At 66.4% G+C, this 54,767-nt stretch carries 61 protein-coding genes and 1 pseudogene (1 of these 62 running past the window's edge); 13 read left to right on the top strand and 49 right to left on the bottom strand.

The features are described from left to right. Positions 1-961, bottom strand: partial view of a S46 family peptidase gene (locus J2W68_RS13890; RefSeq protein ID WP_310236975.1) — the 5' portion only. It extends 1,127 nt beyond the left edge of the window; only the first 961 of its 2,088 coding nucleotides appear in the window; the start codon lies at positions 959-961; the stop codon falls past the left edge of the window. A gap of 238 nt (positions 962-1,199) precedes the next feature. On the opposite strand from J2W68_RS13890, the gene tdh reads away from it, so the two are divergent. From tdh to J2W68_RS13870, 4 genes and pseudogenes are all read left to right on the top strand, one after another. Continuing rightward, a complete protein-coding gene (tdh, locus tag J2W68_RS13885; protein ID WP_310236810.1) occupies positions 1,200-2,234 on the top strand; it encodes an L-threonine 3-dehydrogenase in 1,035 nt (344 codons plus the stop codon). A gap of 114 nt (positions 2,235-2,348) precedes the next feature. After that, a complete protein-coding gene (locus J2W68_RS13880) occupies positions 2,349-3,395 on the top strand; it encodes a hypothetical protein (RefSeq protein ID WP_310236809.1) in 1,047 nt (348 codons plus the stop codon). 45 nt (positions 3,396-3,440) lie between these two features. After that, positions 3,441-4,643, top strand: coding sequence for a glycine C-acetyltransferase (gene kbl / locus J2W68_RS13875; protein WP_310236808.1), 1,203 nt, complete (start codon positions 3,441-3,443; stop codon positions 4,641-4,643). A gap of 3 nt (positions 4,644-4,646) precedes the next feature. Next, a pseudogene (locus J2W68_RS13870) lies at positions 4,647-5,017 on the top strand (HNH endonuclease). On the opposite strand, the gene J2W68_RS13865 reads toward J2W68_RS13870, so the two are convergent. The 4 genes from J2W68_RS13865 to J2W68_RS13850 all read right to left on the bottom strand — a co-directional run bounded on the left by J2W68_RS13865 (position 4,977) and on the right by J2W68_RS13850 (position 8,851). After that, positions 4,977-5,747 carry a pseudouridine synthase gene (locus J2W68_RS13865; RefSeq protein WP_310236806.1) on the bottom strand — a complete coding sequence of 257 codons (771 nt, stop codon included), beginning with the start codon at positions 5,745-5,747 and terminating at the stop codon, positions 4,977-4,979. The pseudogene J2W68_RS13870 and the gene J2W68_RS13865 overlap by 41 nt on opposite strands. Positions 5,748-5,805: 58 nt before the next feature. Further along, positions 5,806-6,306, bottom strand: a complete 501-nt coding sequence (locus J2W68_RS13860; RefSeq protein ID WP_310236804.1) for a hypothetical protein — start codon at positions 6,304-6,306, stop codon at positions 5,806-5,808. Between the two features lie 242 nt (positions 6,307-6,548). After that, entirely contained in the window at positions 6,549-7,622 is a 1,074-nt protein-coding gene (locus J2W68_RS13855) for an OmpA family protein (RefSeq protein ID WP_310236803.1), read from the bottom strand. 329 nt (positions 7,623-7,951) lie between these two features. Beyond that, positions 7,952-8,851, bottom strand: coding sequence for a LysR family transcriptional regulator (locus tag J2W68_RS13850; RefSeq protein WP_310236801.1), 900 nt, complete (start codon positions 8,849-8,851; stop codon positions 7,952-7,954). 105 nt (positions 8,852-8,956) lie between these two features. On the opposite strand from J2W68_RS13850, the gene J2W68_RS13845 reads away from it, so the two are divergent. Further along, the gene (locus J2W68_RS13845) at positions 8,957-9,973 is read left to right on the top strand and encodes a zinc-binding alcohol dehydrogenase family protein (RefSeq protein WP_310236799.1); all 1,017 of its coding nucleotides are present in this window, start codon (positions 8,957-8,959) and stop codon (positions 9,971-9,973) included. 15 nt (positions 9,974-9,988) lie between these two features. Here the strand turns inward: J2W68_RS13845 and J2W68_RS13840 are convergent, their stop codons facing one another. Genes J2W68_RS13840 through J2W68_RS13825 form a run of 4 tightly spaced genes read right to left on the bottom strand, consistent with a single transcriptional unit; the run spans position 9,989 to position 15,996 of the window. Further along, positions 9,989-11,215 carry a hypothetical protein gene (locus J2W68_RS13840; protein WP_310236797.1) on the bottom strand — a complete coding sequence of 409 codons (1,227 nt, stop codon included), beginning with the start codon at positions 11,213-11,215 and terminating at the stop codon, positions 9,989-9,991. Then, entirely contained in the window at positions 11,215-14,016 is a 2,802-nt protein-coding gene (locus tag J2W68_RS13835; protein ID WP_310236795.1) for an AAA family ATPase, read from the bottom strand. Before J2W68_RS13835 ends, J2W68_RS13840 begins: the two co-directional genes overlap by 1 nt. Further along, the gene (locus J2W68_RS13830; RefSeq protein WP_310236793.1) at positions 14,009-14,725 is read right to left on the bottom strand and encodes a hypothetical protein; all 717 of its coding nucleotides are present in this window, start codon (positions 14,723-14,725) and stop codon (positions 14,009-14,011) included. Before J2W68_RS13830 ends, J2W68_RS13835 begins: the two co-directional genes overlap by 8 nt. Next, positions 14,722-15,996 (bottom strand): hypothetical protein, encoded by a 1,275-nt coding sequence (locus J2W68_RS13825; RefSeq protein WP_310236791.1) that lies wholly within the window; start codon positions 15,994-15,996, stop codon positions 14,722-14,724. Before J2W68_RS13825 ends, J2W68_RS13830 begins: the two co-directional genes overlap by 4 nt. Before the next feature lie 269 nt (positions 15,997-16,265). Between J2W68_RS13825 and J2W68_RS13820 the strand changes: the two genes are divergently transcribed. The 3 genes from J2W68_RS13820 to J2W68_RS13810 all read left to right on the top strand — a co-directional run bounded on the left by J2W68_RS13820 (position 16,266) and on the right by J2W68_RS13810 (position 19,855). Next, the gene (locus J2W68_RS13820; RefSeq protein ID WP_310236790.1) at positions 16,266-18,314 is read left to right on the top strand and encodes an NADPH-dependent 2,4-dienoyl-CoA reductase; all 2,049 of its coding nucleotides are present in this window, start codon (positions 16,266-16,268) and stop codon (positions 18,312-18,314) included. A gap of 370 nt (positions 18,315-18,684) precedes the next feature. After that, positions 18,685-19,164: a cell wall hydrolase gene (locus tag J2W68_RS13815; RefSeq protein WP_310236788.1), complete on the top strand. Its 480-nt coding sequence runs from the start codon at positions 18,685-18,687 to the stop codon at positions 19,162-19,164. A 76-nt stretch (positions 19,165-19,240) separates the two neighbouring features. Then, entirely contained in the window at positions 19,241-19,855 is a 615-nt protein-coding gene (locus tag J2W68_RS13810; RefSeq protein ID WP_310236786.1) for a glutathione S-transferase family protein, read from the top strand. Between the two features lie 273 nt (positions 19,856-20,128). Here J2W68_RS13810 and prpF read toward each other — a convergent pair whose 3' ends face one another. The 5 genes from prpF to prpB all read right to left on the bottom strand — a co-directional run bounded on the left by prpF (position 20,129) and on the right by prpB (position 26,749). Then, a complete protein-coding gene (gene prpF / locus J2W68_RS13805) occupies positions 20,129-21,325 on the bottom strand; it encodes a 2-methylaconitate cis-trans isomerase PrpF (RefSeq protein ID WP_310236784.1) in 1,197 nt (398 codons plus the stop codon). 37 nt (positions 21,326-21,362) lie between these two features. Next, positions 21,363-21,884, bottom strand: a complete 522-nt coding sequence (locus tag J2W68_RS13800) for a 2'-5' RNA ligase family protein (RefSeq protein ID WP_310236782.1) — start codon at positions 21,882-21,884, stop codon at positions 21,363-21,365. Between the two features lie 21 nt (positions 21,885-21,905). After that, positions 21,906-24,503, bottom strand: a complete 2,598-nt coding sequence (gene acnD / locus J2W68_RS13795; protein ID WP_310236780.1) for a Fe/S-dependent 2-methylisocitrate dehydratase AcnD — start codon at positions 24,501-24,503, stop codon at positions 21,906-21,908. 148 nt (positions 24,504-24,651) lie between these two features. Then, positions 24,652-25,812 carry a bifunctional 2-methylcitrate synthase/citrate synthase gene (gene prpC / locus J2W68_RS13790; protein WP_310236778.1) on the bottom strand — a complete coding sequence of 387 codons (1,161 nt, stop codon included), beginning with the start codon at positions 25,810-25,812 and terminating at the stop codon, positions 24,652-24,654. Positions 25,813-25,864: 52 nt separating this feature from the next. Then, positions 25,865-26,749 carry a methylisocitrate lyase gene (gene prpB / locus J2W68_RS13785; RefSeq protein WP_310236776.1) on the bottom strand — a complete coding sequence of 295 codons (885 nt, stop codon included), beginning with the start codon at positions 26,747-26,749 and terminating at the stop codon, positions 25,865-25,867. Between the two features lie 104 nt (positions 26,750-26,853). On the opposite strand from prpB, the gene J2W68_RS13780 reads away from it, so the two are divergent. Further along, the gene (locus J2W68_RS13780) at positions 26,854-28,071 is read left to right on the top strand and encodes a citrate synthase family protein (RefSeq protein WP_310236774.1); all 1,218 of its coding nucleotides are present in this window, start codon (positions 26,854-26,856) and stop codon (positions 28,069-28,071) included. A gap of 279 nt (positions 28,072-28,350) precedes the next feature. On the opposite strand, the gene prpE is transcribed toward J2W68_RS13780, so the two are convergent. The 5 genes from prpE to J2W68_RS13755 all read right to left on the bottom strand — a co-directional run bounded on the left by prpE (position 28,351) and on the right by J2W68_RS13755 (position 34,090). Continuing rightward, positions 28,351-30,252, bottom strand: coding sequence for a propionate--CoA ligase (gene prpE / locus J2W68_RS13775; RefSeq protein WP_310236773.1), 1,902 nt, complete (start codon positions 30,250-30,252; stop codon positions 28,351-28,353). Positions 30,253-30,398: 146 nt separating this feature from the next. Continuing rightward, on the bottom strand, positions 30,399-31,385 hold the full coding sequence (locus J2W68_RS13770; protein ID WP_310236771.1) for a malate dehydrogenase: 987 nt from the start codon (positions 31,383-31,385) through the stop codon (positions 30,399-30,401). Between the two features lie 57 nt (positions 31,386-31,442). Continuing rightward, positions 31,443-32,642 (bottom strand): aminotransferase class I/II-fold pyridoxal phosphate-dependent enzyme, encoded by a 1,200-nt coding sequence (locus tag J2W68_RS13765; protein ID WP_310236769.1) that lies wholly within the window; start codon positions 32,640-32,642, stop codon positions 31,443-31,445. A gap of 117 nt (positions 32,643-32,759) precedes the next feature. After that, complete coding sequence (locus tag J2W68_RS13760; protein WP_310236767.1) at positions 32,760-33,542, bottom strand: hypothetical protein; 783 nt, start codon at positions 33,540-33,542, stop codon at positions 32,760-32,762. Between the two features lie 53 nt (positions 33,543-33,595). Next, positions 33,596-34,090, bottom strand: coding sequence for a peptidylprolyl isomerase (locus J2W68_RS13755; RefSeq protein ID WP_310236765.1), 495 nt, complete (start codon positions 34,088-34,090; stop codon positions 33,596-33,598). A gap of 184 nt (positions 34,091-34,274) precedes the next feature. Here J2W68_RS13755 and typA point away from each other — a divergent pair, with 184 nt between their 5' ends. The 4 genes from typA to J2W68_RS13735 all read left to right on the top strand — a co-directional run bounded on the left by typA (position 34,275) and on the right by J2W68_RS13735 (position 37,649). Further along, on the top strand, positions 34,275-36,104 hold the full coding sequence (gene typA, locus J2W68_RS13750) for a translational GTPase TypA (RefSeq protein WP_310236763.1): 1,830 nt from the start codon (positions 34,275-34,277) through the stop codon (positions 36,102-36,104). Further along, complete coding sequence (locus J2W68_RS13745; protein ID WP_310236762.1) at positions 36,101-36,685, top strand: 2'-5' RNA ligase family protein; 585 nt, start codon at positions 36,101-36,103, stop codon at positions 36,683-36,685. The genes typA and J2W68_RS13745 overlap by 4 nt, the downstream gene beginning before the upstream one ends. After that, positions 36,685-37,143, top strand: coding sequence for a DUF2127 domain-containing protein (locus J2W68_RS13740; RefSeq protein WP_310236760.1), 459 nt, complete (start codon positions 36,685-36,687; stop codon positions 37,141-37,143). The genes J2W68_RS13745 and J2W68_RS13740 overlap by 1 nt, the downstream gene beginning before the upstream one ends. A gap of 128 nt (positions 37,144-37,271) precedes the next feature. Then, the gene (locus J2W68_RS13735; protein ID WP_310236759.1) at positions 37,272-37,649 is read left to right on the top strand and encodes a hypothetical protein; all 378 of its coding nucleotides are present in this window, start codon (positions 37,272-37,274) and stop codon (positions 37,647-37,649) included. On the opposite strand, the gene J2W68_RS13730 is transcribed toward J2W68_RS13735, so the two are convergent. The 30 genes from J2W68_RS13730 to J2W68_RS13585 all read right to left on the bottom strand — a co-directional run. Beyond that, a complete protein-coding gene (locus tag J2W68_RS13730; protein WP_310236758.1) occupies positions 37,646-39,034 on the bottom strand; it encodes a class II 3-deoxy-7-phosphoheptulonate synthase in 1,389 nt (462 codons plus the stop codon). The genes J2W68_RS13735 and J2W68_RS13730 overlap by 4 nt on opposite strands. Positions 39,035-39,101: 67 nt before the next feature. Continuing rightward, positions 39,102-39,602, bottom strand: coding sequence for a disulfide bond formation protein B (locus tag J2W68_RS13725; protein WP_310236756.1), 501 nt, complete (start codon positions 39,600-39,602; stop codon positions 39,102-39,104). Positions 39,603-39,732: 130 nt separating this feature from the next. Continuing rightward, positions 39,733-40,113 (bottom strand): 50S ribosomal protein L17, encoded by a 381-nt coding sequence (gene rplQ / locus J2W68_RS13720; RefSeq protein WP_159679865.1) that lies wholly within the window; start codon positions 40,111-40,113, stop codon positions 39,733-39,735. A gap of 265 nt (positions 40,114-40,378) precedes the next feature. Beyond that, the gene (locus J2W68_RS13715; RefSeq protein ID WP_310236754.1) at positions 40,379-41,377 is read right to left on the bottom strand and encodes a DNA-directed RNA polymerase subunit alpha; all 999 of its coding nucleotides are present in this window, start codon (positions 41,375-41,377) and stop codon (positions 40,379-40,381) included. Between the two features lie 55 nt (positions 41,378-41,432). Beyond that, positions 41,433-42,068: a 30S ribosomal protein S4 gene (rpsD, locus tag J2W68_RS13710; protein ID WP_159679869.1), complete on the bottom strand. Its 636-nt coding sequence runs from the start codon at positions 42,066-42,068 to the stop codon at positions 41,433-41,435. Between the two features lie 14 nt (positions 42,069-42,082). Next, positions 42,083-42,475, bottom strand: coding sequence for a 30S ribosomal protein S11 (rpsK, locus tag J2W68_RS13705; RefSeq protein WP_096297427.1), 393 nt, complete (start codon positions 42,473-42,475; stop codon positions 42,083-42,085). Positions 42,476-42,486: 11 nt separating this feature from the next. Beyond that, positions 42,487-42,843, bottom strand: a complete 357-nt coding sequence (gene rpsM / locus J2W68_RS13700) for a 30S ribosomal protein S13 (RefSeq protein ID WP_232134471.1) — start codon at positions 42,841-42,843, stop codon at positions 42,487-42,489. Positions 42,844-43,228: 385 nt separating this feature from the next. Next, positions 43,229-44,605, bottom strand: a complete 1,377-nt coding sequence (secY, locus tag J2W68_RS13695) for a preprotein translocase subunit SecY (protein WP_310236753.1) — start codon at positions 44,603-44,605, stop codon at positions 43,229-43,231. Between the two features lie 5 nt (positions 44,606-44,610). After that, positions 44,611-45,045, bottom strand: a complete 435-nt coding sequence (rplO, locus tag J2W68_RS13690) for a 50S ribosomal protein L15 (RefSeq protein ID WP_430539740.1) — start codon at positions 45,043-45,045, stop codon at positions 44,611-44,613. Between the two features lie 5 nt (positions 45,046-45,050). Further along, positions 45,051-45,248 carry a 50S ribosomal protein L30 gene (gene rpmD, locus J2W68_RS13685; protein WP_310236752.1) on the bottom strand — a complete coding sequence of 66 codons (198 nt, stop codon included), beginning with the start codon at positions 45,246-45,248 and terminating at the stop codon, positions 45,051-45,053. Further along, positions 45,241-45,774: a 30S ribosomal protein S5 gene (gene rpsE / locus J2W68_RS13680; RefSeq protein ID WP_310236750.1), complete on the bottom strand. Its 534-nt coding sequence runs from the start codon at positions 45,772-45,774 to the stop codon at positions 45,241-45,243. Before rpsE ends, rpmD begins: the two co-directional genes overlap by 8 nt. A gap of 167 nt (positions 45,775-45,941) precedes the next feature. Then, a complete protein-coding gene (gene rplR / locus J2W68_RS13675; protein ID WP_310150831.1) occupies positions 45,942-46,298 on the bottom strand; it encodes a 50S ribosomal protein L18 in 357 nt (118 codons plus the stop codon). Positions 46,299-46,327: 29 nt separating this feature from the next. Continuing rightward, positions 46,328-46,855 (bottom strand): 50S ribosomal protein L6, encoded by a 528-nt coding sequence (gene rplF, locus J2W68_RS13670; protein ID WP_310150828.1) that lies wholly within the window; start codon positions 46,853-46,855, stop codon positions 46,328-46,330. Between the two features lie 14 nt (positions 46,856-46,869). Next, positions 46,870-47,265, bottom strand: coding sequence for a 30S ribosomal protein S8 (rpsH, locus tag J2W68_RS13665; protein WP_310150826.1), 396 nt, complete (start codon positions 47,263-47,265; stop codon positions 46,870-46,872). Positions 47,266-47,406: 141 nt separating this feature from the next. Then, positions 47,407-47,712 (bottom strand): 30S ribosomal protein S14, encoded by a 306-nt coding sequence (gene rpsN / locus J2W68_RS13660; protein WP_232134464.1) that lies wholly within the window; start codon positions 47,710-47,712, stop codon positions 47,407-47,409. Between the two features lie 18 nt (positions 47,713-47,730). Next, entirely contained in the window at positions 47,731-48,273 is a 543-nt protein-coding gene (gene rplE / locus J2W68_RS13655; protein WP_232115894.1) for a 50S ribosomal protein L5, read from the bottom strand. Between the two features lie 10 nt (positions 48,274-48,283). After that, complete coding sequence (gene rplX / locus J2W68_RS13650; RefSeq protein WP_310150822.1) at positions 48,284-48,601, bottom strand: 50S ribosomal protein L24; 318 nt, start codon at positions 48,599-48,601, stop codon at positions 48,284-48,286. Between the two features lie 14 nt (positions 48,602-48,615). Continuing rightward, positions 48,616-48,984: a 50S ribosomal protein L14 gene (rplN, locus tag J2W68_RS13645; RefSeq protein WP_055246849.1), complete on the bottom strand. Its 369-nt coding sequence runs from the start codon at positions 48,982-48,984 to the stop codon at positions 48,616-48,618. A 15-nt stretch (positions 48,985-48,999) separates the two neighbouring features. Then, entirely contained in the window at positions 49,000-49,260 is a 261-nt protein-coding gene (rpsQ, locus tag J2W68_RS13640) for a 30S ribosomal protein S17 (RefSeq protein ID WP_150928979.1), read from the bottom strand. A 10-nt stretch (positions 49,261-49,270) separates the two neighbouring features. After that, the gene (gene rpmC / locus J2W68_RS13635) at positions 49,271-49,459 is read right to left on the bottom strand and encodes a 50S ribosomal protein L29 (protein WP_159679895.1); all 189 of its coding nucleotides are present in this window, start codon (positions 49,457-49,459) and stop codon (positions 49,271-49,273) included. Next, the gene (gene rplP, locus J2W68_RS13630; protein ID WP_232115896.1) at positions 49,459-49,872 is read right to left on the bottom strand and encodes a 50S ribosomal protein L16; all 414 of its coding nucleotides are present in this window, start codon (positions 49,870-49,872) and stop codon (positions 49,459-49,461) included. The genes rpmC and rplP overlap by 1 nt, the downstream gene beginning before the upstream one ends. A 2-nt stretch (positions 49,873-49,874) precedes the next feature. After that, positions 49,875-50,615: a 30S ribosomal protein S3 gene (rpsC, locus tag J2W68_RS13625; protein ID WP_310236748.1), complete on the bottom strand. Its 741-nt coding sequence runs from the start codon at positions 50,613-50,615 to the stop codon at positions 49,875-49,877. Position 50,616: 1 nt separating this feature from the next. Further along, on the bottom strand, positions 50,617-51,009 hold the full coding sequence (rplV, locus tag J2W68_RS13620; protein ID WP_232134462.1) for a 50S ribosomal protein L22: 393 nt from the start codon (positions 51,007-51,009) through the stop codon (positions 50,617-50,619). 10 nt (positions 51,010-51,019) lie between these two features. Then, complete coding sequence (gene rpsS / locus J2W68_RS13615; protein WP_232115897.1) at positions 51,020-51,292, bottom strand: 30S ribosomal protein S19; 273 nt, start codon at positions 51,290-51,292, stop codon at positions 51,020-51,022. A gap of 6 nt (positions 51,293-51,298) precedes the next feature. After that, complete coding sequence (rplB, locus tag J2W68_RS13610; RefSeq protein WP_159679901.1) at positions 51,299-52,126, bottom strand: 50S ribosomal protein L2; 828 nt, start codon at positions 52,124-52,126, stop codon at positions 51,299-51,301. Positions 52,127-52,136: 10 nt separating this feature from the next. Further along, positions 52,137-52,436, bottom strand: coding sequence for a 50S ribosomal protein L23 (gene rplW / locus J2W68_RS13605; RefSeq protein ID WP_232134460.1), 300 nt, complete (start codon positions 52,434-52,436; stop codon positions 52,137-52,139). Then, on the bottom strand, positions 52,433-53,038 hold the full coding sequence (rplD, locus tag J2W68_RS13600; RefSeq protein ID WP_310150806.1) for a 50S ribosomal protein L4: 606 nt from the start codon (positions 53,036-53,038) through the stop codon (positions 52,433-52,435). Before rplD ends, rplW begins: the two co-directional genes overlap by 4 nt. A gap of 11 nt (positions 53,039-53,049) precedes the next feature. Next, the gene (gene rplC / locus J2W68_RS13595; protein ID WP_310236745.1) at positions 53,050-53,703 is read right to left on the bottom strand and encodes a 50S ribosomal protein L3; all 654 of its coding nucleotides are present in this window, start codon (positions 53,701-53,703) and stop codon (positions 53,050-53,052) included. Positions 53,704-53,713: 10 nt separating this feature from the next. Beyond that, positions 53,714-54,025 (bottom strand): 30S ribosomal protein S10, encoded by a 312-nt coding sequence (gene rpsJ, locus J2W68_RS13590; RefSeq protein WP_047137645.1) that lies wholly within the window; start codon positions 54,023-54,025, stop codon positions 53,714-53,716. Positions 54,026-54,497: 472 nt separating this feature from the next. Beyond that, on the bottom strand, positions 54,498-54,767 hold a 270-nt coding region (locus J2W68_RS13585), incomplete at its 5' end, for an elongation factor Tu (protein WP_310236743.1).

Below are 54,767 nucleotides of genomic sequence, written 5' to 3'. Positions count from 1 at the left end.
CCAGCGCGCCGATGCGCTCGAAGCCCTGCAGCTGGCCCTCGTAGTTCTTCAGCGTGTTCTGCCAGCCGCGCACCGCGCTCGCATAGCGCACGTCGATTTCAGGATCTTCCTTGCCGCGCGCTTCGACCAGATCGATCAGCGCGCGGTAATGGCGGCCGATCTGCGGGTAGCGCCAGGCGACGGTTTCGGAGAACTCGTCGGCGAACGCGTAGCGGCTGGTGCGGCCCGGATAGCCGGCGACCATGACGAAATCGTTCTCGCGCAGCGGCTTGTCGGCCAGGCGCAGGAAGCGTTGCGGTGTATAGGGGATGTTGTCCTCGGCGTATTCCGCCGGCCGCCCGTCGCGGCCGACATAGGCGCGGTAGAACGCGAAGTCACCGGTGTGGCGCGGCCACATCCAGTTGTCGACGTCGCCGCCGAAGCTGCCGATGCCGCCCGCCGGTGCGTAGACCAGGCGCACGTCGCGGATCTCGAGATTGCGGAACAGCCTGTAGCTGTTGCCGCCGAGGAAGCTGTACAGGCGGCAGCGGTAGCCCGGCGTTGCTTCGCAGCGCGCGACGAGGGTTTTCTCGATCGTGTCGAGCGCGGTCGTGCGGCCCAGACCGTCGGCCGCGGCGTCGATCGCGGCGCGGACTTCGGCGGTGACGTCCTGGATGCTGTCGAGGGCATAGATGCGCGCGTTCGGGCCGGCGGAAATCTCGTCGCCGAGTGCCGCGGCATTGAAGCCGTCGCGCATGAGGTTGTTCTCGGGGGTCGAATTCAGCTGGATCGCGCCGTACGCGCAGTGGTGGTTGGTCAGCACCAGACCCTGCGGCGAGACGAAGCTCGCGGTGCAGCCGCCCAGCGAGACCACGGCGCCCAAGGGGTCGCCGGTCAGATCTGCCAGCCGGTTCGGATCGAGCTTCAATCCCGCCTTGCGCAGCGCCGGCGCAATGTCCGGCAACTGCTGCGGCACCCACATGCCCTCGCCCGCCATCACCGCCGGCGCACTGCAACTGAAGAAGACGCCCAGCAGCGTCGCGGCCAGTAACAAATGGCGCATGGTGGTCCTGTGGATCGTGACGGGGGGGCCAAGTCTAGCCAACCCGCCGGCCCCGCGCAGGGCAACGGCGGCTGGCTGACGTGCGGCTGCAGCACGGCCGCGACGGGGGCGCCCCGTATAATCGCCGGCTCTTTCCGCCACCGGCAGACACGACACAATGGCCCAGACAATGAAGGCGCTGGTCAAGCGCGACGCGACCAAGGGCATCTGGATGGCGGAGGTGCCGGTGCCTGCGCCAGGCCCGAACGATGTGCTGATCCGCGTCGAGAAGGCCGCGATCTGCGGCACCGACCTGCACATCTACCTGTGGGACGAGTGGAGCCAGCGCACGATCACCCCGGGCCTGGTCATCGGCCACGAGTTCGTCGGCCGCATCGTCGAGCTGGGTTCGGCGGTCACCGGTTACGAGGTCGGCCAGCGCGTGTCCGCCGAAGGCCATCTGGTCTGTGGCCACTGTCGCAACTGCCGCGCAGGCCGCCCCCACCTGTGCCCGAACACCATCGGCATCGGCGTCACCCGCGACGGCGCGTTCGCCGAATATGTGGTGATGCCGGCGACCAATCTGTGGCCGATCCCCGACCAGATTCCGAGCGAGCTGGCCGCGTTCTTCGATCCCTACGGCAATGCCGCGCATTGCGCGCTGGAGTTCGACGTCGTCGGCGAGGACGTTCTGATCACCGGCGCCGGCCCGATCGGCGTGATGGCCGCAGGCATCTGCAAGCACATCGGCGCGCGCAACGTGGTGGTCACCGACGTCAACGACTTCCGCCTCAAGCTCGCCGCCGACATGGGCGCGACCCGCGTGGTCAACGTGTCGAACACCTCGCTCAAGGAGGTCATGAAGGACCTGCACATGGAGGGCTTCGACGTGGGTCTGGAGATGAGCGGCAACCCGCACGCGTTCAACGACATGCTCGACTGCATGTACCACGGCGGCAAGGTCGCGCTGCTCGGCATCCTGCCCAAGGGCGCCGGCATCGACTGGGACCGCATCATCTTCAAGGGCCTCACCGTGCAGGGTATCTACGGCCGGAAGATGTACGAGACCTGGTACAAGATGACCCAGCTCGTGCTGTCGGGCTTCCCGCTCGGCAAGGTGCTCAGCCACCAGCTGCCGGCCGACGAGTTCCAGAAGGGCTTCGACCTGATGGAATCGGGCAAGTCGGGCAAGGTGGTGCTGGACTGGCGTTGAGTCCTCGGCCTGTCCCGTGTCCGAACGGCGCGGGACGGGCCATGACCTGCGGCACGTTCCGGCGCGCATGCCGGCTCCTATGTTCGGAGTCTGTACCCACGACAAGGACGTGAAATGCGACACAGGACCACGCTGTTGCTCGCAGCATTGCTGCCCTTTACTTCGGCGACCGCGGCTGACGCCGGCGACTGCCCGGCGACTCTCCAGCTTCACGAACTGAGCTGCGTGGCCACGGCGCAGGGATGGTTCCATGCGGCAAACCCGGCGACCGCGAGGCAGATCGCGGAGGATGCCGCCTTGGCCGCCAGCAGCTTCGAGACCTATTTCGGTCGACCGGCCCCGCGCGGCGCGGTGATCGCCGGTGAGCAAGGCCGCGCCATCCCGGATGACATCGGGCAGGCGCTGGCTGCGGTCGGCGCGGCATGGCAGATACCCTGGCTGGACGCCGCGGACCGCCGCGCCGTCCAGCGCAGCGCACTCGAGCGGCAGCTGCGTGCCAGCATGCCGGGCGCGGACGAGGCGCAATTGCAGGCGCGCATCGACGCGACCCTACCCAGCGCGAGCGCACCACCCGACACCGCCACGGACCGCAGCGCGCTGCGGCACGAGATCGGCCACATGCTGCTGATCCGCGCGTTCTGGGACGCGCCTGCAACCGATGCGTCGCGGAGCGCTGGCCACTACGGCGGCCCTGGCCCGGACTGGCTGGACGAGCTGGCGGCCGTGCTGATGGAGTCGCAGGCGATGACCGGCGACCGTCGCGCGAAACTGCACAGCCCGGAAGCAGCCGCTCATATGCAGCCCTTGGCGACATTCTTCGACATGGCGCACCCGATGGTGGCTCGCATGTCCGAACTGGCCAGCCGGGGGCCAGGCGCGCACGTGATCTCGGGTGCGGAGGCGCAGCGCCTGACCGGCGATGCGGGCTGGTTCTACGTGCAGGCGCGCGGAGTTGCTGATTTCCTACTCGACACCAGTGACGATCCCGCGGTGTTCGGCCGCATCGCCGCCTTCCTCGCCGATGGCGGCGACATGGCGGGCTGGCTGGCCGCACACGGCGCGCAGACCGGACTGCCGGCGTCGATCACCGAACTGGATGCGGTGTGGACGCAATGGCTCGCGGCACGTGCGCCGTCGCCGGAGGCAGCGCAGGCCCGTTGACCGCCGCTTGGTAGAATCGCGGCCTTCCCGTTTCCGGAATGCCCGATGGCCGCCGTCTCCAACACCCAGCGCTACGCCGACACCCTCGACGAGATCCGCGACGCGGGACTGTTCAAGGCCGAGCGCGTGATCACCGGCCCGCAGTCCGCCGAGATCACGCTGGAAGACGGCCGCACGGTACTGAACTTCTGCGCCAACAACTACCTGGGCCTGGCTGACCATCCGGACATCATCGCCGCGGCGAAGAATGCGCTGGATACGCACGGCTTCGGCATGGCGTCGGTGCGCTTCATCTGTGGCACGCAGGATCTGCACAAGCAACTCGAACAGACCATTGCGGACTTCTTCGGCAAGGAAGACACCATCCTCTATGCCGCGTGCTTCGACGCGAACGGCGGCCTGTTCGAGCCGCTGCTGGGTGAGCACGACGCGGTCATCAGCGATGCGCTCAACCACGCCTCGATCATCGACGGCGTGCGCCTCTGCAAGGCCAAGCGCTACCGCTACGCCAACTGCGACATGGCCGATCTCGAAACACAGCTGAAGAAGGCGCGGGCCGACGGCGCACAGACGATCCTGATCACCACCGACGGCGTGTTCTCGATGGACGGCTACATCGCGCCGCTCGACGCGATAACCGCACTGGCCGCGAAGTACGACGCGCTGGTGCACATCGACGAATGCCACGCGACCGGTTTCCTCGGCGAAACCGGCCGCGGCTCGGCGGAAGTGAAAGGCGTGCTGGACAGGATCGACATCATCACCGGCACGCTTGGCAAGGCGATGGGCGGCGCGCTCGGCGGCTTCACCACCGCGAAGCGCGAGGTTATCGAGCTGCTGCGCCAGCGCTCACGCCCGTACCTGTTTTCGAACTCGCTGCCGCCGCACGTGGTCGCGGCCGGTATCAAGGCGTTCGAGATGCTCGACGCCGCCGGCGACCTGCGCACGCAGCTGGTGGAGAACACGCGCTACTTTCGCGAGAAGATGACCGCCGCCGGTTTCGATGTGCGCCCCGGTGTGCACCCGATCAGTCCAGTCATGCTCTACGACGCCAAGCTCGCGCAGCGCTTCGCAGAGCGCCTGCTCGAGGAAGGCATCTACGCGATCGGCTTCTTCTTCCCGGTCGTCGCGAAGGAGCAGGCGCGCATCCGCACCCAGATCAGCGCCGCGCACACACGCGAACACCTGGACCGCGCGATCGATGCGTTCACCCGCATCGGCGTTGAGTTGGGCGTACTGAAGGCCTGAGTCATGCGCGCCTCGCTGCGACGGCGATTGTTGCTCGCAGCGCGAACCGATGCCCTCGCCGTTCTCGACGACGGCATCTGGTCGACGCGTTGTCTGCATTGCCGCAGTGCGTTGCAGGTCCGCAACGACGGCGAGCCGCTCAGACTTACGACACTCGAACACGTCATACCGTGGGCCTGGTTCGGTCGACGCGCGGCGGCGACGCTGACGATCCGCGCAATCTCGCGCTGGCTTGCGCACGCTGCAATCACAACAAGGGCAAGGGCCACGATGCGCGGGGTCCCCGCGACGTGCGCGCGCACGAAGTGGTCGAAACCTTGCTCGCGACGCGCCTCAGCCGATGGCGGGATCCGACGGCGGCGCCAACGCGCTGACCTCCTCCGCCGACAGCGGGCGCCATGCGCCCTTGGCGAGATCGCCCAGCACAAGATCACCGATCGCCACACGCATGAGTCGCAACACCCCGAGCGCATGCGCGGTCAGCAATCTGCGGATCTGCCGGTTGCGCCCCTCGTCGAGCACGATCTCGAGCCAGGCATTGCGCTCGCCATGACGCAGCAGGCGTGCGGATACAGCCTGCAGTCGCTCGCCCGCATCATCGACGCCCAGCACCAGCGCCTCAAGCAACGCGGCGTCGGGCAACCCGTCCACCTGCACGTGATAGGTCTTCTGCGGCCCCTGCGCCGGATCAGTAACGCGCGCGGCCCACGCGGGATCACTGGTGAACAGCAACAGCCCTTCGCTGGCCTTGTCGAGCCGGCCTACCGGCGCGATCCAGCCGAGGCTCGCGCCGTCGAAGCAGCGATACACCGTGTCGCGGCCACGCTCATCGCGCGCCGTCGTCACCAACCCACGCGGCTTGTTGAGGAGCAGGTAGTGGTGTGTGCCCGCACGCGCCGTATCGCCATCGAGCGCGATGTCTGAGGCGTCCAATGCAACCGGAAATTCCGGATCACGCACAACCTTTCCGGCGACCCGCACGCGTCCCTCGCGTACGCGGCGCTCGGCCTCGCTGCGCGAACACAGGCCACGCTTGGACAACACGCGCGCCAGGCCGTAGCGCGGCGGACGCACGACGCGCTTCAAGAGGCGGAACCTCGACATGCGAACGGCCCGCTTGCGCGGGCCGTCGTGATGCCGTCAGTGCAGGACGACGCGCCGATCATTCGACGGGCGGTGTCTCACCAGGCGCCGCGGTTTCCACCGCAGCAGGCGTAGCCGGCGCGTTCGGATCGGCACGGCGGCTGCCCACCGTATAGCCATTGGCCTTGATCCATGCATCGAAATCGTCGGCAGTCATGCGCTTGCCGCCCTGGGTCATGTTGAAGCGGTAAGGCGTGTTGTCGAATTCGGTCTGCTTGACGTAAGCAGCCGGATCGTTGGCGCTGACCGCACCGGCCGCCGGCGCAACCATCGCAACGTTCTGGCACTTTTCGATTTCCAGTCGGAGCACGACCTGCTCGGCGGACTGGGCTTCGTCATATGCGCGCGCGAGTACCGCGCTGGTGCCCAGACGGTAGGTCGGGGCGGCAAGTTCCGGCGACACCGGCTCAAGCACGGTGGCCTGCATGGGGCGCGCCGTGCGGGTATCGAGAGTGCTGCAATCAGCGGCATGGCCGGCAAATGGCAGGGCCAGCAAAGGCAGCAGTAACAAAGCACGCATGGAACGATCCCCGAGGTCGAATTGGCCTGAAGTGTAGGCGCCAAGTCCACGTCATACAAGGGAAAATAGCGCTACACGCATTCACGATAGTGCATGCCTGACACGGTGTTCGCGATCCACCCCGGTGACCCTAGAAAATCCAGGTCGCCATGCTGCCAATTGGCGCGCGCAATATTTTACGAGCCCACAAACAGAAAGCCCGGCACAAGGCCGGGCTTTCTGGTGTCACTACCGGACCGTTCTTAGTTCTGAACGTTCAGCTCGGTGCGGCGGTTGCGCGCACGGCCTTCCGGGTTGTCCGAACCATCAGCGTTGGTGTTCGGCGCGATCGGACGGCTCTCGCCGTAACCGGTCGGACCCACCAGACGGTCGGCCATGATGCCGTTGCTGGCAAGGTGGTCATAGACCGCCTTGGCGCGACGCTCAGACAGACGCTGGTTGTAGGCATCGGTACCGACCGAGTCGGTGTGACCGGCGACTTCAACGCGCAGCTCCGGGTAACGCTGCAGGATTTCGACGGCTTCGTTGAGGATTGCCACCGCGTCAGGACGCAGCGTCGCACGGTCGAAGTCGAAGTTGACGCCGTTCAGATCGATGGTGATCGGAGCCGGCGGAGCCGGAGCCGGGGCGGGAGCCGGCGGCGGCGGCGGCGGCGCCGGCGGAGCCGGGGGAGCCGGCGGCGGGCCGAGCGGAATCACGACGCCGACCGAGGCCATCACGTCACCGAAGTAGCTCTCTTCCATGTTGTGCGGATAACCAGACCAATCCGGACCGGTCGACGCAGCAATGCTGTTGTCGTCGAAGTCGGCGCGGTAAGCGATCTCGGCACGCACGGCAACGCGCTTATCGAAGGTGGTCTGCAGACCGGCACCGACCTTGGCAGCGAAGTTACCTTCCTTACGCTCGCCGGGCGAATTCGGACTCGGGAACGCGTCGAACTCTTCTTCCGAACGCTGATAGCCAACACCGGCCAGCAGGTAGGGGTTCCAGCCACGGCCTTCGGAGATGAAGTGGTAACGGAAATCGACCGAGATGCCGTACTGGCTCCAGTTCAGGTCGTTGTTCGCGCCCTCGACCGAGCTGTCAAAGCCCGGGTTCTGGTAGTTCAGCTCACCGTCGACCGACCAGTTGGGGCTGATGAACTTACCCATGCCGAGCGTGACGAACGGGGTGTCGTCCGTGCGGCGATCTTCTGCCTGGAAGTTGAAGCCGGCCGAGCTGGTGAGGTACCAGCGGTCGTCGAACTCCTGGGCGCTGGCGTGACCCGCCAGACCAAGACCGCCGAGCAGCGCGGCGCAGAGGAGTTTCTTGTTCATTTTTGTTCAGCTCCTAAAAAAGGGGGAATGCGTTGTGGCATCGGGTTGAGGCGTCAAACGCACACGCCTTGCACATAGCCTAAAGTCAGCAGCGTGAAGACGTTGTTAACACTAACATAACGGTTGAAAGCGTCCTACATGCCGCTGCCGGGTATTCATCCGGGCTTTGGTTTGGTCAGGAACCCCAACGGGGCGGAATTGTCGTGAAGAAGATGTGCGCGTGGCGTCAAGAACGTTCGGTGTTTTTAACCGAGGCTTGACTCCGAGGTGATGCTTTTTCGCGAAACGCATCGGGAAGGTGATCTAGAACGTCGACGTCTACATTTGCCTCATTGGGGCACACCGAATTCCGACTGCAGGAACGCGACAAACGCACGCGTCCGTTGCGGCACGAAGATGCGATCGGGCATGACAGCGTGAATGCCGGTTACCGGTGGTGCGTGTGATGGCAGCACGCGTACCAGGCGTCCTGCGCGCAGATCGTCGGCCACATGCCACGTCGCGTGCATGGCGACGCCCGCACCCGCCAGCGCGGCGTCACGCAGGACTTCTCCGAGATTGCTTTCCAGAGATCCGGTCACGGTGACGGTCGAGTCGCTGCCTGTGTCGTCGAGCAATTGCCACCGGTCCTGGCGGCCGCGGCTGCCGACGAGGATCAGACAATCGTGCGCCGTCAGATCATCGGGGACGAGGGGCGTGCCGCGCCGTGCCAGATAATCGGGCGAGGCGACGAGTACCCGCGGATTGGGGGCGATCCGCCGTCCTACGAGCTGGGAGTCGTCGAGATCGCCGATCCGGATCGCGAGATCGAAGCCTTCACGTACGAGATCGACCTGCTCGTCGCTCATGTGCACGCTGAGCTGCAGGCCGGGATGCGCGGCCAGAAAGCGGGGCAATCGCGGCGAGATGTGCTGCCGGCCGAACGATGCCGACATCGTGACCCGCAAGGTGCCGCCAACCGTCTGTCCGCCGCTTTCGCGCAGACTGCCTGCAAGCCCGTCGAGGGCCTCGACCAGCGCCCGTCCCTCCCCTGCCAGCCGCAGGCCCTCGGGCGTGGGGTGCAGCCTTCGCGTGGTGCGATGCAACAGGCGCACGCCCAACGCGTCTTCCAGCCGCTTCAGGCGCTGGCTCGCCAAGGCCGGCGACAGGTCGAGGCTGCGCGCGGCGGCGCTGATCGATCCAGTGTCGAGCACGCGCAGGAACAGGGCGATGTCTCCAATGCGATCCATCGATTCGCAAGAATTCCTTGAAGCTGATTGGCGATCCTATCGCTGTTCGACCGGATCGCGCCGGGTCGACAATGGGTCACCGCTCCACCTCTCCCAGGAATTCCCATGAAAGCCGTCGCCCTGACCCGCTACCTTCCGATCGACGAGCCGCAGGCGCTGCAGGACGTCGAACTCGATCTGCCCGAGCCCGGCCCGCACGACCTGCGCGTGCGCATCAAGGCGGTGTCGGTGAATCCGGTCGACACCAAGGTGCGCGCGCCGAAGCCGCAGACCGAGGCTCAGCCGAAGGTGCTCGGTTACGACGCAGCCGGCGTGATCGACGCGATCGGCAGCGAGGTCACAGGCTTTGAAGTCGGCGATGCCGTGTACTACGCCGGCGACATCACACGCCCCGGCAGCAATGCCGAATTCCAGCTGGTCGACGCGCGCATCGCCGCGAAGAAGCCCAACTCGCTCGACTTCGCCCAGGCGGCCGCCCTGCCCCTGACCGCGATCACCGCATGGGAGCTGCTGTTCCAGCGCATGCCGTTCGATATCGACGGCGGCGGCGCGGGCAAGACGCTGCTGGTCATCGCCGGCGCCGGCGGGGTCGGCTCGATCGCGATCCAGCTGGCGAAGCTGGCCGGCTTCACCGTGATCGCGACTGCATCGCGCATGGAAACGATCGCGTGGTGCCGGATCATGGGCGCCGACCATGTCATCGACCACCGCGAAGACCTCGCGCCGCAACTCCAGGCGCTGGGCTTCGAGACCGTCGATGCCGCGCTCAACCTCGCCGATACCGACGGGTACTGGGATGCGCTGGGCGAGCTGCTGGCGCCGCAGGGCCATGTTGGCCTGATCGTCGAGCCGTCCGGCGCGCTGAAGATCGGCGATCCCTACAAGGCCAAGTGCATCGGCATCCATTGGGAACTGATGTTCACGCGCTCGCGCTTCCGCACCGCGGACATGGACGAGCAAGGCAAGATCCTTGCGCGCGTCGCGGAGTTGATCGACACCGGTTCGCTGCGCGGGACGCTGTCGGACATGCTGTCGCCGATCAACGCGGAGACCCTGCGCGAAGCGCATCGTCGTCTGGAGTCCGGCCGCACGATCGGCAAGCTGGTGGTGGCCGGCTGGTGACGGTTGCACGCGGGGTCACGGTCGGAAATCCAGACCTTCCTGCTCGCCCTTTTCGCCGCCCTCCCGCATCGCATCGATGAGTCCGGCGAACCGGCAGCGCGCCTGCGGATCGGTATCGAGGCGGGCGAGTTCGGCCCGGTCGTAGTCACCCAGCGGTTTGCGCCTTGTCAGCGCGCCCAGGTCCTCGGCGCGCATGCGCCAGGGTCGCCATGCCAGGCCGGCGGCATCACATGCAGCGCCGACCGCCAGCGCGATCCGGATGCCCGCCGGATCCGGATCGCAGGCGATACGAACCGGTGCCGGCGCGCGGCGCATCAGCGCAATCGCGGCCGTGCGCCACCAGGGCGCCGCAAAGCCCGGCAGCCAGAGCACGCCATCGACCTGTCCGCGCGCCCGCGCGGCTTGTTCGAAGCTCGTGCGGTTCTCCAAGATCCGCCAGCGCGCCACGGCGCCCTCGACGACCGAGACGGCCTCGAGCGTGGCCGGTGTGAGCGCCAGTGCGTCCCCGACGCTGCCGAGGTCCAGCACGCCTGTGGGCAGATGCAGGCGCAGCGGTGCGCGCAACCAGATCCCGGGCGTATGCACGCCGATCCCGAGGCTGGACAGCTCCACGCTCTCGTCGAGCCATCGCCAATCCGCATCGGCGAGGCCCTTGGTGTCCCCCGACGCAGCGAGCGCGAACTGGCGGCGCGTGCCCTGGCGCCCGTCCGCCAGCCAGATATCCAGAGCCTGCAGAATCGCAAAGCGACGCAGGGCCAGCGCAGCAGGCCGTCCGGCCAGGCCATCAGCGAGCGCGGCCAGACGCGGATCGCGATAGGCGGTGGAGGCCGCTGCGTCGATGTCCCGACGGAGCGCGGCCGCATCCGGCAGCCCGAGCGCGGCTGCACTGCGCTCGCGATCGATCCATTCGAAACTCATCGGGCTCCAGTGCCCGCGCGCATCGCGCACCTCGTCGACCGCGATCCAGCCCGCCTCCAGCAGCGCGTCCAGCACGTGATGCGCCAGCGTTGCGCGGGACGGGCCGGCGGCGCCGAGCACGCGTTCCCAACGCGCCCGGTCTCGTTTGCCGCGCACCCACTCGATCGCCATCTCGCGCCAGCCGGCGGGCCAGAGGCGCGGCGCCTCCGGATCGAGATCCATCCGCCGACGCTGTCGACGCAGGCGCAGGGCGCTGCGTGCGGGCAGGACGCGGCTGCGGACGCCGGCTGCGTCGGGATCCGACCAGCCGGCACCGCTGTCCATCAGGCCGCGTCCGCCGTGCGGTCGCGCTTGAGGATGGCGACCGGATCGGCCCAGGTGCTTTGCGGCCGGCGCTTGCTGGTGGCCAGCACGAGATCCGACGGCTCGAACACGTTGATGTTGTGGGTGATCGGCGTGGTCAGGATGTACTGCGCATCGGTGCTGCGCAGAAACCGCCCGACCTTCTCGATGTTGGCGACGTCGAGATGCGCGAACGGTTCGTCGATGAACACGAATCCGCCCGGCTGGTCCTCGTCGCGCAGCAGGGCCACCAGCAGCAGCAGCGACTTCATCACCTGCTGGCCGCCCGAGGCCTCGCCGTCGTCGAGGCCGATCCAGCCCTTGCGGTCGAAATCGAAGCGCACGGTGAGGCCGGCCTGGGCCAGGGCGACATCGTCGTTGACGAGTTCGGACATCTCCGCTTCGACGCCGATGCCGGCCAGTTCGCCCAGCGCGAGCAGGTTGCGGCGATAGCGGCGCACGGTGGCGCGCAGCACGTTGAGATAGGCGCCGCGCGCCTCTTCGGTGATGCGGCGGGCGAGGTGCAGATGCGTCTCGCGCTGGCCGATCGCCGTTTCCATGCCGGCGTGGTCGGCGGCGAACTTGTCGCGCAGCGCGATGCAGCCCTCGTCCTCGACAAAACCGCCAGACGCCAGGCGCGCGTCGAGTCGGTCGAGCTCGCGGCGCACGGCGTTCGCGCTTTCGAATTCGTCGCGCGCGGCGCGCAACACCGCGGCGGCGCGCCAGGCCGGCGGCATCTGCGCGCGGCGACGGCGGAATTCGAGGATGCGCTGGACCAGCAGCTGACGCTCCTGGGTCATCTGCCGTCCGGCCTGCTCGATTTCGTGCGCGAGACCGCCGAGACGACCCGCGCGTTCGGCTGCGGCGATGCTGTCGGCCTTGTCGCGGGCCATGCACTCGGCCACCTCGGCGCGCGTGGCTTCGAGCGACGTGGCCGCAGCCTGGGCGGCGTCGGCGAGCGCGGGCAGGCGCTCGAGCGCGTCGGCGAATTCGGCCGCGCGGGTGACCAGCTCCTGCCCGGCGTCGAGGCCCAGCAGTCGGGCCTGGTCGGCGTCTAGGCGCCGGCCCAGGTCGGCCAGCTCCGATTCGCGGGCGTGGGCGCGTTCGCGCAGGGCGATCTGTTCGGCACGCAGCGCGGCCAGGCGCGCCTGCCGCGCGCCGACACCGAAGTGCGGTTGGCCGCCGCCGATATGGCGGCCCCCGCGGTGTTCGCGCAGGTAGCCCTTGGCGGTGATCCAGTCCTGGCCCTTGGACAGCAGATGTCCGGCTTCGACATCGGCCACGCGCTGGATGCGGTCGAGCTGGCGTGGCAGCCATGCCGGCGGGTCGGCCGAGAAGCGCACCACTTCGAGCAGCGAGCCACGTGTCGCGCGCTCGACCGGCGCGCGTTCGGCGACGAGGAAATGCCGGTACTGCATCGACTCGCCCAGCGCCCAGGCCCGGCGTGCGTCGCGCGGATCGTCGAGCACCAGCAGGTGCCGGTACGGCGCGAGCACGGCCTCGACCGCGACCGCCCATTGCGGATCGACAATCTCGACCAGTTCGGTCAGCACGCGATGGCCGATGCCGGCGCCATCGAGCGCAGCACGGAAGTCGCGCTCGAAGGGCTCGACGAACCGCCCGCCGCCACTGAGCGCGGCCAGCTGCGCGGCGAGCTCGCCCTCGCGCACGCGGTCGCGCTGGGCTTCGAACTTCAGCTCCGCCTGACGTTGCCGGCCCTGTTCGATCCCACGACTGAGCGCGTCGACATCGACCACGCCGCGATCGGCCTGCAACTGGGCCAGATGGTCGTGACGCCGCACCAGCATCTCGGCGTCCCGCGCCAGATCGCGCGCGGCGGTGAAGCCGGCCTCCGCGTCGCGCTGGTCGGCCAGCGCCTGCGCGAGCGCGGCCTGCAAGGCATCGCGCTCGGTCACCGCTGCCAGCTCCTGCGCCTGCAGGGCCTGCAACGCCTGGCGACGCTCGTGCTGCGCGCGACGCAGGCCGGTGAGCCGCGGACGCGCGCCGTCAATCGTCGCGCGCAGGTCCGCCAGTTCCACCTTCGGGGCGACTTCGGTCTCCAAGCGCTGGCGCTCGCGCCGCAGCGCCTGGCCTTCGTCGAAGGAGCGCACGTCGGCCTTGGCCGATTCGAGTTTCAGATGCAGCTCGTCGAGCCCGTGCTGCAGCTGGGCGATTTCCTTCTCGGTGTCGAACTGTTCGGCGCGGGCGCGCTGGTAGTCGTCGAGCACGGCCTTGTCCTCGAACACGTCGAAGACCAGCTGCAGCAGTTCGCGCGGCGAGAGCTGGCACAGCTTGTCGGTGGCGCCCTGCTCCAGGGTGAGCACGCGGCAGATCGCGCGGCTCAGGCCGGCGCCGGCCAGACGCACGCGGTAGTCGCGCACGCCCAGCCACTCGCCGCCAGCGTCGAGCGTTTCGACGGGCACGTCACCCGGCACGATCTGGTAGTCGCGGCTCCAGTCGCCGCCGCGCTTGCGCACGCGGCAGGCCAACGTGACCTGCTCGTCCATGCACGGAAAGAACGCGCGCTTGCCGCGGCGGTCGACCGGATTGCTGACCACCGCGCGCAGCCAGGCCACCGGCTTGCCGTTGTGGCGCAGATAGGTCTTGTAGTCACGCGCCATCTCACGATCGTCGATCGCCAGCAGCGTGCGCAACGCATCGAGCAGCGTGGTCTTGCCAGAGCCGTTGGGGCCGACGACGGTGATGATCGAGGCATCGAGCGGCAGTGCATAGCGCTGCCAGTAATCCCAGTGCACGACCTCGAGGCTGCGGAATTCAAACATCGTCGGTGTCCTCGGCCGCGTCGGCCGTCGTCGGTTCAACTGCATCGTCCAGCGGCGCGTCGTCGGCCGGCCGCGCGGCGCGTGCCTCGGCGATGACGAACGCGAGCGCGCCGTCCATCACCCGCCCGGCGATGCGTTCGTAGTCGAAGGCCAGATCGAGCAACGGTCCTTCCTGGATACGCTCCTTGCGGCGGATGATGAAGCCGTGCCGGTTGAGCACGCCGAGATTCATCTGGATGCGTTGCTTGCCGCCGAGGCGATCGCCGTAGTCGGCCAGCAGCGTGCGCTCGTTGACCGGTTCGACGATCTCGCTGCCCACCGGCACCGGCTTGAGTTCGGCAAACATCTGCTCCTGGTCCTGCTGGCGCTCCACGTCCTGCCGCGCGATCTGGCGCTGGCGCTTGGGCAGCACCAGCAGCGCCCACAGCACGACCAATAGTGCGGTGGTGTCGCGACTGAGCTGCAGGTTGCTCGCCGCCCAGGCGTCGCCGTGGCCGAAGACATCGGCCTCCTGCGCACGCGCGATGCCAACGGCCACGTGCGCGGCATACGGATGTTCGAGCAGGCGCAGGCCGGCGGCGGCAAGGCGACGGTCGAGATCGTCGCGCAGCTCGGCGTCGACCAGCACGCGGCGCACCGCATGGTCGTCGCGCGGCAGCCAGCGCTCGGCCAGCAGGCGGGCGATCAGGGACGCAGTGGAATCGCTCATGCAGTGTGATCCGGAACACGGCGACGGCGCGTGCGCCGGGCCTGGGGAAGAGAGGGGGCGCCATCGTCGGCAGGTGCGTCGGCGTCCGCGACGTCATTCGCCGACGCCGGCGGCGGAAGGCCGGTGAAGTCTGCCGATGCCTCGACGCCGTCGGGCAGCAGCGCGCCGCGGCTCATGCTGTGCACACCGGCGCGGCCCACCGCATCCAATCCGATGCCCACGCGCCACTGCAGCGGCAGGCGCGACAGTTCGGCGCCGACCCCGCTGCGGTACTCGGCGCCGTCATCGCCGATCAGGCCCAGCAGCGACAGGCGGTAGGCGCTGACCGCGAAGCCCGCCTGCGGAATCCAGTCGGCCAGCGGCGCTTCGCTGTCGAGCGCGGACAGCTGCGCCAGCCAGTCCTCGGCGAGGCGGTAATCCTGCGCTGCGGCAACTGCCGGCGTATCGAGATCCTCGGGCGCACTGCATGCGGGCGGCAGCGTGGCATCGTCGCGGTCGGCGCGCTCGCGCTCGACCAGTTCGTATTCGGCGACGTCGAGCGCGATTGCGGCCAGCGCGAACGCCGGTTGCGGCGACGTGCACAGCGCGCCTTCCGCCAGCGATGCGAGGCCGACGATGTCGCGGTCGCGAAGAAATCGGTTGACGTCCGATGACGACAGGCCGCTGGCACCCAGATGCACGCGATGGCGATCGAGCTGGTTGAGCGCACGCTGGAACACCGAGGCCTGGCGCAGCAGCGCGCTCTGCGCGCGGCCGATCTGCTGGGCCACGCGATGGGTCGCGGTGTCGAGCTCGCCGTCGGCGGCAATCACGTGTATCAGCTCCGTGCCCTTCTCCACCCAGCGCCACACCGCCTGCAGCGTGTCGGCGGCGCGGCGGATACGGTGCTCGGAGCCGCTGAGCACGGCCTGGTCGAAGTCCTCGCGCAATTCGTTGAGGCGCGACAGCAGATGCTGCAGGTCCGCCGCGCCGACCCTTCCCGCCGCCTGACCGGCCGCCAGCTGCGCCGTGACGTAGGCCAGTTCGTCGCCCTCACCATTGAACTGCAGCAGCAGGCCCAGCGCCGACAGCGCCTGCCGCCCCACAGGACTGATGCGATAGCGCTGCGACTGCGCCTCCCACAGCAACAGGCCGTTGTCGCGCAGGCGATCGAGCACGGTGCCGAACTTGACCGCATCCAGATACGCGAAGTGTTCGCGCAGCTCCTGCGGGCTCCAGTCCGGCGCCTCGCCGCGCGCACCCAGCGTGCGCAGCACCAGCAGCCGCACCATCACGCTTTCCTCGCCGCCGTGGAACAGCGTGGAAAACGCGCGGATCTGCTCGCGTGCGGCCAGCAGCGGATGCAGGTCCGGCAGGTCGGCGGCGTCGATGCCGTCGCGCAGATAGTCCTGGAAAGGGCGGATGGTGGCCGTCCATGGTGGCGGGGCGCCATGTTCGGCGTCCAGGCGGCGGCTGACAACTCTTGACAGCGCCGCGCGCGGTTGCGGCCCCGGGGCTTTCGCGGCACCCTGCGCAATCCATACGCCAGCGTATCCAGACCATGACGCCAGCCGCAGGCACGACTGCCGCCGCCTCGCCCTACCCGCACCTGCTCGCGCCGCTCGACCTCGGCTTCACCACGCTGCGCAATCGCGTCCTGATGGGCTCGATGCATACCGGCCTCGAAGACCGCGCCGCGGATTTTCCGAAGCTCGCGCGCTATTTCGCCGAGCGCGCGGAAGGCGGCGTCGGCCTGATCGTCACCGGCGGCTTTTCGCCCGACATCGCCGGCTGGCTCAAACCCTTCGGCGGCAAGCTCTCCTGGCGCTGGGAAACGCGTCGGCACCGGCAAGTCACCGAAGCCGTGCACGGCCACGACGCGAAGATCTGCCTGCAGCTGCTGCACGCCGGCCGCTACGGCTATCACCCGCTGCAGGTCGCACCGAGCCGGATCAAGGCACCGATCAATCCGTTCACCCCACGGGCGCTGTCGGCGCGCGGGGTGGAACGCACGATCGATGCCTACGCACACGCCGCGAAGCTCGCCCGCGAGGCCGGCTACGACGGCGTCGAGGTCATGGGCAGCGAGGGCTATCTGATCAACCAGTTCCTCAGCCGCCGCACCAATACGCGCGACGATGCCTGGGGCGGCGACACCGCGCAGCGCATGCGCTTCGCGACCGAGATCGTGCGCCGGGTGCGTGAGGCGGCCGGCGACGATTTCATCGTCGTCTACCGACTGTCGATGCTGGAATTGGTGCCGGACGGCTCGGCCTGGGACGACATCGTGCAGCAGGCCCGCGCCGTCGAAGCCGCCGGCGCCACGATGATCAACACCGGCATCGGCTGGCACGAGGCGCGTGTGCCGACGATCGCAACCTCGGTGCCGCGCGCCGTATTCGCCGGCGTCACCGCCAAGCTGCGCCCGCACGCGACGCTGCCGCTGATCGCGACCAACCGCATCAACATGCCCGACGTCGCCGAGCGCATTCTCGCCAGCGGCGCGGCCGATATGGTGTCGATGGCACGGCCGCTGCTGGCCGATCCCCAATGGGTCGCCAAGGCGCGCGCCGGCACGCCCGAGCGCATCAATACCTGCATCGCCTGCAACCAGGCCTGCCTCGACCACGTGTTCCAGAACCGCACCGCGAGTTGCCTGGTCAATCCGCGCGCGTGCGCGGAAACCGAACTCAACTATTTTCCGGCGGCGACGCCGTTGCGCATCGCTGTGGTCGGCGCCGGCCCGGCGGGTCTCGCCTGTGCGACGGTTGCCGCGCAACGTGGGCATGCGGTGACGCTGTTCGATGCCGCGGCCGACATCGGCGGCCAATTCAATCTCGCCCGGCGCATCCCCGGCAAGGAAGAGTTCGACGAGACCCTGCGCTACTTCCGCACCCGGCTGGTCGAGACCGGCGTCGACGTGCGCCTGTCGACGCCCGTCGCGGCCGCGGATCTCAGCGGATTCGATGCCGTGGTACTGGCGACCGGCGTGGTGCCGCGCGCGGTCGACTTCCCGGGCCGCGACCATCCCAAGGTGGTCGGCTATGTCGACGTGATCGAGGGCCGCGTGGTGCCCGGCGCGCGCGTGGCAATCATCGGTGCAGGCGGTATCGGTTTCGATGTCGGCGAGTTCCTCGTCGAACATCCGGGCGCCTCGCCGAGCCTCGACGCCGGCACCTGGATGCGCGAATGGGGCATCGATCCGAGCTTCGAACAGCCCGGCGGCTTGGTACGGGCCGCGCCCGCACCACCCGCGCGCAAGCTGTGGCTGCTGCAGCGCAGCCCCGGCCGTCCCGGTGCGCGGCTCGGCAAGACCACCGGCTGGATCCATCGCAGCACGCTCAAGGCCAAGGGCGTGACGATGCTCGGTGGCGTCGAATATCTCGGTGTCGACGATGCCGGCCTGCGCATCCGCGTCGATGGCGCGGAGCAGACGCTCGAGGTCGACCACGTGGTGATCTGCGCGGGTCAGGAGCCGCGTCGCGAGCTGCTTGACGCCTTGCAGGCGAGCGGCACGGTCGTGCACCTGGTGGGCGGCGCCGATGTGGCCGCGGAACTCGATGCCAAGCGCGCGATCGCGCAGGCGAGCCGCCTCGCGGCCCACCTCTGAAGAAAGGGCCGCCTGTTCAGGTTGCAAATCGAGCGGCTTGGACGCGTCTCGGGGCGCGGTGTCAACGCGATCGACCTGAATAGGACACGTCGAACGGCGCAGCCAGCCACACAAATCGCCCCGGCGCCAGTGCCCCGCATTCACGTTTGATTCGAAAAACCGGGGCTACCGTGCCGTCTCTTCGTTCCGCCCCCTTCGGCGGGACACCGGCCCGACCCGCCTTCTGCGGACTTCGGTGCCCGGGCGATCAAGCGCACCACAGAGTCCGCCGCCCTCCCCAATACGCCATGCCGGTTTCCGCAGTTGCCTGCGTTTCTTCCGCGAGGAGGAGAGCAAGGTGCGGCCGGCGCAACGCAGCAAGGAGTCGTTGATGAAACTTGAATGGGTGATGTGGCTGGCCTCTGTGCTGCCGCCCCCCGCCGCCGATTCGCTCTGCCTGAGCACGACGGTGTACCTGGAAGCCCGCGACCAGTCCGTCCGTGGACAGGAAGCCGTCGCCGAGGTGGCCCTGCGTCGCCAGGAAAGCGGTCTGTGGGGCGAGTCGATGTGCGAGGTAGTCACCGCGCGCAAGCAGTTCGCGCCGACGATCCTGTCGCCGAACACCAAGCTCGCCAACACCAATGCCTGGACGCGCGCGGTCAGCGTGGCGCTGGAGTCGGAGCGCAACTGGTCGCTGCCGCCCGAGCAACGCCGTCAGGTGGTGCCCGGCGCCAGCCACTTCATGGCCCACGCGATCGCGGCGCCGTCCTGGCGCAGCGCCCACCAGGTGGCCACGATCGGGGATCACACCTTCCTGCGCGTGCAGTCGCTGCGTCCGGCACGTCCTGCGAGCGGCAGCGAGCGCGGCTGAGCGGCCCCGCGTCGGCGGCTTCCCCCGGCCGCGACGCCCGGCGCATGATGACGTCCCGTTCGACCTCAGGACCACCATGCGCATCCTCCATACCAAGCCCGGCGCCTGCTCGCTGGCTGACCACATCGTGCTGCAGTGGATCGGCGCGCCGTTCGAACTGCGCGTCGTCGACGCAACGCAGATGAAAGCGCCGGCCTTCCTCGCACTCAACCCCGCGGGTGCAGTGCCGGTGCTGGTCGAAGGCGACTGGGTACTGACCCAGAACGCCGCGATCCTCGGCTATTTGGCCGACAGCCATCCCGAGGCGAAGCTCGGCGGTGACGGTTCGCCGCAGGGTCGCGCCGAGGTCAATCGCTGGCTGGCATTGCTCAACGCCGATCTGCACCCGGCGTTTCATCCGCTGTTCGGCAGCACCAAGTATCTCGAAGACGCGGACGCGGTCGACCGCACGCGCAAGCACGCGATGCAGAAGATCCGCGGCTATTACGAGCGCCTCGACGCGCAGCTTGACGGCCGCGAGTACCTCGTCGGCACGCGTTCGATCGCCGATCCGTATCTGTTCGTGACTCTGCAGTGGGCGAAGCGTCTGAAGCTCGATCTGGGTGGGCTCGACCATCTGCACGCGTTCGACGCGCGCATGCTCGCCGACGCGGGCGTGCGCGCGGCAATGGCGGCCGAAGGCCTGATCTGATTCAAGGCGGCTGCGTTCGCCGCATCGCGCGACGGGGCAGTGCCCATGCTTCGATCCCGTTGCCCGGCGGACTGCATGCGTCCGTGCGCGGGTCAAGACCGTCGTGGCGCACGCCGGGAGGCGGTGGCGAATCTTTCACCACCGCCATGCGCGCCGCGCCGACAGGGCGTGTGCGGGGCTTATCCACAGACTTCCCCGCAAACCATCCACACCGGCTGTGGATGACGCGCCGGATGCGCCGCGTGGCGCACGTGTCAAGCCTGGGCGATGAATTCAGCCCGGCACGTCTGCCGGCACCCGCACCGCGCCTTCCATCAGCACGCGCGCCGAGCGCGACATGATCGCCTTGGCGACGGTCCAGTAGCCGTCGACTTCCACGGCTTCCGCGCCGACGCGCAAGGTGCCCGAGGGATGGCCGAAGCGCACCGACGTACGTGCGCCGCCGCCGGCTGCCAGATTCACCAGCGTGCCGGGAATCGCCGCCGCCGTGCCGATCGCGACGGCCGCCGTGCCCATCATCGCGTGGTGCAGCTTGCCCATCGACAGCGCGCGCACCAGCAGATCGACAGCGCCGGCCGCGATCGCCTTGCCGCTCGACACCACGTGATCGCACGGCGGCGCAACGAACGCGACCTTGGGCGTGTGCTTACGTTTCGACGCCTCGGAGACATCGCTGATGAGCTCCATACGCACCGCGCCGTGCGCGCGGATCGTCTCGAACATCGCGAGCGCTTTCGCGTCGCCATTGATCGCGTCCTGCAACTCGGTTCCGGTGTACCCGATCGAGGCGGCGTCGACGAAGATCGTCGGGATCCCGGCATTGATCATCGTCGCGCGCAGCGTGCCGACACCCGGCACGTCGAGATCGTCGACCAGGTTTCCAGTCGGGAACATCGCACCGCCGCCCGCGCCCTCGCCTTCATCGGCGGGATCGACGAACTCCAGCACGATCTCCGCCGCCGGGAACGTCACGCCATCGAGCTCGAAATCACCGGTCTCCTGCACCTGCCCGTCCGCCACGGGCACGTGCACGATGATGGTCTTGCCGATGTTCGCCTGCCACACGCGTACCGCGACTGTGCCGTGTTCTGGAATACGCGATGCATCGATGAAGCCATTGGCGATCGCGAACGGGCCGACCGCGGTACTGAGGTTGCCGCAATTGCCGCTCCAGTCGACGAACGCGCTGTCGATCGACACCTGGCCGTAGAGATAGTCGACGTCGTGATCCGGCACCGACGCGGGCCCAATGATCACGCACTTGCTGGTCGACGAGGTCGCGCCGCCCATGCCATCCGTGTGTTTCGCATAGGGATCGGGCGAACCGATCACGCGCAGCATCAGCGCGTCGCGCGCGGGCCCCTGCACCTGCGTGGCGGCAGGCAGGTCTTCGAGGCGGAAGAACACGCCTTTCGAGGTGCCGCCGCGCATGTAGGTGGCGGGGATGCGGAGTTGGGGGATGTAGGTCATGGGATCCGTCGAGCGCGTTGGCGCGAATTGAGAACACTCAGAAGAGTGCGGTTTGCCTCGGAGACTTGAGGGGCCAGCGGTCCAACGTGTCGTAACCGTATTCCGCTTGCGCACCAGCACGGACAAGTTCGATCTCGGTGACCGGCCAGGCAATCGGCGCGATCTCGAAGCTTTCTGCCGGTGACGCACCGCCGCCGTAAGCGAGCGTCATATGCGCGGTGTGGCCTACTACATCCAGTTCCTCGGAACGCAACTCCGCCTGGACGAGATCGCGTACTTCCTGGAACTGCGGCACCTCGCCTCGCGGCAAGAGAACCCAATGCCCACCGTCACCACTATTCCTGATCCTGTTGTAGACGAATTCGAACGCATGCGCTCTGAGCCTGCCCCCGACGCGCCGCAGCGCTGCGAGGTTCGCTTCCGTATCGTCGAACTTCAGTGATACCGACTGGTGCAGACGCGCCCGCGGAACGAGCTCTCCGCTCATCCGGTCGGCAAGTGCCTTCTCGTGCACGCGCCGGATGATCTCGTCGCCGATGTCGACAGGAGGGCGCAACATCAATATCAGTCCACGCATCTGTCAGGCCGCCTTCGAAGACTCCAGAAAATCTTGCGCGAACCGCTGCAGCACACCGCCGGCCTCATAGATCGAGACTTCTTCCGCGGTGTCCAGGCGGCAGATCACCGGCACCGACAGCTGCGTGCCGTCCTTGCGGTGGATCACCAGCGTGAGCATCGCGCGCGGGGTGCGGTCGCCGGTGACGTCGAAGGTCTCGGTGCCGTCGATGCCGAGCGTCAGCCGGGTCACGCCCGGCTGGAACTCCAGCGGCAGCACGCCCATGCCGATCAGGTTGGTGCGGTGGATACGCTCGAAGCCTTCGGCCACGATCGCCTCCACGCCCGCGAGACGCACGCCCTTGGCCGCCCAGTCGCGCGAGCTGCCCTGGCCGTAGTCGGCGCCGGCGATGATCACCAGCGGCTGCTTGCGCTCCATGTAGGTCTCGATCGCTTCCCACATGCGTACGACCTGGCCTTCCGGCTCGATGCGCGCCAGCGAGCCCTGGCGCACCGTGCCGTCGACGATCGCCATTTCATTGACGAGCTTCGGATTGGCGAACGTGGCGCGCTGCGCGGTCAGATGGTCGCCGCGATGGGTCGCGTAGGAATTGAAGTCCTCTTCCGGCACGCCCATCTTTGCGAGGTACTCGCCGGCTGCGCTGTCGGCCATGATCGCGTTCGATGGCGACAGGTGATCGGTGGTGATGTTGTCGCCGAGCACTGCCAGCGGGCGCATGCCGGTCAGCGTGCGCGCGCCGGCCAGCGCACCTTCCCAGTACGGCGGGCGGCGGATGTAGGTGCTCATCTCGCGCCAGTCGTACAGCGGCGCGACGCGCTCGCCGGTGTCGACGTGCAGCTTGAACATCGGGCCGTAGACGGCGCGGAACTGTTCGGGCTTGACGCTGGCCTTGACCACCGCGTCGATCTCTTCATCGGACGGCCAGAGATCCTTGAGCGTCACCGGGTTGCCGTGGTGGTCGATGCCGAGCACGTCCTTCTCGATGTCGAAGCGTACGGTGCCGGCGATCGCATAGGCGATGACCAGCGGTGGCGACGCGAGAAACGCCTGCTTGGCATAGGGATGGATGCGGCCGTCGAAATTGCGGTTGCCGCTGAGCACGGCGGTCGCGTAGAGATCACGGTCGATGATCTCCTGCTGGATCGCAGGATCCAACGCGCCGCTCATGCCGTTGCAGGTGGTGCAGGCGAAGGCGACGATGCCAAAACCCAGCTGCTCGAGATCCGGCAGCAGGCCGCTTTCTTCGAGATACAGCTGCACCGCCTTGGAGCCTGGCGCAAGCGAGCTCTTGACCCAGGGCTTGCGCGTCAGGCCGCGCGCATTCGCGTTACGCGCCAGCAGCGCCGCGGCGATGACGTTGCGCGGGTTCGAGGTGTTCGTGCAGCTCGTGATGGCGGCAATGATCACCGCGCCGTCGGGCATCGTGCCGTCGGTCGGCATCTCCCACGCGCCGGCGATGCCGCTGGCGGCGAGATCGCTGGTCGCCACGCGCTTGTGCGGATTCGACGGGCCGGCCATGTTGCGCACCACGCTCGACAGGTCGAAATGCAGCGTGCGCACGTACTCGGCGCTGGCCAGCGAATCGGCCCACAGGCCGGCGGCCTTGGCGTAGGTCTCGACCAGCGCGACCTGCGTGTCTTCGCGGCCGGTCAGACGCAGGTAGTCGAGTGTGTTGTCGTCGATGAAGAACATCGCCGCGGTCGCGCCGTACTCGGGCGCCATGTTGGAGATCGTCGCGCGATCGCCGACCGACAGCGCGGCCGCGCCAGGTCCGCGGAATTCCAGATACGCGCCGACGACCTTCGACTTGCGCAGGAATTCCGTGAGCGCCAGCACGACGTCGGTCGCGGTGATGCCCGGGCCGGGACGGCCTGCGAGTTCGACGCCGACGATCTCCGGCGTGCGCATCCACGACGCGCGACCGAGCATGACGTTCTCGGCTTCGAGTCCGCCGACGCCGATCGCGATCACGCCCAACGCATCGACGTGCGGCGTGTGGCTGTCGGTGCCGACGCAGGTATCCGGAAACGCGACGCCGTCCTGGACGTAGACCACCGGCGACATCTTCTCCAGATTGATCTGGTGCATGATCCCGTTGCCCGGCGGAATCACCTCGACGTTGTGGAACGCGAGCTTGGTCCAGTCGATGAAGTGGAAACGGTCCGCATTGCGACGGTCTTCGATGGTCCGGTTCTTCGCGAACGCATCCGGGTCATAGCCGCCGCATTCCACTGCCAGCGAGTGGTCGACGATCAGCTGCACCGGCACGACCGGATTGACCTTCGCCGGATCGCCGCCCTGGTCGGCGATCGCATCGCGCAGACCGGCGAGATCCACCAGCGCGGTCTGGCCGAGGATGTCGTGGCAAACCACGCGCGCCGGATACCACGGGAAATCGATGTCCTGACGCAGCTCGATCAGCTGGCGCAGCGCGTCGTCGAGCTGCGCCAGTTCGCAGCGCCGCACCAGATTCTCGGCGTGCACGCGCGCGGTGTAGGACATGCGGTCGTACGCGCCGGGCGCGAGGGCTTCGACGGCGGCACGCGCGTCGAACCAGTCGAGCTTGGTGCCGGGAAGGGATTTGCGGTGCTGGCTGTTCATGGCTGGCGTGACTCCGGGAATCAGGGGCTCTTTCCTTCTCCCGGCTTGCGGGAGAAGGTGCCCCGCAGGGGGCGGATGAGGGCGCTTTTCGCGCCTACGGCGCGCCCTCACCCCGACCCTCTCCCGCATGCGGGAGAGGGCGCAAGGCTCACTCGCGCTCGGCGATCGGCACGAAGGCCTGGTCTTCCGGCCCCGTGTAATTCGCGCTCGGTCGGATGATCTTGCCGTCGATGCGCTGCTCGATGACGTGCGCGCTCCAGCCGGCGGTGCGGGCGATGACGAACAATGGGGTGAACATCGCCGTCGGCACGCCCATCATGTGGTAGCTCACCGCGCTGAACCAGTCGAGGTTGGGGAACATCTTCTTGATGCCCCACATCACCGTTTCCAGGCGCTCGGCGATGTCGTACATCTTGCGGCTGCCCACCTCGTCCGACAGTTCGCGCGCGACGGTCTTGATGACCTCGTTGCGGGGATCGCTGACGGTGTAGACCGGGTGGCCGAAGCCGATGATCACTTCCTTCTTTTCGACGCGCGCGCGGATGTCGGCTTCCGCTTCGTCCGGCGTGTCGTAGCGCTTCTGCACTTCGAACGCGACTTCGTTTGCGCCGCCGTGCTTCGGCCCGCGCAGCGCGCCGATGCCGGCGGTGATGCAGGAATACATATCGCTGCCGGTGCCGGCGACGACACGGCTGGCGAAGGTCGACGCGTTGAACTCGTGCTCCGCGTACAGGATCAGCGAGGTGTGCATCGCCTTGACCCAGGACTCGCGCGGCGGCACACCGTGCAGCAGGTGCAGGAAATGCCCGCCGATCGAATCGTCATCGGTCTCGACGTCGATCGCGCGGCCATTGTGGCTCCAGTGATACCAGTACAGCAGCATCGAACCGAGCGAGGCCATCAGCTTGTCGGCGATGTCGCGCGCGCCCGGATGGTTGTGGTCGTCCTTCTCCGGTGCAACGCAGCCGAGCACCGACACGCCGGTGCGCATGACGTCCATCGGATGGGCCGACGGCGGCAGTTCCTCGAGCGCGGACTTCACCGCCGCCGGGATGCCGCGCAGGGACTTCAGCTTGGCCTTGTAGCCGCGCAGTTCGGATTCGGTCGGCAGCTTGCCGTGGACCAGCAGATACGCGATTTCCTCGAACTCGCTGGTACGCGCGAGATCGAGGATGTCGTAGCCGCGGTAGTGCAGATCGTTGCCGCTGCGGCCGACAGTGCACAGCGCGGTGTTGCCGGCGGCCGTGCCGCTCAGCGCGACGGATTTCTTCGGCTTGAAGCCGGGGGCGGTGGTGGCGGTGTCGCTCATCTGGAATCTCCGTTGGATGCCCGCGGGCACGGATGGAAAGATCGGGAGTCGCTTATTTCTTGGATGCGAACAGCGCGTCGAGCCGCTGCTCGAAGGCGTGATAGCCGATGCGCTCGTAGAGTTCCTCGCGGGTCTGCATGGTCTCGACGACGGCCTGCTGCGAACCGTCGCGGCGCACCGCGATGTACACCGCTTCGGCGGCCTTGTTCGCCGCGCGGAATGCCGACAGCGGGAACAGCTGGATCGCGACGCCCGCCGAAGCCAGTTCGTCGCGGGTGAACAGCGGCGTGGCACCGAACTCGGTGATGTTGGCCAGCACAGGCACCTTCACGGCATCGACGAAGCGGCGATAGGTGTCCAGATCGTAGGCGGCCTCGGCGAAGATGCCGTCGGCGCCGGCTTCGACGCAGGCGACGGCGCGTTCGATCGCAGCGTCCACACCGTCGACCTGGATCGCATCGGTACGCGCGATCAGGAAGAAGTCGGGATCGGTCTTCGCATCGGCTGCAGCCTTGACCCGGTCGACCATCTCGCCCTGCGACACGATTTCCTTTCCGGGACGATGGCCGCAGCGCTTGGCGCCGACCTGGTCCTCGATATGGCACGCCGCCGCGCCCGCCTTGATCAGCGACTTGACCGTGCGCTCGATGTTGAACGCACTGGCGCCGAAGCCGGTGTCGATGTCGACCAGCAATGGCAGGTCGCAGACATCGGTGATGCGGCGCACATCGATCAGCACGTCTTCGAGCGTGTTGATGCCGAGGTCCGGCAGACCCAGCGAGCCTGCGGCGACGCCGCCGCCCGACAGGTAGATCGCCTGGAAGCCGGCGCGTTGGGCCAGCAGCGCGTGGTTGGCGTTGATCGCACCGATCACCTGCAGCGGAGATTCGGCGGCGAGCGCGGCGCGGAATTTCGCGCCTGCGGAAAGCGTGGTCATGGATGCGACTCCGGAACTGCGGTGTACCGCGATGGCGTGCAATCTGGCACCATCCGACTGGTTGATCAATCTTGATCGAATTAATCAATACATCGGAATTCACTGTGAATGCGAACGATGGCGACCTGATGTCCGCGGCGCAGGCCTGCGCCGCGCTCGGCATCAGCACCGCGACGCTCTACGCCTATGTCAGCCGTGGCCTGCTCGAATCGCGCCCCGGTGCCGACCATCGCAGCCGTGTGTACCTGCGCCAGGACGTCGAACGCCTGACCCAGCGCAAGCGCGCAGGCCGCGGCGCGGCACGTGGCGCGGCGCAAAGCCTTGACCGCGGCTTGCCGGTGATGGAAACGCGGATCTCGCTGATCCGGCCCGACAGTCCGTACTACCGCGGGCGCTCCGCGGTCGCGATGGTGCGCAGCGGCGCGACGCTCGAAGACACCGCACGCCTGCTCTGGGATTGCGGTGATACCGATCCCTTCGACGCCGCGATCAGCGACTGGCCCACGCGCGTCGCCGCGATTGCTGGGGATGCCACGCTGCCGCCGATCGAACGCGCGATGGCAGTGATCCCGCTGCTCGCGCCGGACCTGCGGCATTCACTGAGCGCCGCGCCCGCGGCCAAGCGCGGCGTCGCGGCAACATTGCTGCGCCAGAACGCGGCGCTGCTGGTCGCCGGCACGCCGGATGCGCGCCCGGTCCACGCGCTACTCGCCGATGCCTGGCGCCCGGGGGATGCGGCATTCGCCGAGCTCGTCCGCGCGGCGCTGGTGCTATGCGCGGACCACGAACTCAACGTGTCGGCCTTCGCCGCGCGCGTGGTCGCGTCCACCGGCGCGCATCTACACGCGACGGTCTGCGCGGGGCTCGCGGCGCTGTCGGGCCCCCGCCATGGCGGCGCGACGGCGCGCGCGCATGCGCTGATCCGCGAAGCCTGCGATGCGCCCTCGCCTGCTGCCTTCGTCGCCGAACGCTGGCAACGCGGCGACGATCTGCCGGGCTTCCACCATGTGCTGTATCCCGATGGCGATCCACGCGCGGCCGAAGTGCTGGCGATGCTGCGCGCTCGCCACACGGGCGATGCACGCATGCAGCAGGTCGAAGCGGTGCTCACCTCCGCGGCCGAGACCAGTGGCCGCCATCCCAACATTGACGGCATGCTCGCCGCGATCTGTTTCGTGCACGGCCTGCCGGCGACGCCGGCGCTGTGCATGTTTGCCGCCGGCCGGCTTGCCGGCTGGCTGGCACATGCGCTGGAGCAGCAGGAACTCGGCACGCTGATCCGTCCGCGCGCGCACTACACCGGCATCTCGCCGGCGGAGTAACGAGCACGTTCCGCTGTGTGGGGTGGACTTTCTGTAGGAGCGCGCTTGCGCGCGATAGGCGGCGCGCGATGAGCAATTCCCGATACAGCCGCATCGCGCGCAAGCGCGCTCCTACACGGATGCGGCGCGGCGGCGTCGAGACGCGTGTTGTTCAGCGCGTCCGTTTGTTCCCGGCTGAACTTGTGGGCGCGCGCTTATGCGCGACGGGCGTTCCCGTTGAAACCTGTCGCGTGTTCCGAACAGAATTGCGCCCACGACCCACAAAAAGTGCCCCAAGAATCAGCCCGCGTCCGCGCCCCGCGCCAGCACGCGGCGCACTTCCTCCAGCGCATTCGGATCATCGAGCGTCGACAGGTCTCCCGGATCACGCGATTCCGCCAGCGCCTGCAACGACCGCCGCAGCAACTTGCCCGAGCGCGTCTTCGGCAGCGCATTGACCACATAGACCCGCGCCGGCCGCGCGACGGCGCCGAGTTGATCCGCGACGGTGCGCATCATCTCGCCCGCGGTCGCGTGCTGCGCGTCCGCATCCGCCGATGCCTGCTTGAGCGTCACGAAGACGATCGGCACCTGGCCTTTCAGTTCGTCGGCGACGCCGATCACCGCGGCCTCGGCGACTGCCGGATGGCTCGACACCGCCTCCTCGATCTCGCGCGTGCCGAGGCGATGGCCGGCGACGTTGATGACATCGTCGGTGCGGCCGAGGATGAAGGTGTAGCCGTCCTCGTCCTGGATCGCCCAGTCCAGCGAGCTGTAGAGCAGTTCCTCGAAATGCGAGAAATAGCTCGACAAGAAGCGCGCGTCGTCCTTCCACACCGTGGTCATGCAGCCCGGCGGCAGCGGCGGCTGGATCACCAGCACGCCCTTGGTGCCGGGTGGCACCCGCTCGCCGGTGACTTCATCGATCACGCGCAGGTCGTAGCCCGGCGTGGGCAGGCCAGGCGAGCCGAACTTGACGGGTTTCATCTCGACACCCGGCATCAGCGCCAGCACCGGCCAGCCGGTTTCGGTCTGCCAGTAGTTGTCGATGATGGTCGTGCCGCCGAGGCCTGCGCTGATCCAGCTCGCGGTGGGTTCGTCGAGCGGTTCGCCGGCCAGGAACAGGTACTCGAGTTTCGACAGGTCGTACTGCGTCAGGAATTTCGCATCCTGTTTCTTCAGTACGCGGATCGCCGTCGGCGACGAGAACATCGTGCGCACGCCGTAGTCGGCGCAGATCTTCCACCAGATGCCGCCATCGGGACTGGTCGGCAGACCTTCGTAGAGGATGACCGTCGCGCCGGCGATCAGCGGGCCGTAGACGTTGTAGGAATGGCCGACCGCCCAGCCGACGTCGGACGTGGTGAACATCACCTGACCCGGGCGGATGTCGTAGATCGACCACATCGACAGCGCCATCGCCACCGCATACCCGCCGACATCGCGCTGCACGCCCTTGGGCTTGCCGGTGGTGCCGGAGGTGTAGAGCAGATAGCTGGGCTCGTTGGATTCCAGCCATGCCACCGGCACGTCGGTGCCGGCGTGTTGCGCGCGGAGGGTCGCGTAATCGACGTCGCGTCCTTCGATACGCGCGGAGCCGGGATCGAGTCCGCGGTCGACGATCAGCACATGCGGCGGCGGCGAGGTCGTCTCCGCACAGGCGGCGTCGATCAGCGGCTTGTACGGAATTGTCTTGCCGCCGCGGCTACCGGCATCGGCGGCGATCAGCAGCTTGGGCGCGGCATCGTCGATCCGCAGCGCGAGATTGTGCGCAGCGAACCCGCCGAAGACCACCGAGTGCACCGCGCCGATCCGCGCGCAGGCCAGCATCGCGAACGCGGCCTCGGCCATGTTCGGCATGTAGATGACCACGCGATCGCCGCGGCCGACCCCGAGTGCGACCAGCACCGCGGCGAAGTCGTTGACCTCGCGATACAGCTGCGCGTAAGTGATCTCACGCGTCTCGTTGGTTTCCGTGGAGATCGCGACAAGCGCGAGCTGGTCGCCACGCGCGTCGAGATGCCGGTCGACGGCGTTGAAACAGAGGTTGGTTTCGCCACCGACGAACCACTTGCGGAACGGCGGATTCGAGTAATCGAGGATTCGCTCGGGCGTCTTGTGCCAGTGGATCGCCTGCGCCTGCTCGCCCCAGAAACCCTCGGGGTCTTCGATGGAGCGGCGGTGGAACTCCTCGTAGCCCATGTCGACCTCCCGGTTGCGAATCTCGAGGCTAGTCCTCGCGCGGAAAGGACGCGTTACGACAATGGTCTACCCCGCGCTTTCGCCAGACGCGCGCCCACGAAAAAGCCGGGCACATAGCCCGGCTTTTTCTCGCCACTCTACAGGGCTCAGCTGAGCAGATGCGCCACGCCGCTGCGCTCTTCCTCGAGCTCGGCGAGGGTCTTGTCGATGGCCTTCTGGCTGAAGTCGTCGACTTCGATGTCCTTGACCAGGGTGTACTCGCCGTTCTCGGTGGTTACCGCGAAGCCGAAGATCACGCCCTCCGGAATGCCGTAGCTGCCGTCGGACGGCACGCCCATCGTCACCCACTTGCCGTTGCTGCCCAACACCCAGTCGTGGATGTGGTCGATGGCGGCGTTGGCGGCCGAGGCGGCCGAGGACAGGCCACGCGCTTCAATGATCGCCGCGCCGCGCTTGCCGACCTGCGGGATGAAGGTGTTGGCGTTCCAGTCCGCGTCGTTGACCTTGTCCTTGAGGTTGACGCCCTTCGCGGTCGCGAAGCGGTAGTCCGGGTACATGGTCGGGCTGTGGTTGCCCCACACGATCAGGCCTTCGATGTCGCCCACGGCGACGCCCGCCTTGGTGGCCAGCTGGCTCAGCGCGCGGTTGTGGTCGAGGCGCAGCATTGCGGTGAAGTTGCGCGGGTTGAGATCCGGCGCCGACTTCATGGCGATGTAGGCATTGGTGTTGGCCGGGTTGCCGACCACCAGCACCTTGACGTCACGCGAGGCGACCTTGTTCAGCGCCGCGCCCTGGGCGGTGAAGATCTTCGCGTTCTCGAGCAGCAGGTCCTTGCGCTCCATGCCCGGGCCGCGCGGACGCGCGCCGACCAGCAGGGCGATGTCGGCGTCCTTGAACGCAACTTCCGGATCGTCGGTGCCGACGACATCGGCCAGCAGCGGGAACGCGCAATCTTCGAGCTCCATGATCACGCCCTTCAGCGCGGCCTGTGCCTTGTCGATCGGCAGTTCGAGCAGCTGCAGGATCACCGGCTGCTCCTTGCCCAGCATTTCGCCGGAGGCGATCCGGAACAGCAGGGCATAACCGATCTGGCCGGCAGCGCCGGTCACGGCAACACGGACGGGGGTCTTCATATGCATTCCTCTGATTTCTCGTGGGGTGTCAAGGCGCGGGCGGCGGAGGCCGGCCGATCAGGTCAGCTCCGCGAAGAATTCGCGGATGCGGTCGAGCCCGGGCGCGAGCTGCGCCTCGGGACAGGTGTAGCTGATGCGCAAGGCACGCGGCTCGCCGAAGGCCGAGCCCGGCACACAGGCCACGCCCTTGGTTTCGAGCAGCGCATTGCACAGGTCGGCGTCGCTCTCGATGCGCAGGTCGCCATGCGACTTGCCGAACGCGACGCTGATGTCGGGAAACACGTAGAACGCGCCGGCGGGTTTCGGGCAGACCACGCCCGGAATTTCTGCCAGCGCCGCCATCACCAGGTCACGGCGCGTCTGGAATTCGGCGCACTTCGCCGTCGGCACATCCTGGGGGCCGGACAGCGCGGCGACCGCGGCGGCGGTCACGACTTCCGGGACGTTGGTGATGTGGTTGGAGTTCATCGTCGCGAATGCCTTGGCCACACTCTCCGGCCCGGCCAGCAGGCCGACGCGCCAGCCCGGCATGCCGTAGGTCTTGGACAGCGAGTCGACGAAGATCGTGCGCTCGCGCAGTTCGGGCCGCGCCTGCACCACGTTGTGGTAGCCGATGCCGTCGAACACCATCCGGTTGTAGATGTCGTCGGTGATGATCCAGGTATCGGGATGGCGCACCAGCACGTCGGCCAGCGCGGCGATCTCGTCCCGCGTATAGACCATGCCGGTCGGGTTCGACGGATTGTTGAACAGGAAGACCTTGGGCTTCTTCGCCAGCGCGGCGTCGAGCTGCGCCGGTGTGAGCTTGTAGTCCTGTTCCGGCGGGCACGGCAGCAGCTGGATGTCCGCGCCGACGATCTCGGCGATGTCGAGATACGTCGTCCAGTACGGCGTGGCGAACGCGAAGCCGTCGCCTTCGTCGAGCAGCACTTCGGCCAGCGTGTAGAGGATGTGCTTGGCGCCGATGCCGGTGGCGCAGTGCGCGCGGGTGTAGCCCGTCAGGCCGATGCGATCGAGATGGCCGATGAACGCGTCGAGCAGCGCGTCGCTGCCGCGGTTGCTGCCGTACTGGCCGCTGTCGTGGTCGAGCGCCTCGCGCGCCGCCGCATACACGTGCGGGCCTGGCAGGAAGTTCGGCACGCCGATCGAGAAGCTGATGATGTCCCGGCCTTCGGCCTTCAGGCGCTTGGCCTTTTCGGCGACCTGCATGATGGCGCTGGGCTTGGCGCGGGCGGTCCGCGCGGCGAGCTGGGGCATCGGGAACTCTCGTTTCAGAGCGGCGGGAATGCGGCGGAACCGCTGATTTTCGGCGGCAGATGGTACCACGCACCCCCGTCGCGACCTGCCGCAGCGGGCGCAGTGCGAAGCGCGTCCTCAGAGGTAATCGAGCACGTCGCCGAGGTCGTAGTTCTCGTCGAAATACACCTGCCATTGCGCGTAGGTATCGCGCAGACAGGCGGGCGTGGTGCAGGCATCAAGCTGCTGCACGACCGCGGCGGCCGTGCGGTCGCCATCCGGATAGCGGGCCGACAGTTCGACCAGCTGCGTGCGCAGGCTGCGATCGAGCTCGGCAAACTCGATTTCGCTGCAGGCCAGCGTCGCCCGCAAGCTGCCGACCGGCGCGTCTCCGCCGCACGCAACGGCCTGCGGCAGCACCGCGGCCTGGCGGATTGCCAGCACGAGTTCCTGGTGATCGCGCTCGGTCAGCCGACGCACGAAACCCAGCGTCTCGACCTGTCCCTGCGCCCAGGTGACGCGCAGCGTGAAACCGGCCCCGGACGTCGCGTCCTGCACCTTGCGCAGGGTCACCGTCTCATCGGGGCCGTTCTCGCGGGTAACCCGGAACGCCAGCGTCTGGTTGTCGACATCGACATCCTCGACCGCGCCTGCAAGCCAGGCACCATCGCGCAGGATGCGCAGTCCATACGCGTCCTGCCATTGGATGGCGTAGATCGTTTCGGCATCGTCGCCCTGCGAGACGCCGGTGCTCCAGATGCCGTCCAGGCTGCGTTCAAACGCATGTGCAGGCGGTGCGGCCGACGTGTCCGGGCCCACGGCCTCAATGTCGGAACCAGACGAAGACGGCGTGCAGCCCGACAGCCCACCGGCGGCGAGCGCCAGCACCAGACCGCACCACCACATGCCGCTCGAGGTCATTCCGTTCCCCTCAAAGACAACAGGCCGGCGAATGGCCGGCCTGTCGGTGTCGCTTACGCAGCGAGAGTCTTGTTCCACTCGGCGACGCGGTCGGCCTTCGCGGCCAGTGCGGCGTCGACGTCGCCCTCGATCTTGATCGACTTGATTGCGTCGCCCTGCTTCACCGCGTCCACCACATCCAGACCCTCGGTGACCTTGCCGAACACGGTGTGCTTGCCGTCCAGCCAATCGGTCTTGATGTGGGTGATGAAGAACTGGCTGCCATTGGTGTTCGGACCTGCGTTCGCCATCGACAGCACGCCACGGTCATGCTTGACGCCGTTGTTGGTCTCGTCTTCGAACTTGTAGCCCGGGCCACCGCGGCCGGAGCCTTCCGGACAGCCGCCCTGGATCATGAAATCGGGAATCACGCGGTGGAAGCTGAGGCCATCGTAGAACCCGCGCTGTGCAAGGTTGACGAAATTGGCGACGGTCAGCGGTGCCTTGTCGGCATGCAGCTCGACCTTGATCTGGCCACGGTCGGTGTCGAATACGGCGTTCAGGGACATGGGAAATCCTGGTTGAAGGGACAATCATCGGCGTACCGACGAACCCGCGACATGCGGCCTCCATTGGACGGTTTCAAGCCGCCCGCCGCCCTGCCCGCCATGCGGCAGCGCAACACGCTATAATGCGGGGCTCTTTCACTGACTATTGTGCGCCCCGGTCTTCGACTCTGGCGCAGCCTTGCCCATGTCCATCGAACGCCTGCGCAATATCGCCATCGTCGCCCACGTCGACCACGGCAAGACCACCCTCGTCGACTGTCTGCTGAAGCAGTCCGGCACCCTGTCCGAGCGCACCGTGCTCGCTGAGCGTGTGATGGACAGCAATGACCAGGAAAAGGAGCGTGGCATCACGATCCTGGCCAAGAACACCGCGATCACCTGGAACGGCAACCGCATCAACATCGTCGACACCCCGGGCCATGCCGACTTCGGTGGCGAGGTCGAGCGCGTGCTGTCGATGGTCGACTCGGTGCTGATCCTGGTCGACGCGATGGATGGCCCGATGCCGCAGACGCGCTTCGTGACCCAGAAGGCGTTCGCGATGGGCTTCAAGCCGATCGTCGTCGTCAACAAGATCGACCGTCCGGGCGCGCGTCCGGACTGGGTGATCGACCAGGTGTTCGACCTGTTCGACAAGCTCGGCGCGACCAACGAGCAGCTGGACTTCCCGATCGTCTACGCCTCGGCGCTGCACGGTTACGCCAGCCTCGAAGACACCGCGCGTTCGGGCGACATGACGCCGCTGTACGAGGCGATCATGCAGCACGTGTCGCCGCCGGCGGTCGATCCGGACGGCCCCTTCCAGATGCGCATCAGCCAGCTGGACTACAACAACTTCGTCGGCCTGATCGGCATCGGCCGCATCCAGCGCGGCAAGGTGCGCACCAACATGCCGGTCAGCATCGTCGACCGCGAGGGCAAGAAGCGCCAGGGCAAGGTCCTGCAGGTGCTCGGCTTCATGGGCCTGGAGCGCGTGGAAACGCAAGAAGCCGAGGCCGGTGACATCGTCGCCATCTCGGGCATCCAGGAACTGGGCATCTCCGACACCGTCTGTGCGCTCGATACGCCGGAAGCGCTGCCGGCGCTGACCGTCGACGAGCCGACGATCTCGATGACCTTCCAGGTCAACAACTCGCCGTTCGCCGGCAACAAGGACCGCAGCGGCGGCAAGTTCATCACCAGCCGCCAGATCCGCGAGCGCCTGGAGCGCGAGACGCTGCACAACGTCGCGTTGAAGGTCGAGGAAGGTTCGGATCCGGACAAGTTCCTGGTCTCGGGCCGCGGCGAGCTGCATCTGTCGGTGCTGATCGAAAACATGCGTCGTGAGGGTTTCGAGCTCGCCGTGTCGCGCCCGGAAGTCATCATCAAGGAAATCGAAGGCCAGCAGATGGAGCCGGTCGAGCAACTCGTGGTCGACGTCGAAGAAGTCCACCAGGGCGGCGTGATGGAGAAGCTCGGCATCCGCAAGGGTCAGCTGAAGAACATGGAATCGGACGGCAAGGGTCGCGTGCGCCTGGATTACATGATTCCGGCGCGCGGCCTGATCGGCTTCCAGAACGAGTTCCGCACCCTGACCCAGGGGTCGGGCCTGCTGTTCCATGTGTTCGACCATTACGGTCCGAGGGAAACCGGCGCGATCGCCAAGCGCCAGAACGGTGTGCTGATCGCCAACGCTGCCGGCGCCACGCCCGCTTATTCGCTCGGACCGCTGCAGGAGCGCGGCAAGCTGTTCGCGGCCGAAGGCGACCACGTGTACGAAGGCCAGCTGATCGGCATCCACTCCAAGGACAACGACCTGACCGTCAACGCGATCAAGACCAAGCCGCTGACCAACATGCGCGCCTCGGGCAAGGACGATGCGATCGCGCTCTCCCCGGCGATCAAGTACACGCTGGAGCAGGCGCTGGACTTCATCGAGGACGACGAACTGGTCGAGGTCACCCCGAAGGAGATCCGCCTGCGCAAGAAGGCACTGACCGAAAACGATCGCAAGCGCGCGTCCCGCGGCGGGTGAGCCAGGCGCTGTTCCCGGCGTGGCGGCCCAGTGCCGACGGCCGGGCATCGCTCGCGACCCTGTCGCATCGTGTGCAGACGGCGTGCCCTTCGGGCGCGCCGTCTTTGCATCTGCGACGTGCGGACCAGTGGCATGTCACCCTGTGCTTCGTGGGGGAAGCCGCCGAACCGGTGGCCACTCCGGCACTTCTGGATGCGTTCGCCGGCGCGGCAACCCGCATTCCGCCGCACGACTTCACGATCGAGCGTCTCGCCTATTGGCGTCATTCCGGCGCCGTGGTCGCATTGCCGGCGCCCTGCCCGGCGCTGCAGGCACTCTGCGATGCAAGCCATGACGCGGCCCGCCGTGCGGGCGTTGCGCCTGCGGCGCGAACCAACCGGCCACATCTCACGCTCGAGTTTCTAGAACGGGGACTGCCGACGCCATCGTGGCTCGACACAGTGAACTGCGCTGTCGATCCGTTCGATGTCCAAGGATTCGAACTGCTCTTCAATCCCGGTGGCCGCTACGACGCGCTCGGCGCGTGGCCGTTGACCGGGACGACATTACCCGTGCCACCTCGACAGCAAGGCCTGTTCTGATGACCGACGAGCGCCCCGACACGGGCACAAGCCTGCGCGCGATCGCGCTGTTCGAAGCCACCAAGGGCATCTTCGCCCTGCTCGTCGCCGGCGCACTCGCGGCGATCGGCCCGGACGCGCTGCAGCACGAACTCGAGCGCGTACTGGCGCGGTTCGGCGTGGATGCCGCACGCGGCGGCACCGCGATGCTCGATGCGATCACCCCGCAGACGCTGCATCTTGCGATCGGCGTCGCGGCGATCTACGCCGGCATGCGACTGCTGGAGGGCTGGGGGCTGTGGCGCCATCGCGCGTGGGCATCCTGGCTTGGCTGCATTGGCGCGGCGGCCTATCTGCCGTTCGAAGTCTATGCGCTGTGGCAGCATCCCGACTGGCTGACCTGGGGCGTGCTCGTGATCAACCTTGTGATCGTGCTGGTGTTGGCTCGCGACCTGCATCGACGGGGTCGGGGCGCGTGATGTCGCGCTTGCCGATGCCGGGGTCAGGTGCGCGCTTTCAGTGCGGCGTGCGTGCACTCCTGCCCATGGCACTCGTTGCGACGCTCCTGGCTGCGCCCATGCCGGGCGCCAGCGCCGGTGCCGGAGGCATGGCAGAGACCACGCTGGCGCGTGCGCTCTTGGTCGATATGGCGCTGGAGCAACTGTGTAGCCCCCCGCCCAGCCCGCCATACGAGCGCGTCCTTGAAATCCGACGCGCGTGGCAGTCGCGCAACGGCAAGGCGGTCATGGATGCGGCCCGGTTCTTGGACGCCGTCAGCCCCTCCGACGGTTCGGCCGAGCAGCAGGCAGAACGCGACGCCGTCGAGGCCCGTATCACCGATGCCTTCACCCGCCTGCGTGCACGTCACTTTCCGGAAAACCGGGGCGACGAGGAGCGCTGCCCGGCGTTCCTGGCACACGTCGAGCGCGGCGCTTTCGATGCGCTCGCCCCTGCCGCCCTCGACGACGCGAACGTCGACGACTAGGTGCGCGCGCCCTGCGCATGCTTGCGCACGATCAGCATCGCCGTCTCCAGCGCCTGCTCGTAGTTCAGACGCGGATCGACCTGACTCTTGTAGGCGCGCTCGAGGTCGATCTCGGTCAGCGCCCGCGCGCCACCCATGCACTCGGTGACGTCCTCACCGGTGAGTTCGAGATGCACACCACCCAGCCGCGTGCCCGCCGCGGCATGCAGTTCGAACGCCTGCTCGATCTCACTGCGGATATTGTCGAATCGGCGGGTCTTGTAGCCGTTGCTGGTCGATTCGGTATTGCCGTGCATCGGGTCGCAGATCCACAGTACGCGGCGGCCGGAGCGGCGCACCGCGTCGAGCAGGGCCGGCAGACGTTCGGCGATCTGGGTCGCGCCCATACGGTGGATCAGGCTCAGGCGGCCCGGCTCGTCATCGGGATTGAGCACATCGATCAGGCGGAGCAACTCATCGGCTGTGGAAGTCGGACCGACCTTGACCCCGATCGGATTGCGCAGTCCGCGGAAGTACTCCACGTGCGCGCCGTCGAGCGCAGCCGTGCGCACACCGATCCAGGGGAAATGCGTGCTGAGGTTGAACCAGCCCCACTGGCGCGGCACCTGGCGCGTGTTCGCTTCCTCGTAGGGCAGCAGCAGGGCTTCATGCGAGGTGTAGAAATCGACGCGGTTGAGGTTGTGCACCTGCGTGCCGGCCAGCGTCTCCATGAAACGCACGGCGTCACCGAGACCGGAGACCATGCGCTGGTATTCCTCGGCCAGCGGCGATTCGCCCACCCACTCCAGGCCCCAGTACTCGGGGTGGTGCAGATCGGCGAAACCACCGTCGATCAGCGAGCGCACGAAATTCATCGTCATCGCCGAACGCGCATGCGCGCGCACCATGCGGCGCGGGTCTGGAATCCGGGCTTCGGGCGTAAACGCCGGCGCATTGACCACGTCGCCGCGGTAACAAGGCAGGGTCACGCCATCCCGGGTTTCGGTGTCGGCCGAACGCGGCTTCGCGTACTGGCCGGCGAAGCGGCCGACGCGCACGACCGGCAGGCGCATGCCGTGCACGAGCACCAGGCTCATCTGCAGCAGCACCTTGAGACGGTTGGAGATGACGTCGGACGTACAGTCGCCAAAGTTCTCCGCGCAGTCGCCGCCCTGCAGCAGGAAACGCCGACCTTCTTGGGCTTCGGCCAGCTGCTGCTTGAGGCTCAGGATTTCCCACGAGGTCACCAGCGGTGGCAATGCGCGCAACTCTTCCTGCACGGCAGCCAGGGCGGCCTGATCGGGATAGGTCGGCAGCTGTTTGGCCGGGCGCGTGCGCCAGCTCTCCGGCTGCCAGTCTTCAGGCAGGTTCACGGGTTGCAGGGTGCGCTCATTGGACGACGGCATGGGGTGTTCCTCTCGCGGGTCGCCATCATCGCAGTTTGCTGCTCCGCGTCACAACGCCGGCAAGCGTTCAGCGAGCGGTACGTAATCCGGCAAACAGCGCGACCGCCGCCAGCAGCAGGAACCACACCAGGCTCCAGGCCGGCATCGACAGGCCGAGGAAGGTCCAGTCCACGGTGCCGCAGTCGCCGGATCCGGTCAGCACCTTCTGGATCAACGTCGGGGTATCCATCGTCTCGCGCATGAAGGCGAACGGCGCGCCGCAGGTCGCGAAGCCTGGAGGATGCATCTGCAGCCACACATGGCGACCGGCGATACCGATGCCGACCGCAGCGGCCGCGAAGCCCAGCAGCCCGTAGACGGTGCGCCCCCCGCGCCCGCGCGGTGCATGGAGCGCGGCGACGAGTAGCACGACACCCAGCGCCGCAAAGGCCAGCCGCTGGAAAATGCACAAGGGGCACGGTTCGAGGCCCCATTGCAGCTGCGAGTAGATCGCAAATCCGATCAGTGCGAAGCAGGCGACGGCGCCGACGAACATCAGTGTGCGGAACGACCAGCGGACAGGATTCATGGGCAGACCGTCGATAGGGTGTCGCGATTATCGTCCCGCACCGCGCAAACAAAAACCCCGGCGATTGCCGGGGCTTAGTTCCATCGATGACGGTAACCTGCGCGCGTGGCGCGGGTCGTCGTGATGGGGATTACTCGGCTTCGACCGACGCCTGCGGGCGATCGACCAGCTCGACATACGCCATCGGCGCGTTGTCGCCGGCGCGGAAGCCGCACTTGAGAATGCGCAGGTAGCCGCCCGGACGCGCGCTGTAGCGCGGGCCGACGGTGGTGAACAGCGTGCCGACGGCTTCCTTGTCGCGCAGACGCGCGAAGGCGAGACGACGGTTGGCGACGCTGTCGACCTTGCCGAGGGTGATCAGCGGCTCTGCGACGCGGCGCAGCTCCTTGGCCTTCGGCAGGGTGGTCTTGATGAGTTCGCTCTTGATCAGCGAAGCGGCCATGTTGCGGAACATCGCTTCACGATGGGCGCTGGTGCGGTTGAACTTGCGTCCGGCTTTCTGGTGGCGCATGGGATGGATCCTTCAGATAGGAATGGTGGGTCTGTGTGCAGCGTTGTCGCCGTCCTGGCGTTGGAACTTGGACTGCGGATGGTCCGGAACCGGTCGTCCTTCACCGGCAACGCCGCGGGCTTCTGCCCGTCGGCGCGGTCTTGCATACAACGATCAAACAGCGTGGGAGCCGCGGCTTCGCCGCGTTTGCACCCCGGCCCGGCGAAGCACGCCGGGCGTTCGCACCCGCGGCCGGTGCCTGAAGGCACCGGCCAGACGCGGGTGCTTACCCAAGCATGCCGTGAGCGGACACGCCGGTGGGCGGCCAGTTCTCGAGCTTCATGCCCAGTGCCAGGCCGCGCTGCGCCAGGACTTCCTTGATCTCGGTCAGCGACTTCTTGCCGAGGTTCGGGGTCTTGAGCAGCTCGACTTCGGTCTTCTGGATCAGGTCGCCGATGTAGTAGATGCTCTCGGCCTTGAGGCAGTTGGCCGAACGCACCGTCAGCTCCAGATCGTCGATCGGACGCAGCAGGATCGGGTCGACACCCGGTGCCTGCGGCTTCGCCGCGCCGCGGTCGCGGTGCGTGAAATCGCCGAACACCGACAGCTGATCGGTGAGGATGTCGGCGGCGGTGCGCACGGCTTCCTCGGCATCGATCGTGCCGTTGGTTTCGATGTCCAGCACCAGCTTGTCGAGATCGGTACGCTGTTCGACGCGGGCCGCTTCGACTTCATAGGCGACGCGACGCACCGGCGAGAACGACGCGTCCAGCATCAGGCGACCGATGGCGCGGGTCTCCTCGTCCGGACGACGACGTGCGGAAGCCGGCTGATAGCCGAAACCGCGCTCGATCTTCAGACGCATGTTGATCGACGCGTCCTTGGTCAGGTGGCAGATGATGTGCTCGCCGTTGAGGATCTCGACGTTGTGGTCGGTCTTGATATCGGCGGCCGTCACGACGCCCGCGCCCGTCTTCGACAGCGACAGCGTCGACGCCTCGCCTGTGCCCATGCGGATGGCGACGTCCTTGAGGTTGAGCAGGACTTCCAGCACGTCTTCCTGCAGGCCCTCGATGGTGCTGTACTCGTGCAGCACGCCGTCGATCTCGACTTCGGTAATCGCGAAGCCCGGAATCGACGACAGGAGCACGCGACGCAGGGCATTGCCCAGCGTGTGCCCATACCCACGCTCCAGCGGCTCTATCACGACCTTCGCGCGGTTGCCCGCGAGACGTTCGATCTGAGGGCCGCGGGGACGCAGGACCTGGTTGGCGGTTGCCGTCATGTGTGTGTGTCTCCTGAGGACCGCCGCGTTTTCGCCGCGGCGGTGCCTGGTTGAATTACTTCGAGTACAGCTCGACGATCAGCGCTTCGTTGATATCCGCCGGCAGATCAGCGCGATCCGGAACGGACTTGAACACACCACTGAACGCCTTGGAGTCGACTTCGACCCACGACGGGGACAGATCCATCGTCGACCACACGGTGAGCGCTTCCTGCACGCGAAGCTGCTTCTGTGCCTTCTCCGACAGTGCGATCGCGTCGCCTGCCTTGACCTGGTACGACGGCAGATTCACCGACTGGCCATTGACCGTGACGCCACGGTGCGACACCAGCTGGCGCGCGGCCGGACGGGTCACCGCGAAGCCCATGCGGTAGATGACGTTGTCGAGACGCGTCTCGAGGAGCTGCAGCAGGTTTTCACCCGTGTTGCCCTTCTTGTTCGACGCCTTCTTGTAGTAGTTGCGGAACTGACGTTCGAGCAGACCGTAGATACGCTTGACCTTCTGCTTCTCGCGAAGCTGGGTGGCGTAATCCGACAGTTTGCTGCGACGCGCGCCGGTACCGGCGCCGTGCTGGCCGGGCTTCTGCTCAAGCTTGCACTTCGAGTCGAGCGCGCGGGTCGGGCTCTTGAGGGAGAGGTCGGCGCCTTCACGGCGCGCGAGCTTACAGGTAGGACCGATGTAACGAGCCATTTCTTATCGCTCCTTTAGACGCGACGCTTCTTCGGCGGGCGGCATCCGTTGTGCGGGATGGGCGTCACGTCGATGATGTTGATGATCTTGTAGCCCACGTTGTTCAGCGAGCGCACGGCCGACTCACGACCCGGACCCGGGCCCTTGATGCGGACTTCAAGCGACTTGACGCCGTAGTCGAGGGCGGCCTTGCCGGCCTTCTCTGCGGCGACCTGGGCTGCGAACGGGGTCGACTTGCGCGAGCCGCGGAAACCCGCGCCTCCCGAGGTCGCCCACGAGAGCGCGTTGCCCTGGCGGTCGGTGATCGTGATGATCGTGTTGTTGAACGAAGCGTGGACATGCGCGATGCCGTCGGTGACGACGCGCTTGATCTTCTTCTTGGTCTTGGTAGCTGCGGGCTTGGCCATGGCTGTGCTCCTTACTTCCTGATGGCCTTGCGCGGACCCTTACGGGTGCGTGCATTGGTCCGGGTGCGCTGGCCACGCAGCGGGAGACCACGACGGTGACGCAGGCCGCGATAGCAGGACAGGTCCATCAGACGCTTGATGGCCATGCCGACTTCGCGACGCAGGTCGCCCTCGACCACGTACTTGCCGACTTCCGAGCGCAGACGCTCAACTTCCGGTTCGGACAGATCGCGGATCTTCGTGGTCGAGGTCACGCCTGCGGCTTCGCAGACCTTCTTCGAACGGGTACGGCCAATGCCGAAAATGCTTTGAAGCCCAACCCAGACATGCTTCTGGGCAGGCAGGTTCACACCTGCAATACGCGCCATGCGCGGATCTCCAACTGGTTTGCTGCCAGGGGTTCAATCCCGGCAAAAGGGAACAAGAAATAATAGCAGGGCCTCGTGGTTTCAGGAAGCCCACGGCGCCAAGGCGCCAGTGAACCCGGCATGGGGAGCGTGCCCATGCTCCGGCGACAGTCCAGGATCGGCAGCTTTCGGGAACAAATTCCCTCGCCTGCCCCGCTCGCTACTCTGGCGTGCGGATCTTCCTGGACCACTCGCACACGAGACCGCCGCGCGAGTCGCCCATCTGAAGTCCGGCGCGTAGGTCCGGACTTCGTGCGCCGCCCCATCGGGCGGTGCGATGCGACATGGGGAGTGCCCATGTCGCGAGAACATTGCCGGACGACCATCAAGGCCGTCCGGCGGAACATCAACGACCGGTGAGGCCGCCGCCGCTGCGCGAACCCTTGAGGTTCGACTTCTTCAGCAGGCTTTCGTACTGGTGCGACATCAGATGCGACTGGACCTGCGCAATGAAGTCCATGATCACCACCACCACGATCAGCAGTGAAGTGCCGCCGAAGTGGAAGGAGCTGCCGAACTCGGCACGCATGAACTCCGGCAACAGGCAGACCAGCACCAGATAGGCCGCGCCGACTGCCGTGAGGCGGGTCAGCACACCGTCGATGTAATCCGCGGTCGCCTTGCCCGGACGGATGCCCGGAATCAGCGCGCCCGACTTCTTGAGGTTGTCGGCCGTTTCCTGGCTGTTGAACACCAGCGCGGTGTAGAAGAACGCAAAGCCCGCAATCAGGCCGCCGAACAGCAGCACATACAGGGGCTCGCCCGGCGAAATGGCCTGCGCCATGCGCTGCAGCATCTGCTGCCAGCCGCTCGACGAAGTCGCTTCACCGAACCACGTGGTCACCGTTGCCGGGAACATGATGATCGAGGACGCGAAGATCGCCGGAATCACGCCTGCCATGTTGAGCTTGAGCGGCAGGAACGAGCTCTGGTTCATGTACGCGTTGCGACCACCCTGACGACGCGCATAGTTCACCGTGATCCGGCGCTGGCCACGCTCGACGAACACGACGAAGAACACCGCCGCAAGCACCACGATCACCAGTAGGATCGCCGCAATCGGGCTCATGTCGCCATTGCGCAGCGAATCGAACGTGCCCAGCACGGCGCCCGGAAGACCCGCCACGATACCGGCGAAGATGATCAGCGACACACCGTTGCCGATGCCGCGCTCGGTGACCTGCTCGCCCAGCCACACGAGGAACATGGTGCCCGCGGTGAGAGCGATGATCGCGGTCAGCACGAAACCCATCCCCGGCGCGTAGACGACCGGAATGCCGTTGTTGGCACCCGAGCTCTGCAACGCGACCGCGATACCCGCCGACTGGAACACCGCCAGCGGAATCGCACCGATACGCGACCACTGGGTGATCCTGCGCCGGCCCGACTCGCCTTCCTTCTGGATGGCTTTCAGGCTGGGCACGACCTGCACCAGCAGCTGCATCACGATCGACGCCGAGATGTACGGAATCACGTTCAGTGCGAACAGGCTGAAGCGCGAGAGCGCACCACCGGAGAACATATTGAACATGTCCACGATGGTGCCTTCCTGCTGCTCCATCAGCTGCAGCATGGCTTCGGGATTGACGCCCGGCACCGGGATGAAACACCCGATGCGGTAGACGACGAGAGCACCGAGCACGAACAGCAGGCGCTGGCGGAGCTCGGTGAATTTACCGAGCCCGGCGCCGACCCCACCCATTGCGCTGCCGCTTCGCGACATCCGGCTTACTCCTCGACCTTGCCGCCAGCGGCTTCGATCGCCGCGCGGGCACCGGCCGTGGCGAGCACGCCCTTGAGCACGAGCTTCTTGCTGATCTCGCCCTTGAGGACGATCTTCGCGCGCTTGGCAGTGCTGGGCACCAGCTTGGCGGCACGCAGCGCGGCGAAGTCGACGTCACCGTCGAGCTTGTCGAGCTGATAGAGCATCACTTCGGCGGTGTCGAGCTTCAGCTTGGAGCGGAAACCGACCTTCGGCAGACGCTTGCGCAGCGGCATCTGGCCGCCCTCGAAGCCGGCCTTGATCTTGCCCTTGCCCGAGCGCGCGAACGAACCCTTGTGGCCGCGGCCGGCAGTCTTGCCCAGGCCCGAACCGATACCGCGACCGACGCGCGTGCGCTCGGTGCGGGCGCCCTGTGCGGGCTTGAGAGAATTGAGCTTCATTTCGATTATTCCTCGACCTGGACCAGGTAGTGGACCTTGTTGATCAGGCCACGGACCTGGGGGCTGTCCTTCAGTTCACGCACATCGTTGAGCTTGCCCAGACCGAGTGCTTTCACCGAAAGGCGGTGCTTGGCCTGCGAACCGCGCAGACCCTTGACCAGACGCACCTTGACGGTGCCGCCGGTGGATTCCTTCTTAGCCATTGATCAGGTCCTCCACCTTCTTGCCGCGCTTGGCAGCGATCTGCGCCGGCGAGTGCATTTCGTTGAGGCCGCGGATCGTGGCGCGCACGAGGTTGATCGGATTACGCGAACCGACAGCCTTGGCCAGCACGTCCTTGACGCCGACGGCTTCGAGCACAGCGCGCATCGCGCCGCCGGCGATCACGCCGGTACCCTCGGACGCGGGCTGCATGAACACGTTCGCGGCGCCATGGCGCGACTTGACCGTGTGCCACAGCGTGCTGCCGTTGAGATCAACGGTCTTCTGGTTCTTGCGGGCCTGCTCCATCGACTTCTGGATCGCGACCGGCACTTCGCGCGCCTTGCCGTAACCGAAGCCGACCTTGCCGTTGCCGTCGCCGACGACCGTCAGCGCGGTGAACGTGAACTGGCGACCGCCCTTGACGGTCTTGCTGACGCGGTTGACCGTGATCAGCTTCTCGATCATGCCGTCGTCGAGCTCTTCGCGATCGCGACCGCGACCGCGGTTATCTCTTTCGTTTGCCATCTGGATTGCCTGTATTGATAAGAGGATGCACGGCTTATGCCGCTTGGAGTTGGGAAGCGGATCGGTGAAACGCGGACGCGGCACATAAGGCCGCGGGCGCCCGGCACACCCTGTGCCGGCAGGTCAGGCGACACCGGGCACGAAGCCCGGCGGCGACAGCGTTCGAATCAGAACTGCAGACCACCCTCGCGGGCAGCGTCGGCGAGTGCCTTGATACGACCGTGGTAGCGGTAGCCCGAGCGGTCGAATGCGACCTTCTCGATACCCGCGGCCTTGGCCTTCTCGGCAATCGCACGGCCCACCGCGGTGGCGGCGTCGGCGTTCTTGCCGTTCTTCAGGCCGTCCTTGACGTCGGCCTGGGTGGTGTTGGCGGCCGCCAGCACCTTGGAACCATCCGAATTGAACAGCTGGGCGTAGATGTGCTGGCCGGTGCGCAGCACCGACAGGCGCGGCACGCCGAGGACACGGATGTGCGAACGCGTGGTCTTGGCGCGTCGCAGGCGGGCGTTGTTCTTGATGCTCATGATCTTGATCCCCGGGAAGCGGATGGGCCTTAGGCCTTCTTGGCTTCCTTGCGAATGATGGTTTCGTCGGAGTACTTCACGCCCTTGCCCTTGTACGGCTCCGGCGGACGGAATCCGCGGATCTTGGCGGCGACCTGACCGACGAGCTGCTTGTCTGCACCCTGGACCAGGATCTCGGTCTGGGTCGGCGTGGTCAGCGTGATGCCTTCCGGCGCCTGGAACACGACGGGGTGCGAGAAACCGAGCGAGAGGTTCAGGTCCTTGCCCTGGACCGCTGCGCGGTAGCCGACGCCGACCAGCTCGAGCTTGCGCTCGAAGCCCTGCGACACGCCGTGCACCATGTTCGCGACGATCGCGCGCAGGGTGCCGGTGAGCGGAATCTGCGACGGATCATTCGCCGAAAGCAGCGCATTGCCGTCTTCGATGGTGATCTCGATATCCGACGGCTTGATGAGCGTCAGAGTGCCCTTCGGGCCCTTCACGCTGACCAGCTCGGGCTGGATGTTGAGCTCGACGCCCTTCGGAAGGGCGATCGGCTTCTTGGCAACTCGGGACATTGTGCGTTACTCCCTTAAGCCACGAAGCACAGGACTTCACCGCCGACACCGTGCTGGCGTGCCTGCGCGTCGGTCATGATGCCCTTCGAGGTGGAGATGATGGACACGCCCAGGCCATTGAGGACCTTCGGCAGCGCGTCCTTGCCGCGGTACTGACGCAGACCCGAACGCGAGAAACGCTTCAGGGTCTCGATGACCGGACGGCCTTCGTAATACTTGAGAACGATTTCGAGCTCGGCCTTGGCGCCGTTCTCGGTCACGCGGAAATCGCTGATGTAACCCTCGTCCTTCAGGACGGTGGCGATTGCGACCTTGATCTTGGACGAGGGCATCGCCGCCGTCTGCTTGCCAACCGCTGCCGCATTTCGAATGCGGACCAGCATGTCGGCGATGGGATCAGTCATGCTCATGATGATTACCTTCTGAGTGCACCGATATCCGCTTGCGCGAACACTAGTTTTTGACCCGCACGGATTTCGGGCGGGGTACAACGTGAGGGCCGGTATTCTACAGGTCCGGCGCGCAAACGCCAGACCTGCAGAGCGACGCTCTTACCAGCTTGCCTTGCGCAGGCCGGGCACGTCGCCGCGCATGGTGGCTTCGCGCAGCTTGTTGCGGCCGAGGCCGAACTTGCTGTAGACAGCACGCGGACGGCCGGACAGCGCGCAACGCGTGGTCTGGCGGGCCGGCGAGGAGTCGCGCGGCAGCTTCTGCAGCTTGTTGACTGCGTCAGCCTTTTCTTCGTAACCGGCGGTCGGGCTGCTGATGATCTTCTTCAGCGCCTCACGCTTTTCGGCGTGCTGCTTGGCCAGCTTCTTGCGCTTGACCTCGCGGTTGATCATGGACGTCTTTGCCATAAATGCTCTGCCTTCGGATCAGTTGCGGAACGGGAAGCGGAAGGCTTCCAGCAGGGCCTTGGCTTCTTCGTTGGTACGGGCGGTCGTGGTGATGGCGATGTCCATACCGCGGATCGCGTCGACGGCGTCGAAATCGATTTCCGGGAAGATGATCTGTTCCTTCACGCCCATGTTGTAGTTGCCGCGACCGTCGAACGACCGGGCCGAGACACCACGGAAGTCGCGGACACGCGGCAGCGCGACGTTGACCAGGCGATCGAAGAACTCGTACATGCCATTGCGACGCAGCGTGACCTTGCAGCCGATCGGCCAGCCATCGCGGATCTTGAACGAGGCCACCGACACGCGCGACTTGGTCACCAGCGGTTTCTGGCCGCTGATCTTGGCCATGTCGGCAGTCGCGTTCTCGAGCACCTTCTTGTTCGCGGCAGCTTCGCCCACGCCCATGTTGATGGTGATCTTGCTCAGGCGCGGGACCTGCATGATGTTGGCGTAACCGAACTGCTCCATGAGCTTCGGTACCACCTCATCCTTGTAGAACTGTTCCAGACGGGTCGTCATTTTTGCATCCTCAGGCGTCGAGCGCCTCACCGCTCGAGCGGAACACGCGCAGCGTGCGTCCATCCTCGAGCTTCTTGGTTCCAATGCGCTCGCCCTTGCCGGTGGCAGGGTTGAACGGCATCACGTTCGAAGCATGAATCGGCGCTTCGCGCTCGACCACGCCGCCTGCCTGGCCCGCCTGCGGGTTCGGCTTGGTGTGGCGCTTGACGATATTGATGTTCGAGACGACGACTTTCTCGCCGATCACGCGCACCACGTCACCGCGCTTGCCCTTGTCCTTGCCGGCGATCACGATCACGTGGTCGCCCTTCTTGATTCGATTAGCCATTTTCGTTTCTCCGCTCAGAGCACTTCAGGCGCGAGCGAGACGATCTTCATGAACTTCTCGGAACGCAGTTCACGGGTCACGGGCCCGAAGATGCGGGTGCCGATCGGCTCCTGCTTGTTGTTGAGCAACACCGCGGCATTGCCGTCGAAGCGGATCAACGAACCGTCGGCACGACGCACACCCTTGCGGGTACGCACCACGACGGCGTCATAGACTTCGCCCTTCTTGACCTTGCCACGCGGAATCGCTTCCTTGATCGACACCTTGATGATGTCGCCGATGCCGGCGTAACGGCGCTTCGAGCCGCCCAGCACCTTGATGCACATCACTTCCTTGGCACCGCTGTTGTCCGCCACATCGAGGTGGCTCTGCATCTGGATCATGGTATGCCCTCCTCGTTATTCGGCGGCGCGCGTGACGATTTCAGCCACGCGCCAGTTCTTGGTCTTGGACATCGGTGCAATCTCGACAACCTTTACCAGGTCGCCTTCCTGACACGCGTTCTCGGCATCGTGGGCATGGAGCTTGGTCGAACGCTTGATGTACTTGCCGTACAACGCGTGCTTGACCTGACGCTCCACCAGCACGGTGACGGTCTTGTCCATCTTGTTGCTGACCACGCGGCCCTGGACCGTACGCTGCTTCTTTTCGGTATTCATGGTCGGGTCCTTACTTCTTCTGACCGATCAGGGTGTTGACGCGCGCAATCTCGCGGCGCACCCGACGGGTGTCATGCGTCTTGGTCAGCTGGCCAGTGGCCTTCTGCATGCGGAGCGAGAAACGCTCCTTGTGCAGCTCGAGGAGATGCGACTGCAAATCCTCGACCGACTTCTCGCGGAGTTCCTTCGTCGTAGCCATCAGCGCACCGTCCGGGTCACGAATTGGGTGGTGACCGACAGCTTCGCGGCGGCCAGGCGGAACGCTTCACGCGCCACCTCCTCCTCGACACCCTCGATCTCGAAGATCATGCGGCCGGGCTGGATCTGCGCGACCCAGTACTCGACGCTGCCCTTGCCGGAGCCCATTCGGACTTCGATCGGCTTCTTGGTGATCGGCTTGTCCGGGAACACGCGGATCCACATCTTGCCGCCGCGCTTGACGTGACGGCTGATGGAACGACGACCGGCTTCGATCTGACGCGCGGTCAGCTGACCGGTTGCGGTCGACCGCAGGCCGAACTCGCCGAAGCTGACTGCGTTGCCGCTCCACGCCAGGCCGTCGTTACGGCCCTTGTGCATCTTGCGGTATTTGGTTCGCTTGGGTTGCAACATGATTAGTCCCTCGCCTCGCGCTCGCGACGCGGACCCCGACGATCGCGGTCATTGCGATCACCACGGTCTCCGCCACGCGGCGTGTCGTCCTGCTTCTCCTGGCCCACCTGGCTGAAATCGAAGATTTCGCCCTTGTAGATCCAGGTCTTGATGCCGATGATCCCGTAGGTCGTCTTGGCTTCGGCAAAGCCGTAGTCGACGTCGGCGCGGAGGGTGTGCAACGGCACGCGGCCTTCGCGGTACCACTCCGAACGCGCGATCTCGGCGCCGTTGAGGCGGCCGGCGACGTTGACCTTGATGCCCAGCGCGCCGAGACGCATCGCGTTGCCGACAGCGCGCTTCATCGCGCGGCGGAACATGATGCGACGCTCGAGCTGCTGCGCGATCGACTCGGCGACCAGCTGCGCGTCGAGTTCCGGCTTGCGGACCTCGGTGACGTTTATGTGCGCCGGAACGCCCATCATGTCGCTGACGTCCTTGCGCAGCTTCTCGATGTCCTCACCGCGCTTGCCGATCACCACGCCCGGACGGGCGGTGTGGATCGTCACGCGCGCCGTCTTCGCCGGACGCTCGATCAGGATCTTGCTGATGCCGGCCGAGGCGAGACGCTTACGCAGCATCTCGCGGACCTTCAGGTCGGCGACGAGGTAGTCAGCGTATTCCTTCTTGCCGGCGTACCACTTGGAATTCCAGTCCTTGGAAATACCAAGACGGAAGCCGATGGGATGAACTTTGTGACCCATATTACTTGCCCTCTCCCACGACGACGGTGATGTGGCTGGTGCGCTTGAGGATGCGAGTACCGCGTCCCTTTGCGCGCGCCATGAAGCGCTTCAGCGTCGGACCTTCGTCGACCGTGATGGTGGCGATCGTGAGTTCGTCGACGTCCGCGCCAGCGTTGTTCTCGGCGTTGGCGATGGCCGACTCGACGACCTTCTTGATCATGTGAGCGGCTTTCTTGTCCGAGAACTTCAGCAGGCCGACGGCGCGCTCGACCGGCAGACCACGGACCTGGTCAGCGACCAGACGTGCCTTCTGCGGCGAGATGCGCGCGGTGCGAAGAATCGCGGTGCGCTTGTTGACCTCGGTGCGAGCGCGCTTCTGCTCTTCGAGGCGGGCTTTCGTTGCCTTGTCCATTGTGCGCTCCTTACCTGCCCGACTTCTTGTCGCCGCCGTGACCCTTGAAGGTCCGCGTCAACGCGAATTCGCCGAGCTTGTGGCCAACCATGTTCTCGTTGACCAGCACCGGGACGTGGTTCTTGCCGTTATGAATGGCGATGGTGAAACCGATCATGTCCGGCAGGACCATCGAGCGACGCGACCAGGTCTTGATCGGCTTCTTGGTGTTGGAACCCGCGGCTTCCACCTTCTTGACGAGGTGATGGTCGACGAAGGGACCCTTCTTGAGTGAACGTGCCATGGTCTATCAGCTCCTGCGATCGCGCACGATGAACTGCTGCGTCCGCTTGTTATGGCGGGTCTTGTAGCCCTTGGTCGGGACACCCCAGGGCGTAACCGGGTGCGGGTTGCCCTGACCGGCCTTGGCTTCACCACCGCCGTGCGGATGGTCGACCGGGTTCATGGCCGCACCGCGGACGGTCGGCTTGACGCCGCGCCAGCGCTTCGCACCGGCCTTGCCCAGCTTCTCGAGGCTGTGCTCGTCGTTGCTGACCTCGCCGATCGTGGCGCGGCACTCGGACGGCACGCGACGCACTTCGCCCGAACGCAGACGCACGGTGGCGTAGACGCCTTCGCGCGACACCAGCTGCACGCCGGCACCGGCGGCGCGCGCGATCTGCGCACCCTTGCCCGGCTTCATCTCGATGCAGTGGATCGTCGAACCGACCGGGATGTTGCGCAGCGGCAGCGTGTTGCCCGTCTTGATCGGGGCGTCCGAACCGGAGATCACCTGATCGCCGGCCTTCAGGCCCTTCGGCGCGATGATGTAGCGGCGCTCGCCGTCGACATAGCACAGCAGCGCGATGTGGGCGGTACGGTTCGGGTCATATTCGATGCGCTCGACGCGCGCCGGAATGCCTTCCTTGTCCCGCTTGAAATCGACGATGCGGTAGTGCTGCTTGTGGCCACCACCGATGTGACGGGTGGTGATGCGGCCGTGGTGGTTGCGACCGCCGGTGTTGGTCTTCTTCTCGACCAGCGCAGCGTGCGGCGCACCCTTGTGCAGGTCGGGGTGCACGACGCGGACCGCGGAACGGCGGCCGGGCGAAGTGGGCTTGAACTTCATCAATGGCATCGGGGCTTCCTCAGACCTTCGCGTTCATGACGTCGATCGACTGGCCATCGGCCAGCTTCACGTAGGCCTTGCGCCAATCGCCGCGGGTGCCCTGGCGCTGACGGAAGGACTTGTTCTTGCCCTTCACGTTCAACACGTTGACAGCCTCGACCTTGACGTCGAACAGCTTCTCGATCGCGGCCTTGATGTCGGCCTTGGTGGCGACCGTCGACACTTCGAACGCGTACTGGTTGGACACTTCCTGCAGGCGCGCGGTCTTTTCGGACACACGCGGCGCACGGATCACTTCATAGAGCTTGGCGTCGTTCATGCCAGCCACTCCTCGATCTTCTTCACCGCATCGGTGGTGATCAGCACGGTATCGGCGCCGACCAGCGCGACCGGATCCAGACCCTGCACGTCGCGGATCTCGACGTACGGCAGGTTGCGTGCCGACAGGTACAGGTGCTCGGACGCGTCCTCGGTCACGATCAGCGGGCGCTTGCCCAGATCGAATTCCTTGAGCTTGGCGACCATGCCGCTGGTCTTCGTCTCGGAGAGGTCGAACGTCTCGACGACCGTCAGACGGCCCTGGCGGTTGAGCTCGGACAGGATCGCCGACATCGCCGCGCGGTACATCTTGCGGTTGACCTTCTGCTCGAAGCTGCGCGGCTTGGCCGCGAAGGTCACGCCACCGCCGACGAAGATCGGAGCCGTCAGCGCGCCGTGACGCGCACCGCCGCCCTTCTGCTTCTTCGACTTCTTGGTGGTGCCGCGGACTTCCGAACGCGTCTTCTGCGCCTTGGTGCCAGCGCGACCGGCGTTGCGATAGGCAACGACGACCTGATGGACCAGGTTTTCGCTGAAGTCGCGGCCGAAGACTTCGTCGGAGACCGACAGCTTCGTGCTGCTGTTGTTGATTGCGAGTTCCATCGTGCTACTCCTTATGCCTTGCTCGACGGACGCACGATCACGTCGCCACCCGGCGCGCCAGGTACGGCGCCCTTGACGGCGATCAGGCCGCGCTCGGCGTCGACCTGCACGATCTGCAGGCGCTGCGTGGTCTGCACGTCGGCACCCATGTGACCGGACATCTTCTTGCCCGGAAACACGCGGCCCGGCGTCTGGCGCTGACCGAGCGAACCCGGCTGGCGATGCGACAGCGAGTTACCGTGCGTCGCGTCGCCCATCTTGAAGTTCCAGCGCTTGATCGTGCCCTGGAAACCCTTGCCCTTCGTGACGCCCTGGACGTCGACGATCTGGCCCACTTCGAAGATGTCGGCCTTGATCTCGCCACCGACATTGAAGTCGGCGATCTTGTCGTCGGCCACGCGGAGTTCCCACAGGCCACGACCGGCTTCGACCTTCGCCTTGGCGAGGTGACCGGTTTCCGGCTTGTTGAGCAGCGATGCACGCTTGACGCCCGCGGTGACCTGCACGGCACTGTAGCCGTCGGTGTCCACGGTCTTGATCTGGGTAATGCGGTTCGGGGTCGCCTCGATCAGCGTCACCGGCACGGACTTGCCGTCTTCGGTGAACACTCGGCTCATGCCGGCCTTGCGGCCGACGATGCCCAACGAATAAATCTTCGCGGTCATGGTGCGGTCCTCAGGTCAGCTTGATCTGGACGTCGACGCCGGCTGCGAGCTCAAGCTTCATCAGCGCGTCAACGGTCTTGTCGTTCGGGTCGACGATATCCAGCACACGCTTGTGCGTGCGGGTCTCGTACTGGTCACGCGCATCCTTGTCGACGTGCGGCGACGTCAGGATGGTGTAACGCTCGATCTTGGTCGGCAGCGGGATCGGGCCGCGCACCTGTGCACCGGTACGCTTCGCGGTCTCGACGATCTCGCTTGCCGAGCGGTCGATCAGGCGGTGATCGAATGCCTTGAGGCGGATCCGGATTTTTTGGTCCGTCATGACGGAAATATCCTTGGTTGAAAGAGCGACGGGCCTGCGGCTGGGTGCGCAGAACCCCATTGATTCGTAGCTGTCCGAGGCATTCACCCGCGCCACGGGGCCGTTCCCTGTAAAACAAAAGGCAGACCGGTTTCCCGATCCGCCCAGACCACAGAAATTCAGACGCGGTGATCCGCTCCATCCCTTCGTGCTCCGGACATTTCCGGAACGGGTGGAGCACAGCCTCGCGACATTTCCGTGTCTGGCGAAGACGAGGGCATCCTGCACCTCATTTCGCGATTTCGCGGACATCCGAAGAAGGCCTGTCCGCGAGGGTCTTGCATCATAGCGGGTATCGAAGGGTAGGCGCAAGCCCTCCCCTTCGAGAACCGGACGGACCGGCTGGGCCGGTCCTTTTTCTGATCGTCATTCCCGAAAAAGCGGGGATGACGTCTTGGCAGCCGAGCGCGCTAGGCGCGCTCGGGCCAATACGTCACTTGATGATCTTGGCCACCACGCCGGCGCCGACGGTACGGCCGCCTTCGCGGATCGCGAAGCGCAGGCCTTCGTCCATCGCCACCGGGTTGATCAGCGTGACCACCATCTTCACGTTGTCGCCCGGCATCACCATCTCGGTGCCTTCCGGCAGTTCACACGCGCCCGTGATGTCGGTCGTGCGGAAGTAGAACTGCGGACGGTAGCCCTTGAAGAACGGCGTGTGACGGCCGCCTTCGTCCTTCGACAGGACATAGACTTCGGCTTC

The organism is Luteimonas terrae (genome assembly GCF_031457535.1).
GTDB lineage: Bacteria > Pseudomonadota > Gammaproteobacteria > Xanthomonadales > Xanthomonadaceae > Luteimonas > Luteimonas terrae_A.
The sequence above is the reverse complement of the archived record's forward strand: the minus strand, read 5'-3'. Positions and strand labels throughout refer to the sequence as shown.

Bases quoted from the DNA above. Each gene is read 5' to 3' on its own strand.
- J2W68_RS13850 (WP_310236801.1), bottom strand. From the start codon at position 8,851: ATGGATCGCATTGGAGACATCGCCCTGTTCCTGCGCGTGCTCGACACT.
- rpmC (WP_159679895.1), bottom strand. From the start codon at position 49,459: ATGGCTACGACGAAGGAACTCCGCGAGAAGTCGGTCGAGGATTTGCAG.
- prpE (WP_310236773.1), bottom strand. From the start codon at position 30,252: ATGGGCTACGAGGAGTTCCACCGCCGCTCCATCGAAGACCCCGAGGGT.
- J2W68_RS13810 (WP_310236786.1), top strand. From the start codon at position 19,241: ATGCGCATCCTCCATACCAAGCCCGGCGCCTGCTCGCTGGCTGACCAC.
- J2W68_RS13770 (WP_310236771.1), bottom strand. From the start codon at position 31,385: ATGAAGACCCCCGTCCGTGTTGCCGTGACCGGCGCTGCCGGCCAGATC.
- rplO (WP_430539740.1), bottom strand. From the start codon at position 45,045: ATGAAGCTCAATTCTCTCAAGCCCGCACAGGGCGCCCGCACCGAGCGC.
- J2W68_RS13860 (WP_310236804.1), bottom strand. From the start codon at position 6,306: ATGCGTGCTTTGTTACTGCTGCCTTTGCTGGCCCTGCCATTTGCCGGC.
- rpsD (WP_159679869.1), bottom strand. From the start codon at position 42,068: ATGGCTCGTTACATCGGTCCTACCTGTAAGCTCGCGCGCCGTGAAGGC.
- J2W68_RS13880 (WP_310236809.1), top strand. From the start codon at position 2,349: ATGCGACACAGGACCACGCTGTTGCTCGCAGCATTGCTGCCCTTTACT.
- rplP (WP_232115896.1), bottom strand. From the start codon at position 49,872: ATGTTGCAACCCAAGCGAACCAAATACCGCAAGATGCACAAGGGCCGT.
- rplX (WP_310150822.1), bottom strand. From the start codon at position 48,601: ATGGCTAATCGAATCAAGAAGGGCGACCACGTGATCGTGATCGCCGGC.
- rpsH (WP_310150826.1), bottom strand. From the start codon at position 47,265: ATGAGCATGACTGATCCCATCGCCGACATGCTGGTCCGCATTCGAAAT.
- rpsJ (WP_047137645.1), bottom strand. From the start codon at position 54,025: ATGACGGACCAAAAAATCCGGATCCGCCTCAAGGCATTCGATCACCGC.
- rplB (WP_159679901.1), bottom strand. From the start codon at position 52,126: ATGCCATTGATGAAGTTCAAGCCCACTTCGCCCGGCCGCCGTTCCGCG.
- J2W68_RS13840 (WP_310236797.1), bottom strand. From the start codon at position 11,215: ATGGACAGCGGTGCCGGCTGGTCGGATCCCGACGCAGCCGGCGTCCGC.
- rpsE (WP_310236750.1), bottom strand. From the start codon at position 45,774: ATGGCAAACGAAAGAGATAACCGCGGTCGCGGTCGCGATCGCGAAGAG.
- J2W68_RS13765 (WP_310236769.1), bottom strand. From the start codon at position 32,642: ATGCCCCAGCTCGCCGCGCGGACCGCCCGCGCCAAGCCCAGCGCCATC.
- acnD (WP_310236780.1), bottom strand. From the start codon at position 24,503: ATGAACAGCCAGCACCGCAAATCCCTTCCCGGCACCAAGCTCGACTGG.
- J2W68_RS13715 (WP_310236754.1), bottom strand. From the start codon at position 41,377: ATGACGGCAACCGCCAACCAGGTCCTGCGTCCCCGCGGCCCTCAGATC.
- kbl (WP_310236808.1), top strand. From the start codon at position 3,441: ATGGCCGCCGTCTCCAACACCCAGCGCTACGCCGACACCCTCGACGAG.
- secY (WP_310236753.1), bottom strand. From the start codon at position 44,605: ATGTCGCGAAGCGGCAGCGCAATGGGTGGGGTCGGCGCCGGGCTCGGT.
- rplQ (WP_159679865.1), bottom strand. From the start codon at position 40,113: ATGCGCCACCAGAAAGCCGGACGCAAGTTCAACCGCACCAGCGCCCAT.
- rpsM (WP_232134471.1), bottom strand. From the start codon at position 42,843: ATGGCGCGTATTGCAGGTGTGAACCTGCCTGCCCAGAAGCATGTCTGG.
- J2W68_RS13800 (WP_310236782.1), bottom strand. From the start codon at position 21,884: ATGTTGCGCCCTCCTGTCGACATCGGCGACGAGATCATCCGGCGCGTG.
- J2W68_RS13735 (WP_310236759.1), top strand. From the start codon at position 37,272: ATGGCAGAGACCACGCTGGCGCGTGCGCTCTTGGTCGATATGGCGCTG.
- rplF (WP_310150828.1), bottom strand. From the start codon at position 46,855: ATGTCCCGAGTTGCCAAGAAGCCGATCGCCCTTCCGAAGGGCGTCGAG.
- rplC (WP_310236745.1), bottom strand. From the start codon at position 53,703: ATGACCGCGAAGATTTATTCGTTGGGCATCGTCGGCCGCAAGGCCGGC.
- prpF (WP_310236784.1), bottom strand. From the start codon at position 21,325: ATGACCTACATCCCCCAACTCCGCATCCCCGCCACCTACATGCGCGGC.
- J2W68_RS13725 (WP_310236756.1), bottom strand. From the start codon at position 39,602: ATGAATCCTGTCCGCTGGTCGTTCCGCACACTGATGTTCGTCGGCGCC.
- J2W68_RS13820 (WP_310236790.1), top strand. From the start codon at position 16,266: ATGACGCCAGCCGCAGGCACGACTGCCGCCGCCTCGCCCTACCCGCAC.
- prpC (WP_310236778.1), bottom strand. From the start codon at position 25,812: ATGAGCGACACCGCCACCACCGCCCCCGGCTTCAAGCCGAAGAAATCC.
- rpsC (WP_310236748.1), bottom strand. From the start codon at position 50,615: ATGGGTCACAAAGTTCATCCCATCGGCTTCCGTCTTGGTATTTCCAAG.
- rplN (WP_055246849.1), bottom strand. From the start codon at position 48,984: ATGATCCAGATGCAGAGCCACCTCGATGTGGCGGACAACAGCGGTGCC.
- rpsK (WP_096297427.1), bottom strand. From the start codon at position 42,475: ATGGCCAAGCCCGCAGCTACCAAGACCAAGAAGAAGATCAAGCGCGTC.
- J2W68_RS13865 (WP_310236806.1), bottom strand. From the start codon at position 5,747: ATGTCGAGGTTCCGCCTCTTGAAGCGCGTCGTGCGTCCGCCGCGCTAC.
- rpsQ (WP_150928979.1), bottom strand. From the start codon at position 49,260: ATGAATACCGAAAAGAAGCAGCGTACGGTCCAGGGCCGCGTGGTCAGC.
- J2W68_RS13830 (WP_310236793.1), bottom strand. From the start codon at position 14,725: ATGAGCGATTCCACTGCGTCCCTGATCGCCCGCCTGCTGGCCGAGCGC.
- J2W68_RS13815 (WP_310236788.1), top strand. From the start codon at position 18,685: ATGAAACTTGAATGGGTGATGTGGCTGGCCTCTGTGCTGCCGCCCCCC.
- rpsS (WP_232115897.1), bottom strand. From the start codon at position 51,292: ATGGCACGTTCACTCAAGAAGGGTCCCTTCGTCGACCATCACCTCGTC.
- J2W68_RS13755 (WP_310236765.1), bottom strand. From the start codon at position 34,090: ATGTCCCTGAACGCCGTATTCGACACCGACCGTGGCCAGATCAAGGTC.
- J2W68_RS13730 (WP_310236758.1), bottom strand. From the start codon at position 39,034: ATGCCGTCGTCCAATGAGCGCACCCTGCAACCCGTGAACCTGCCTGAA.
- rplE (WP_232115894.1), bottom strand. From the start codon at position 48,273: ATGACGACCCGTCTGGAACAGTTCTACAAGGATGAGGTGGTACCGAAG.
- typA (WP_310236763.1), top strand. From the start codon at position 34,275: ATGTCCATCGAACGCCTGCGCAATATCGCCATCGTCGCCCACGTCGAC.
- J2W68_RS13740 (WP_310236760.1), top strand. From the start codon at position 36,685: ATGACCGACGAGCGCCCCGACACGGGCACAAGCCTGCGCGCGATCGCG.
- J2W68_RS13825 (WP_310236791.1), bottom strand. From the start codon at position 15,996: ATGGTGCGGCTGCTGGTGCTGCGCACGCTGGGTGCGCGCGGCGAGGCG.
- J2W68_RS13835 (WP_310236795.1), bottom strand. From the start codon at position 14,016: ATGTTTGAATTCCGCAGCCTCGAGGTCGTGCACTGGGATTACTGGCAG.
- J2W68_RS13855 (WP_310236803.1), bottom strand. From the start codon at position 7,622: ATGAACAAGAAACTCCTCTGCGCCGCGCTGCTCGGCGGTCTTGGTCTG.
- rplD (WP_310150806.1), bottom strand. From the start codon at position 53,038: ATGGAACTCGCAATCAACAACAGCAGCACGAAGCTGTCGGTCTCCGAC.
- prpB (WP_310236776.1), bottom strand. From the start codon at position 26,749: ATGACCACGCTTTCCGCAGGCGCGAAATTCCGCGCCGCGCTCGCCGCC.
- rplR (WP_310150831.1), bottom strand. From the start codon at position 46,298: ATGAGCATCAAGAACAACGCCCGCCTGCGACGCGCCAAGACCACGCGT.
- rpsN (WP_232134464.1), bottom strand. From the start codon at position 47,712: ATGGCAAAGACGTCCATGATCAACCGCGAGGTCAAGCGCAAGAAGCTG.
- J2W68_RS13845 (WP_310236799.1), top strand. From the start codon at position 8,957: ATGAAAGCCGTCGCCCTGACCCGCTACCTTCCGATCGACGAGCCGCAG.
- rplV (WP_232134462.1), bottom strand. From the start codon at position 51,009: ATGGACAAGGCAACGAAAGCCCGCCTCGAAGAGCAGAAGCGCGCTCGC.
- rpmD (WP_310236752.1), bottom strand. From the start codon at position 45,248: ATGGCTAAGAAGGAATCCACCGGCGGCACCGTCAAGGTGCGTCTGGTC.
- rplW (WP_232134460.1), bottom strand. From the start codon at position 52,436: ATGAACGACGCCAAGCTCTATGAAGTGATCCGTGCGCCGCGTGTGTCC.
- J2W68_RS13760 (WP_310236767.1), bottom strand. From the start codon at position 33,542: ATGACCTCGAGCGGCATGTGGTGGTGCGGTCTGGTGCTGGCGCTCGCC.
- tdh (WP_310236810.1), top strand. From the start codon at position 1,200: ATGGCCCAGACAATGAAGGCGCTGGTCAAGCGCGACGCGACCAAGGGC.